48 protein-coding genes, 1 other RNA gene and 1 pseudogene (1 of these 50 running past the window's edge) are annotated in these 57671 nt (G+C 59.8%); 15 read left to right on the top strand and 35 right to left on the bottom strand.

Annotated elements, in window-relative coordinates:
* Nucleotides 1-47, top strand: the 3' end of a protein-coding gene (locus tag NPX02_RS05810) for a phosphatase PAP2 family protein (protein WP_260292502.1). 727 nt of this gene lie to the left of the window's left edge; 47 of the gene's 774 nt are visible here — the last part of the coding sequence; its start codon lies off the left edge, out of view; its stop codon occupies nucleotides 45-47.
* Here the strand turns inward: NPX02_RS05810 and NPX02_RS05805 are convergent.
* Nucleotides 31-378, bottom strand: coding sequence for a hypothetical protein (locus tag NPX02_RS05805; RefSeq protein WP_260292501.1), 348 nt, complete (start codon nucleotides 376-378; stop codon nucleotides 31-33). The two genes, NPX02_RS05810 and NPX02_RS05805, sit on opposite strands and share 17 nt — an antisense overlap.
* A 247-nt stretch (nucleotides 379-625) precedes the next feature.
* Between NPX02_RS05805 and NPX02_RS05800 the strand changes: the two genes are divergently transcribed.
* Nucleotides 626-943, top strand: coding sequence for a DUF1244 domain-containing protein (locus NPX02_RS05800; protein WP_260292500.1), 318 nt, complete (start codon nucleotides 626-628; stop codon nucleotides 941-943).
* Between the two features lie 266 nt (nucleotides 944-1209).
* On the opposite strand, the gene NPX02_RS05795 is transcribed toward NPX02_RS05800, so the two are convergent.
* The 4 genes from NPX02_RS05795 to NPX02_RS05780 form a co-directional block, all read right to left on the bottom strand.
* On the bottom strand, nucleotides 1210-1572 hold the full coding sequence (locus NPX02_RS05795; protein ID WP_260292499.1) for a sulfur globule family protein: 363 nt from the start codon (nucleotides 1570-1572) through the stop codon (nucleotides 1210-1212).
* Nucleotides 1573-1967: 395 nt separating this feature from the next.
* Complete coding sequence (locus tag NPX02_RS05790; RefSeq protein ID WP_260292498.1) at nucleotides 1968-3140, bottom strand: sulfur reduction protein DsrS; 1173 nt, start codon at nucleotides 3138-3140, stop codon at nucleotides 1968-1970.
* Nucleotides 3141-3162: 22 nt separating this feature from the next.
* Nucleotides 3163-4398: a vWA domain-containing protein gene (locus tag NPX02_RS05785; protein WP_260292497.1), complete on the bottom strand. Its 1236-nt coding sequence runs from the start codon at nucleotides 4396-4398 to the stop codon at nucleotides 3163-3165.
* Between the two features lie 23 nt (nucleotides 4399-4421).
* Nucleotides 4422-5468, bottom strand: a complete 1047-nt coding sequence (locus NPX02_RS05780; RefSeq protein WP_260292496.1) for an AAA family ATPase — start codon at nucleotides 5466-5468, stop codon at nucleotides 4422-4424.
* A gap of 322 nt (nucleotides 5469-5790) precedes the next feature.
* Between NPX02_RS05780 and NPX02_RS05775 the strand changes: the two genes are divergently transcribed.
* Nucleotides 5791-7842 carry a putative bifunctional diguanylate cyclase/phosphodiesterase gene (locus tag NPX02_RS05775; protein WP_260292495.1) on the top strand — a complete coding sequence of 684 codons (2052 nt, stop codon included), beginning with the start codon at nucleotides 5791-5793 and terminating at the stop codon, nucleotides 7840-7842.
* A gap of 158 nt (nucleotides 7843-8000) precedes the next feature.
* Here NPX02_RS05775 and NPX02_RS05770 read toward each other — a convergent pair whose 3' ends face one another.
* From NPX02_RS05770 to NPX02_RS05760, 3 genes are all read right to left on the bottom strand, one after another.
* Nucleotides 8001-8840: an HDOD domain-containing protein gene (locus NPX02_RS05770; protein WP_260292494.1), complete on the bottom strand. Its 840-nt coding sequence runs from the start codon at nucleotides 8838-8840 to the stop codon at nucleotides 8001-8003.
* Nucleotides 8841-8971: 131 nt separating this feature from the next.
* On the bottom strand, nucleotides 8972-11182 hold the full coding sequence (locus tag NPX02_RS05765) for a putative bifunctional diguanylate cyclase/phosphodiesterase (protein ID WP_260292493.1): 2211 nt from the start codon (nucleotides 11180-11182) through the stop codon (nucleotides 8972-8974).
* 15 nt (nucleotides 11183-11197) lie between these two features.
* A complete protein-coding gene (locus tag NPX02_RS05760) occupies nucleotides 11198-13324 on the bottom strand; it encodes an HDOD domain-containing protein (protein ID WP_260292492.1) in 2127 nt (708 codons plus the stop codon).
* A gap of 158 nt (nucleotides 13325-13482) precedes the next feature.
* Here NPX02_RS05760 and NPX02_RS05755 point away from each other — a divergent pair, with 158 nt between their 5' ends.
* Complete coding sequence (locus tag NPX02_RS05755) at nucleotides 13483-14643, top strand: P-loop NTPase (RefSeq protein ID WP_260292491.1); 1161 nt, start codon at nucleotides 13483-13485, stop codon at nucleotides 14641-14643.
* A 328-nt stretch (nucleotides 14644-14971) separates the two neighbouring features.
* Here NPX02_RS05755 and NPX02_RS05750 read toward each other — a convergent pair whose 3' ends face one another.
* From NPX02_RS05750 to smpB, 24 genes and pseudogenes are all read right to left on the bottom strand, one after another.
* Complete coding sequence (locus NPX02_RS05750; RefSeq protein WP_260292490.1) at nucleotides 14972-15814, bottom strand: universal stress protein; 843 nt, start codon at nucleotides 15812-15814, stop codon at nucleotides 14972-14974.
* Nucleotides 15815-15830: 16 nt separating this feature from the next.
* Nucleotides 15831-16868 (bottom strand): annotated as a pseudogene (locus tag NPX02_RS05745) (SulP family inorganic anion transporter).
* Between the two features lie 316 nt (nucleotides 16869-17184).
* Nucleotides 17185-18156 carry a calcium/sodium antiporter gene (locus NPX02_RS05740; protein WP_260292489.1) on the bottom strand — a complete coding sequence of 324 codons (972 nt, stop codon included), beginning with the start codon at nucleotides 18154-18156 and terminating at the stop codon, nucleotides 17185-17187.
* A 389-nt stretch (nucleotides 18157-18545) separates the two neighbouring features.
* Nucleotides 18546-20942, bottom strand: a complete 2397-nt coding sequence (locus tag NPX02_RS05735) for a TOTE conflict system archaeo-eukaryotic primase domain-containing protein (protein ID WP_260292488.1) — start codon at nucleotides 20940-20942, stop codon at nucleotides 18546-18548.
* Complete coding sequence (locus NPX02_RS05730) at nucleotides 20929-21480, bottom strand: hypothetical protein (RefSeq protein ID WP_260292487.1); 552 nt, start codon at nucleotides 21478-21480, stop codon at nucleotides 20929-20931. Before NPX02_RS05730 ends, NPX02_RS05735 begins: the two co-directional genes overlap by 14 nt.
* An 8-nt stretch (nucleotides 21481-21488) precedes the next feature.
* Nucleotides 21489-21821, bottom strand: coding sequence for a hypothetical protein (locus NPX02_RS05725; protein ID WP_260292486.1), 333 nt, complete (start codon nucleotides 21819-21821; stop codon nucleotides 21489-21491).
* 153 nt (nucleotides 21822-21974) lie between these two features.
* Complete coding sequence (locus NPX02_RS05720; protein WP_260292485.1) at nucleotides 21975-23045, bottom strand: virulence RhuM family protein; 1071 nt, start codon at nucleotides 23043-23045, stop codon at nucleotides 21975-21977.
* A 66-nt stretch (nucleotides 23046-23111) separates the two neighbouring features.
* Nucleotides 23112-24119: a Fic family protein gene (locus tag NPX02_RS05715; protein ID WP_260292484.1), complete on the bottom strand. Its 1008-nt coding sequence runs from the start codon at nucleotides 24117-24119 to the stop codon at nucleotides 23112-23114.
* Entirely contained in the window at nucleotides 24116-24256 is a 141-nt protein-coding gene (locus NPX02_RS05710) for a hypothetical protein (RefSeq protein WP_260292483.1), read from the bottom strand. The genes NPX02_RS05715 and NPX02_RS05710 overlap by 4 nt, the downstream gene beginning before the upstream one ends.
* A 430-nt stretch (nucleotides 24257-24686) precedes the next feature.
* Nucleotides 24687-25820, bottom strand: coding sequence for a Fic family protein (locus tag NPX02_RS05705; RefSeq protein ID WP_260292482.1), 1134 nt, complete (start codon nucleotides 25818-25820; stop codon nucleotides 24687-24689).
* Nucleotides 25821-26091: 271 nt separating this feature from the next.
* Nucleotides 26092-26862 (bottom strand): DUF1829 domain-containing protein, encoded by a 771-nt coding sequence (locus tag NPX02_RS05700; protein ID WP_260292481.1) that lies wholly within the window; start codon nucleotides 26860-26862, stop codon nucleotides 26092-26094.
* On the bottom strand, nucleotides 26859-27302 hold the full coding sequence (locus NPX02_RS05695; protein WP_260292480.1) for a DUF6978 family protein: 444 nt from the start codon (nucleotides 27300-27302) through the stop codon (nucleotides 26859-26861). Before NPX02_RS05695 ends, NPX02_RS05700 begins: the two co-directional genes overlap by 4 nt.
* 28 nt (nucleotides 27303-27330) lie before the next feature.
* On the bottom strand, nucleotides 27331-28635 hold the full coding sequence (locus NPX02_RS05690; RefSeq protein ID WP_260292479.1) for a restriction endonuclease subunit S: 1305 nt from the start codon (nucleotides 28633-28635) through the stop codon (nucleotides 27331-27333).
* Complete coding sequence (locus NPX02_RS05685) at nucleotides 28628-30262, bottom strand: HsdM family class I SAM-dependent methyltransferase (RefSeq protein WP_260292478.1); 1635 nt, start codon at nucleotides 30260-30262, stop codon at nucleotides 28628-28630. The genes NPX02_RS05690 and NPX02_RS05685 overlap by 8 nt, the downstream gene beginning before the upstream one ends.
* Nucleotides 30256-33375 (bottom strand): type I restriction endonuclease subunit R, encoded by a 3120-nt coding sequence (locus tag NPX02_RS05680; RefSeq protein WP_260292477.1) that lies wholly within the window; start codon nucleotides 33373-33375, stop codon nucleotides 30256-30258. Before NPX02_RS05680 ends, NPX02_RS05685 begins: the two co-directional genes overlap by 7 nt.
* The gene (locus tag NPX02_RS05675) at nucleotides 33375-33584 is read right to left on the bottom strand and encodes a helix-turn-helix domain-containing protein (protein WP_260292476.1); all 210 of its coding nucleotides are present in this window, start codon (nucleotides 33582-33584) and stop codon (nucleotides 33375-33377) included. The genes NPX02_RS05680 and NPX02_RS05675 overlap by 1 nt, the downstream gene beginning before the upstream one ends.
* Nucleotides 33585-34091: 507 nt before the next feature.
* Complete coding sequence (locus tag NPX02_RS05670; protein ID WP_260292475.1) at nucleotides 34092-35276, bottom strand: DUF3322 domain-containing protein; 1185 nt, start codon at nucleotides 35274-35276, stop codon at nucleotides 34092-34094.
* Nucleotides 35273-38635, bottom strand: a complete 3363-nt coding sequence (locus NPX02_RS05665; protein ID WP_260292474.1) for an ATP-binding protein — start codon at nucleotides 38633-38635, stop codon at nucleotides 35273-35275. Before NPX02_RS05665 ends, NPX02_RS05670 begins: the two co-directional genes overlap by 4 nt.
* Nucleotides 38632-39282, bottom strand: a complete 651-nt coding sequence (locus NPX02_RS05660; RefSeq protein ID WP_260292473.1) for a DUF4194 domain-containing protein — start codon at nucleotides 39280-39282, stop codon at nucleotides 38632-38634. Before NPX02_RS05660 ends, NPX02_RS05665 begins: the two co-directional genes overlap by 4 nt.
* Before the next feature lie 2 nt (nucleotides 39283-39284).
* A complete protein-coding gene (locus NPX02_RS05655) occupies nucleotides 39285-40736 on the bottom strand; it encodes a DUF3375 domain-containing protein (RefSeq protein WP_260292472.1) in 1452 nt (483 codons plus the stop codon).
* A gap of 142 nt (nucleotides 40737-40878) precedes the next feature.
* On the bottom strand, nucleotides 40879-41199 hold the full coding sequence (locus tag NPX02_RS05650) for a nucleotidyl transferase AbiEii/AbiGii toxin family protein (protein ID WP_335342515.1): 321 nt from the start codon (nucleotides 41197-41199) through the stop codon (nucleotides 40879-40881).
* On the bottom strand, nucleotides 41192-41812 hold the full coding sequence (locus NPX02_RS05645) for a type IV toxin-antitoxin system AbiEi family antitoxin domain-containing protein (protein ID WP_260292471.1): 621 nt from the start codon (nucleotides 41810-41812) through the stop codon (nucleotides 41192-41194). The genes NPX02_RS05650 and NPX02_RS05645 overlap by 8 nt, the downstream gene beginning before the upstream one ends.
* A gap of 311 nt (nucleotides 41813-42123) precedes the next feature.
* Nucleotides 42124-42500, bottom strand: a transfer-messenger RNA (tmRNA) gene (ssrA, locus tag NPX02_RS05640).
* 100 nt (nucleotides 42501-42600) lie between these two features.
* Nucleotides 42601-43083 carry an SsrA-binding protein SmpB gene (smpB, locus tag NPX02_RS05635; protein WP_260292470.1) on the bottom strand — a complete coding sequence of 161 codons (483 nt, stop codon included), beginning with the start codon at nucleotides 43081-43083 and terminating at the stop codon, nucleotides 42601-42603.
* A 168-nt stretch (nucleotides 43084-43251) separates the two neighbouring features.
* Here smpB and NPX02_RS05630 point away from each other — a divergent pair, with 168 nt between their 5' ends.
* From NPX02_RS05630 to NPX02_RS05620, 3 genes are read left to right on the top strand one after another with little or no spacing between them, the layout of a single operon-like run.
* Nucleotides 43252-44625, top strand: coding sequence for a sodium-dependent transporter (locus tag NPX02_RS05630; protein ID WP_260292469.1), 1374 nt, complete (start codon nucleotides 43252-43254; stop codon nucleotides 44623-44625).
* Nucleotides 44626-45063, top strand: coding sequence for a type II toxin-antitoxin system RatA family toxin (locus NPX02_RS05625; RefSeq protein WP_260292468.1), 438 nt, complete (start codon nucleotides 44626-44628; stop codon nucleotides 45061-45063).
* Nucleotides 45053-45367, top strand: a complete 315-nt coding sequence (locus NPX02_RS05620; protein WP_260292467.1) for an RnfH family protein — start codon at nucleotides 45053-45055, stop codon at nucleotides 45365-45367. The genes NPX02_RS05625 and NPX02_RS05620 overlap by 11 nt, the downstream gene beginning before the upstream one ends.
* A 46-nt stretch (nucleotides 45368-45413) precedes the next feature.
* On the opposite strand, the gene NPX02_RS05615 is transcribed toward NPX02_RS05620, so the two are convergent.
* Complete coding sequence (locus tag NPX02_RS05615) at nucleotides 45414-45905, bottom strand: outer membrane protein assembly factor BamE (RefSeq protein WP_260292466.1); 492 nt, start codon at nucleotides 45903-45905, stop codon at nucleotides 45414-45416.
* Between the two features lie 96 nt (nucleotides 45906-46001).
* Here NPX02_RS05615 and fur point away from each other — a divergent pair, with 96 nt between their 5' ends.
* Nucleotides 46002-46433, top strand: a complete 432-nt coding sequence (gene fur, locus NPX02_RS05610; RefSeq protein ID WP_260292465.1) for a ferric iron uptake transcriptional regulator — start codon at nucleotides 46002-46004, stop codon at nucleotides 46431-46433.
* A 31-nt stretch (nucleotides 46434-46464) separates the two neighbouring features.
* Here fur and recN read toward each other — a convergent pair whose 3' ends face one another.
* Both recN and NPX02_RS05600 read right to left on the bottom strand, forming a co-directional pair.
* Nucleotides 46465-48135 (bottom strand): DNA repair protein RecN, encoded by a 1671-nt coding sequence (gene recN / locus NPX02_RS05605; protein ID WP_260292464.1) that lies wholly within the window; start codon nucleotides 48133-48135, stop codon nucleotides 46465-46467.
* A gap of 6 nt (nucleotides 48136-48141) precedes the next feature.
* The gene (locus tag NPX02_RS05600; protein WP_260292463.1) at nucleotides 48142-49023 is read right to left on the bottom strand and encodes an NAD(+) kinase; all 882 of its coding nucleotides are present in this window, start codon (nucleotides 49021-49023) and stop codon (nucleotides 48142-48144) included.
* A gap of 410 nt (nucleotides 49024-49433) precedes the next feature.
* Here NPX02_RS05600 and hrcA point away from each other — a divergent pair, with 410 nt between their 5' ends.
* From hrcA to NPX02_RS05565, 7 genes are all read left to right on the top strand, one after another.
* Nucleotides 49434-50498 (top strand): heat-inducible transcriptional repressor HrcA, encoded by a 1065-nt coding sequence (hrcA, locus tag NPX02_RS05595; protein ID WP_260292462.1) that lies wholly within the window; start codon nucleotides 49434-49436, stop codon nucleotides 50496-50498.
* A gap of 134 nt (nucleotides 50499-50632) precedes the next feature.
* Nucleotides 50633-51238 carry a nucleotide exchange factor GrpE gene (gene grpE, locus NPX02_RS05590; protein ID WP_260292461.1) on the top strand — a complete coding sequence of 202 codons (606 nt, stop codon included), beginning with the start codon at nucleotides 50633-50635 and terminating at the stop codon, nucleotides 51236-51238.
* 92 nt (nucleotides 51239-51330) lie between these two features.
* Complete coding sequence (gene dnaK / locus NPX02_RS05585) at nucleotides 51331-53277, top strand: molecular chaperone DnaK (protein ID WP_260292460.1); 1947 nt, start codon at nucleotides 51331-51333, stop codon at nucleotides 53275-53277.
* Between the two features lie 118 nt (nucleotides 53278-53395).
* Nucleotides 53396-54532 carry a molecular chaperone DnaJ gene (gene dnaJ, locus NPX02_RS05580; RefSeq protein WP_260292459.1) on the top strand — a complete coding sequence of 379 codons (1137 nt, stop codon included), beginning with the start codon at nucleotides 53396-53398 and terminating at the stop codon, nucleotides 54530-54532.
* A 58-nt stretch (nucleotides 54533-54590) separates the two neighbouring features.
* Nucleotides 54591-55394: a 4-hydroxy-tetrahydrodipicolinate reductase gene (gene dapB / locus NPX02_RS05575; protein WP_260292458.1), complete on the top strand. Its 804-nt coding sequence runs from the start codon at nucleotides 54591-54593 to the stop codon at nucleotides 55392-55394.
* 196 nt (nucleotides 55395-55590) lie between these two features.
* Nucleotides 55591-56076, top strand: coding sequence for a hypothetical protein (locus tag NPX02_RS05570; protein WP_260292457.1), 486 nt, complete (start codon nucleotides 55591-55593; stop codon nucleotides 56074-56076).
* A gap of 474 nt (nucleotides 56077-56550) precedes the next feature.
* On the top strand, nucleotides 56551-57528 hold the full coding sequence (locus tag NPX02_RS05565; protein ID WP_260292456.1) for a flagellar hook-length control protein FliK: 978 nt from the start codon (nucleotides 56551-56553) through the stop codon (nucleotides 57526-57528).
* Nucleotides 57529-57671 lie beyond the last annotated feature (143 nt).

Here is a 57671-nt window from a genome sequence, read left to right as displayed (position 1 = left end):
GCGCGAGCACCGAATCATCGGCGAGCGTGGCTACCAGCGAAAAATGATGGCGCCGGAAGAGCGGCCGTAATCACGCCTGTAGCGGTAGTCAGGCTGGTAATGGGGCCTCGCGTAGTGCCTGTTGTAACCATAACGGTCATATGACCGGTGGCCCCAGTAGCGCTTGTCGAAGTGCTTGCGGGAGTCCCGGCGGCTATTCCAATTGCCGCGCGAATAGTAGCCCTTCCCGTGGACTTTCAAGGCCGCCGGTTGGTGCAAATACGACGGCTCCGCCAGTGTTTTGAAGTGATTTCCCTCGTGACGCTCTCCGGCCTGGACCTGGGTCAGGGCGGCCAGCGACAGGGAGGTGATAATCAATGCCTTGGTTAACAGTTTCATGGTGAACTTCCTCCAGGTTGGTTCTCCGGTACGCTTAAAGCCTAGCGCCCGCTGGCTGAATGCCGCCTGAATGGAGTAAGGGATATACTCAAATAAGCAAAAACCCTGTTTTTTCGCTTTTGTCAGGCATCGGTCGACGGGTTAGATTGGGTTTTTTTATGGGCTAAGAGCTGGTGAAAGAATAAGTTCCTGTATTCAGTGCTACGCAACTATTTTTTTGCGAGCCCTAAGGTGATCGGAGGCGATTATGAACGAACAGGACCGGATCAAGTTGGAGGCGGCCGCATTTCGCGGCCTGGTGGGGCATCTTCGCGAACGCAGCGACGTGCAGAACATCGACATCATGAACCTGGCCGGCTTCTGCCGGAACTGTCTCTCCAAGTGGTACAAGGCGGCGGCGGATGCCCAGGGTATCCCGCTGACCAAGGAGGAGTCGCTGCAGGCGATCTACGGTATGTCCTACGATGAGTGGAAGGAGAGGTACCAGCGGGAGGTGACCGAGGAGCAGATGGAGCGCTTCAATCAGACCAAACCGCTGCATGCCAAGATCAGCGGGCATGTGTGAACCTGTAGAGGCAGTGTCTGCGTTATAGGGTTGAACGGTTTTTCGACTATGGCGATGCCGAGGCCTATAAACTGCGACTGCAGAGCCTGCGCCGGCAGTGGAACGATGAGGATCGGGATAACGGGTGATTCAATTTCCCGGAGCCCCTTGTCGGGACTCCGGAAAACCGAATCTTTGCACAGCCTTAAACTTCACTTTCAGGCCGGGCACATCCTGTGCGGTAAAACGTCCTCGGGTTTTGGATCAACGGGTGATCCGCCAGCCGTTTACTGGGCAGCAGGAGCCTGCGGCGCTACCGGAGCAACAGGCGCCGGGTAACCGTAGGGTGCGCCATAGGGTGCGCCGTAACCCTGGGGTGCGCCGTAACCGTAAGGTGCCTGGCCATAGCCGTAAGGAGCGCCGTAACCGTAAGGTGCACCATAACCACCATAGTAGGGGTTGCCGTAGCCATAGCCGTTACCACGGGTGTAGGCATTGCTGCGACCACTGAAGTTCATGTTGAAATCACCGGTACCGTCACCCATACCGTCACCCATTCCATTCCAGGGACCGCCGCCCCACCAGGCAGATGCGGTGGCGGATGCGGACAACATGGCGACAACGGCAGCGATTTTTGCGAATTTGTTCATGGATATCTCTCCTGAAAAACCTTTATTAAGATTGTGTCTTCCTCTGTAAAGCGCTACAGCTCGCCTTAACTGAGAGTAAGAATATAAGAAAATACTAAAATAGTAAACAACAATTTAACAGGAATATGAATATTTTTTAACCCAAGTCTCGGAAAGGGGGGTGGCCCGCCCTGAGCAACGCTTTTTGAACTCCGAAACTTGAGTTTCTAATTTTGATGTGTTGGCGAGCAATCCGGGTGGAATATCTGGTAGTTGCAGGTCACGTTTAGCGCAGGCGTAACCCGACCAGTATAGAGCGCCCTGTGGGCGCCGTGGGTGTTCGTACCGATGTGGCGGCGGGCACGGCCCGCCCTCTGGGCAGACGCACCTTCGGGCTTATTCGCGTTTATTTACGTTCATTTGCGGCGCATATTTTTCCTGTGTGGGGTGGGGTCAGTGGGATTATCCACTTCAGTTCCAACACCCAACAGGTACCCGAGATTCCGCACCATGGGTTCCGAGACAGGCTGGAGCTTGTTACGCATCACCGAACCCACGGCGTCTGTCAGGCTGAGAATCGGGGTAAGCACGGCGTCATCCAGTTGGGCCAGGAACAGCATGGCGCGTATCTCCCTCCGCAGTTGCGGCAGGGTGTCCCACAGCTCATGCAGGGGGCCGTGGTCGGCAGCCAGCAGTGATTCGACCACAGCATCGATCTCGGCAATCTCCCGCAGCTCTTCCCGGCCCGCCCGAATAGTGGAGAAATAGTCGCCGACCGCCTTGAACAGGGCGCTGACCACATCCTGGTCGGCCGGGCGTGTCATCACGTCGATAGCCGTATGGGCGAAGGTCTGACCGCGGCTCTCCAGCAGCTTCTCCAGGAGTGCGGCGTAACGATTCCCCCGGTCCGCCATGCGCCTTAACAGGGGCTGATACGCTGACAGGTCACTGCGCGATTGCAACGGCTCCGGCAGTTCATCCGGTACAGTTTCCAGGAAGCCCACACGGTAGCTCTTTGACGAGCGACCGCGGTTCCAGAGCCGTTGTTTGATCGGTGCGTCGATCAGCCCCGGCTGCAGCACCAGACGCACGCTCTCCAGAATCTGCCGCGGTTCGGTCTCGAAGGGCAGGTGCTCCACCAGAAAGGCGGCCAGTGCTGCACCCAGCGGACCGGCTGCCACCGCCGGCTGTTCCAGCAGTCGCCTGGCGTACTCGGCCCGCGGTTCGCACCACCAGGCGAGGCGTGCCAGTTGGTCGGTCAGGTCCGGCGAACAGACCACCGCCATGACCGCCTCCGGCTCAGCCAGTTTCAGCAGGCTCGACAGACGGACACTTTCGACCTGGCCCATGCGGGTCCAGCGCTGTATATAGACGGGATAGCCACCGGGAGAGTTGAGCACGATGCCGGCCAACAGCTCGCGTACCTGCCTGAGATAGCGTTCCGGGTTGCCGTCGGGGTGCAGGGCCACCTTCATCTCCTGATCACCCTTGATGCCGTGCACCTCCATGCGGTTCTCGTCGATGCGAATCGCCTCGGTATTGACGACCAGCACGTTCAGGCGCAGCAGGTCCTCGTTGCTCAGTTCCATTGCCCGAAATCCCCCGCAGGTCTCAATTGAGCTGGATGCGCTGACCCCAGGGGATCTCCGCCTTGCCCTTGACCAGCCAGATCACCGGCATCGCCGGTTCGTGGTTCGGAAACGCCCCCTGGGCGTCGGTAAAATAGATCAGCAGATCGCACCGGGCATCGTGTTGCTCTACCCACTCGAATACCGGTCTGAAGTCGGTGTCGCCGCCGCCCGTGAATGCCCGGGGCAGGCGCAGCTGTTCCCAGGGCTCGACAATCCAGGGGCCGTCGGCGGCCAGCACGGCATCGCAGGCGAGGAGGGTGATGTGGGCATGGGCCTGCCCCTTGATGGCGTCGATTTCGGAGATGAACTGGCGCATCTCCTCGTCGCTGATGGAGCCGCTGGTATCCAGCCCGACCACCACCCTGAGTTCGCTGCTGCGCAGGCTGGGGAGGATGGCGTCACCCTCGCGTCGCGAGGGTCTGGCCCAGTTGTAGTCCTCCCGGGCGGTGGCGGTCATGTACTTGGCCAGCAGCATGCGCCAGGGGATGCGCGGCTGCAGCAGATGGCCGATCATGCGCCCCAGCTCACCGCCCATCCTGCCAGCCTGCAGCGCCTGCTGATGGGCGCCGGCCAGGCGTTGAGTCCACTGCACGGCCAGCCGTTCCTGCTCGGTCGGTGACAGCGGTGCCGGTTGGGTGGCGGCGGATGGTGATTTCCCCGAATCGGACTCGCTGCGCGGCGCCTGGGGCTGCGGGTCCGCTCTTTCGGCGGCCGGTACATCATTCGGTCGGTCACCGCCACCCCCCGGACTGCCTCCGGGGTTGGTCTCGGTCCGATCGTAGAGATGCTGGTCGTGGGTCTCCATCTGCTCGCTCTCGGCGATGCAGGGATAGATCTCCTCGGCGGTCATGCCCTCGAATTCGACCAGGTGCAGTGCCCCCGGGCAGGGCTCCAGCTGCTCGGCGATCAGCAACGGGTTGATCGCCAGATCACAGGCGATATCCCAGCGATACTTGTCCCGGTGCAGGCGTCTGGCGAAGTGGGAGAGGGCGCAGTGCAGCGCCTCGTGCGCCAGCACGAACTGGGTCTGTTCCAGGCTCAGGGCGTCAATGAAATCGGCATTGTAGTAGAAGGCGCGGGCATCGGTCGCGGTGGTCCGGCACCAGCCGGGGTCGGCTCGCAGCATCGGCAGACGCAACACCAGGGCGCCGAGGAATGGTTTGTCCAGGATCAGGCGGGTGCGGGCGGCGCTGAGTTTGGTCTCGATCTCGCTCATCGTCTGCCGGCTCCATCCCGTGTTCAGAGATCGTACAGCATCACATCGGCCACCGCCTCGGCCCAGGGGGCGAATTCCGGCAGGTTGAACAGCTCCTGGCCGATGGCGCGGTGCATGTCCGAGACCAGCATGATGCCCATCTCCCGCTGCGGAAAGCGGCCGGCATAGTCGAGGATACGGCCATACACCCCGCGCTCGCCGGCGGCGCCCCTGGCCTTCAGCGCACGGCCAACGAGGGCGGAAGCGACGGCGTACTGCAGGTCGATTTCAGTCGGCACCAGCACAGTTTCGCCTTGCAGGATGGCGTCGATATCGGGCAATTTGTCCAGGTTGTTGACGAACGCCGCCAGTTCGATCCCGGCGGCCGGGCCGACGCAGGCCTGCAGGGCGTCGCAGAGCAGCTCGGGCAGGGTGCCGAACTTCTGCAGCCCGCGATGGGCGAACTCCCAGGAGCGGGGCGAGGGGAAGGCCACCGGATTGTGGGCGGGATCGAAATCGAACAGCCGTTCCGGGCGGAAGCGCAGGAAGGAGATCACCCGTTCGTCGATGCCGTTGTCATAGGCCCAGGCGACCCAGTCGTCGAGTTGGGTCTCCACCTCGAAATGGGTGAACCGGTTGGCCAGCGGGGAGGGCATGGTGTAGGTGACGCCGCGGTCGCCCTGGCGGTTGCCGGCGGCAAAGATGGCCCAGCCGTCCGGGACCCGGTACTCCCCCAGGCGCCGGTCGAGGATCAGTTGATAGGCGGCGGCGGATACACTGGGTGGGGCGGAGGTGATCTCGTCAAGAAACAGGATGCCCCGTTCACCGTGGGCGTCCACATGGGGCAGCAGCGCGGGCTCGGCCCACTCCACGCGATCGCCGCTGCGGAACGGGATGCCGCGCAGGTCGCTCGGCTCCATTTGCGAGAGGCGGATATCGATCACCGGTACCCGGTGGCGCCGGCCCACCTGGCTGACCAGCTGCGACTTGCCTACCCCGGGGGGTCCCCAGAGCATGACCGGTGTGTGATGACCCTGTTCGGTACTCAGATATTCACGGTCCAGAATGGCCGATATTGCGGCTGGTCGCATGCTACTTCCTATGATTGATCGGTGCTGCGGGTACACTGTTCTGGGCAATAACCTACCATATAACTGAGAAACGCCAGTAATAAGATATAGTGATGGTAATGATTGCACAATTTATGAACGTGTACCGGGTGGGGCCGGGCGATAAAGTACCCGCCGGGGTTGCCGATAGATTTCAGAAACGTTCCCACATCGGGGCGACCTTGGCGGGGGTTGTTCTCCATTCCACGGCCCCTTCCCGCCGGCCGCCGGCGCGACCGGCACCGGGAGGCTTCGCGCCGGGGGCAATCCAGCATTCAGGACGAACAGGCTGACGCAAACAGACATGACGGAACCAGTACAGGATCAATATCGGGTGCTGTTCGAGCATTCGGCCGATGCGATGCTCATCATTGATGGTGGCCGCTTCATCGATTGCAATGAGGCTGCATTGCGGATGCTGGGTTATGCGGTTCGCGCTGACTTGTTCGCCACCCATCCCTCACAGTTGTCACCGCCCTTCCAGCTGGATGGCGCCTCGTCCTACGACAAGGCGAATGAGATGATCGCCATCGCCATGGAGCGTGGGTCGCATCGGTTCGAGTGGATCCACCGCAAGCGCGACGGGACCGATTTTCCGGTCGAGGTGCTGCTCACCCCGATTCCCGCCGGCGGGCGGTTGCTGCTGCACGTGGTGTGGCGCGACATCACTCAGCGGAAGCAGTCGGAGGAGCAGCTCCGGCTGGCCAAGTACGTGACCGACTCGACCAGCGAGGGGATCATCGTCACGGATATGGATCTGCGGATTATCGAGGTGAATCCCGCCTATTGTGACCTGCTCGGATACGACCGCGACGAGGTGCTGGGGAGAAATGCCGGATTTGCCAAGTCCGGCAGGCATGACGAGGTGTTCTATCAGCGGATTTGGGAGTCGCTCAACCAGGCCGGCAAGTGGCAGGGTGAGATCTGGGATCGCAAGAAGACTGGCGAGGTGTTTCCCATCTATCTCCGTCTCAATACCATCTTTGACGCCACTGGCAAACCCTGTTACTACACCGGGCTGTTTTCCGATATCACCCATCAGAAAAGAACCGAAGAGCAGCTGGAGGAGCTGGCCTTCAACGACGCCCTCACCGGGCTTCCCAACCGGGCACTGTTCCATCAGCGTCTGAAGCAGGAACTGAAGCGCTGCCAGCGGCATGAAAGCAAGCTGGCACTGCTGTTCATCGACCTGGACCGGTTCAAGAATATCAACGACTCCCTCGGCCACACCCATGGCGATGCCTTGCTGATTGAGGTGGGCGATCGCGTCCGGCAGGCGGTCAGGTCGGTGGATACCGTCGCCCGTATGGGCGGGGACGAGTTCACCGTCATCCTGCTGGATCTGATCGACGAGTATACGGTTACCGATGTGGCGACCAAAATTCTGGCCAAGGTGATCCGTCCGGTGTGGATTGACCGGCATGAGATCATTCCCCATCTGAGCATCGGCATCAGTCTCTATCCACGCGATGGGGAGAGCGTGGATGACCTGACCCGGCATGCCGATATGGCCATGTATCATGCAAAGAGCGAGGGCGGTGATCGATTTCACTTCTTCCAGGAGGAGATGAACCGGGAGAGTGGGCGCCGCCTGGCGCTGGAAAATGAAATGAGCGTCGGCCTGAACAGCGGTCAGTTCGTCCCCTATTTCCAACCGGTTTATGAGCTCGATTCCGGCCTGCTGGTGGGTATGGAGGCGCTGGTGCGCTGGCAACACCCGGAGCGGGGCCTGATCATGCCCGACGAGTTCATTCCGCTGGCCGAGGAGACCGGCTTAATCATCCGCCTGGGACACGGCGTATTGCGGCAGGCCTGTCGGCAGGTGAAACAGTGGGTGGATGAGTACTCCCGGGAGCTGTGTCTGGCGGTCAACCTGTCGGCCAGGCAGTTTCACTCCAGCGACCTGATCGAGCAGGTGCGGCGGATCCTCAACGAAAGCAGGTTTCCGCCGGGCTGCCTCACCCTGGAGATCACCGAGAGCATGATGATGGGACAGATCGAGAGGACCCTGAATCAGCTGATCCAACTGCGCGCTGCCGGTCTGAATCTGGCGATTGACGATTTCGGCACCGGCTACTCCTCGCTGAGCTACCTGCAGCGCTTTCCGGTCAACACCCTGAAGATCGATCGAAGCTTTATTCGCGACATACTGACCGATCGCAACAGCCGCGCCATCGTCAGGGCGATCATCTCCATGGCCCGGGCGATGGAGCTGGATGTGATTGCCGAAGGGGTGGAAAATACTGACCAGCTGGCATTTTTGAAGGAGTTGAAGTGTCAGAAGGCGCAGGGTTATCTGTTCAGCCAGCCGTTGCCTGCGGATCAATTCGAGCGACTTCTGGTTAACGGTGATTAGGGCTCGCGCAAGAATAATTTCGTAGTACCGAGGGCGTCACTGGACCATACCGGCAAGGCACGCTTTGCAGGCAATGGCTGTTCCCTTGCCAAAAAGCGTAACACCGGTGGCGGGGTCCAGTGGCGACCGAATACCGGAACTTATTTTTGCGCGAGCCCTTAGCTCAGCAGTTCGCTCAGGTCCTCTTCAATATCGCTGTACTCCAGGACGTTCAGACCCATGGTATCCAGCACCCGGTGCTGTAACTGTTGCCAGTCCTGGGCATCCCGAAAGCGCCGGGTACGGTCGACAATATTCTCCGCCATCTTGAGAATGGCATAGACCAGTTGGTCTTCCTTGCCGGTAATGTGTTCCAGGTAGTCCGCCTCATGATGCTGCAGGATCAGCTCGCAGAGGCATTCGGGGAGATGCCACGAGGCGGCGATGTAATAACCGATGATCGAGTGGTTGGTGCCATGCTTTGCCTCTTCGATTTGCGAGAGGGTCTGCTCGGTACTGTCATTGGCATCGATCAGGGTCAGCCGGTAATCGGGGTAGCGGATTGCCATGGCCGGGATACCGCAATCATGGAAGAGTCCGACGGTGTAGAGGGTTTCCAGGGAGAAGTTCTCCTTCAGCCGACTGCCGATATAGACCATGGAATTGGCCACGTCGGTGGCGTTGTCCCAGAATCGTTCCAGCGAGATGCAGGCATTGCCGGTCAGGGCGCGCTTCAGCTCCACCGAGGCAGCCAGACTGTTGACGCTCTCCATGCCGAGCAGGGAGACTGCCTGATGGATATTGGTGATGCTTCGGGTCAGCCCGTAGAAGGGCGAGTTGACGGTCTTGAGAATAGCCGATGAGAGCCCGACATCCGCGGCGACCACCTGGGCGATGTCCGCCAGCGAGGGATCATCACTGCTGCTGATCTCCTGCAGCCGCATCAGCGTCTCCGGTCTTGGTGGGATATGAAATCCCTGGGTCATCACTTCTGCAACGGATGCATCTATATCGATCACCTGCCTGTTCTCCCCCGGTTATTAGTTGAGAGAATGGTACCCCAGCTGCGCCGCGACGTTAAGCGGGTTGTGGTGATCATGGTCAATGCGGAATTGAAAATAACCATTGCAAAGCGCAATGGCTTCTGTCGTTACAACGCACCCTTTTTCAGGAACAGCCCGACCTGTTCCTTGGGCATTGGCCGGCTAAACAGGAAGCCCTGGGCATTGGGGCAGCCGAGCCGCTTCAGTTGTTGATGCTGGACCTCCGTCTCGACTCCTTCCGCAATGATATCGAGTCCCAGTTCCTTGGCCATGGCGACAATCGCGGTGACGATGGAGTTGCGGCTGCTGGTGGCGCGTATGCCGCTGACAAACGAGCGATCGATCTTGAGCGTGCTCAGGGGCAATGACTGCAGGTAGCCAAGGGAGGAGTAGCCGATGCCGAAGTCATCGACCGCGATACAGATACCCGCGGCATGCAGTTGGCGAAGTTTGTGGACCACCTGATCCATATCCTGGATCAGTACGTTCTCGGTGATCTCCAGCTCCAGCGCGGAGCCGGGGACCCCATGCCTGGTCAGTACCTTGAATACCTGCTGTTCGAAATCGGCTTGCGCCAGCTGTTTCGAAGAGACATTGACCGCCAGTTTGACCTGGTCGTGACCAGCCTTGCGCCACTTGCTCAATTCCGCGCAGCCGGCATCCAGCACCCACAATCCGATCTCATTGATCAGGCCGCTCTCTTCGGCCACGGGGATAAACTCGGTGGGGCTGATGTTGCCCACTTCCGGGTGCTTCCAGCGCAGCAGTGCCTCCATTCCGGAGACCTTGCCGGACGGCAGATTGATCTGTGGCTGAAAATAGACCTGCAGCTGCTCTTCATCAATGGCGCGCCGGAGACCCGTGTCCAGCGAAAGGTGCTGGTCGGCCGAACCTTTCATCTCGTTGGAGAAGAACTCGTAACCATCCTTGCCGTGCCGTTTGACATGGTACATGGCGATATCGGCATGCTTGATCAGCGCATCCATGGTCTCCCCGTTATCCGGGAACAGTGCAATGCCGATACTGAAACTGACGAAGACCTCGACCCCATCGATAAAGATTGGCGCCTTCAGGTTGGCCAGCATCTTCTCTACCAGGCGAATGGCGTCGACCCTGCCGGTGACTTCCGGAACCAGCAGATTGAACTCGTCGCCGCCCACCCGGGCCAGGGTGTCGCTGTCGCGCAGGCAGTTGCGTAACCGGTTGGCCACCGTCTGCAGCAGTTGATCCCCGGCGACATGGCCCAGGGAGTCGTTGATCACCTTGAACCGGTCCATGTCCAGGTACATCAGCGCCAGTTGATTGCCGTTTCGCTTGGCCTGGGAGATGGCCAGACCGAGACGGTCACGCAACAGGGCGCGGTTGGGCAGTTGGGTCAGCAGGTCGTGGTAGAGCTGGAAGTTGATGATCTCTTCGGCCCGCTTGCGCTCGCTGATATCCCGCGCCACGCCATAGGTGCCGACATAACATCTCTCATCGACGCCGCCGGTGTCGCGGTAGATGCCCATCGAGTTCAGCTCGACCGAGACGGAGCGGCTCTCGAAGTAGCGGCTGGGCTGGCTGTTGTCCTTGCAGCGCAGCCTGAACTCCACGTTACGACTGGCGCGATCCCCGGTGCGGCGTTCGGCAAAGGCGTATCTCGCCTTCTCCACGTCCTCCTCATGCACCACCTCGGAGTAGTGGTGCCCAATCAGATCATCCTGTTTGTAATCGAGCAGTTGGCTGATGCGATCATTGACGAAGCAGAAGTAACCCGCCTCGTCGAGCATGTAGATGATGTCCGGGGAGTTGTCGACGATGAAACGATAACGGTATTCGGAGGCTTCGAGCTTCTGGTGTACCTGTTTGAACTCCCGTTCCAGGCTGCGTTTTTTTAGTACGTTCTCAATTATGCCGAGGAGTTCCACCGGGTTGTAGGGTTTGCGCAAAAAATCGCTGACGCCGTTTCTCAGTGCCTCGGTGGCGTTGGCAAAGGTGGCTTCGCCACTGACGATGACCACATCGATCTCGGGGAAGTCCGTTTTCAGCAGCTCGAGAAACTCCAGTCCGGAGATCTCCGGCATGTTCAGGTCGAGAAGAATCAGCTCAATCGGATTGCCATGCAGGATCTCCAGCGCGACCTGTCCGTTTGCCGCGATAATACTCGCATGTCCGTATGCCTTAAGGAGATCGCGCACGCTCTCACGCATGCGTACTTCATCATCCACCACCAGGATTTTGGCCGGCACCGTTTTGGCGGTGCTGGCGGCCTTGTCCTTGTTGCCGGGAAGCTCGGGTAACAACTCGCTTCCCAGCCAGGACTCCGTGGACTTCATCATTGTGCCTTCCCCTTATTATTCGTCCCCTAAGCGACGAGGCAGGTGGATGAGCATTTCTGTTCCACCTCCCGAGCGACCCCTACAGCTAATACTCCCTTTCAGCTCATTAATGAGGTTGTTTACAATGGTTAATCCTAAACCTGAGTGGTTGTTGCCTTTCGTGCTGTCGACCGGGGTGAACAGCCTTCCCATGATCTCCGGGGGAATCCCGGGACCGTTGTCGGCGATGCTCAATTCGACGTATTCACGCCCCCCGATGTTGATACGATCGCGTGTCTGGATCCACAGATCCCCGCCATCGGGCATCGCCTCGACGGCATTCTTGACCAGGTTGGTGATCACCTGCTTGAGACTTGCCCGGCTGATCTGGATGGCCGGTAGCTTTTTCTCCAGGTCCAGATGCTCGGTGATGCCGATTGACTTGAGATAGGAGGCCTGGAAGATCTCCATCAGGTCACGGATTATCTCGTTGATATCCACCGAGAACGAGGCGATGTGCTGTGGATCGCCGATGTCGCGCAGACGCAAGGTGATGTCGCCGACCCGTTGGATCTCCTCTTTGATGATCTTCAGGTGGTCGGAAATCGATGCATCTTCACTGAACTTGGCCGAGAGCACGTGCAGATAGTTGTTGATGATGCCTAGCGGATTGTTGATTTCGTGGACAATGCTTCTTGCCTCACGCTGATGCCACTGGCGGGTATTCTCAAGCAACTCCTCGGTTCTTCTCGCCAGGCCGCGGTGTGTGTGGATACCCTGGGCGGCGGTGGCCGCGAACATCGGCAGGAAGTTCAGGTTTTGTGCCTGACGCTCCTGTTCCGCGGCGCGCAGACCGACTGCGATTACCCCGATGCGGCTGGTTCCGCTGATCAGCGGAACGCAGAGCAGGCAGTCGCTTTCCAGTGTCCGGGCGAGTTGCTGGTCGACCAGGGAAGCCGGGGCCGACTCCAGCGGCAGGATCGGCCCCTGGACCGTCCCCTCGATCAGTGCCTGGGCGACACGACTGCGGCCCGCCACGATCGGTATATTGAATTCGGCTAGCCGAGTATTACTCACGGCACGGCCAACGATTCCCCGCAGGTGGCCGTTATCGGCATCGGCAAGAAACAGGATGCTGCGATCCATGCCGAACAGGATATCCAGTTCCGCGAGTACCGAGTCCAGGAACTCCCGCAGCTCCGTTTCACTGCCCGGGTCGAGATTGACGCCGCCCAGCAGGGCAAACTCGCGTACCCGGCGTGCCAGCTCAAGGCGGACCTCCTCGGTCTCCACCTGGACGGCAATAGCGCCGGCGGCATCCTTTTCAAGCCGGATGCCGAGGCCATCGGCCGCCTTCTGCACCTGCTGTTCGATATCCTTTTTCAGATTGGCGACAACCGAGGGGGTCAGGCCAAACAGCAAATCGGCCTCCGAATAGAGGCTATTGAGATCAATGCCCGGATCACTCAGTTTGTGAATGAAGTTGGTCAGGCGCACCAGTCGTGGCGCCTCTAGCAGCCGCTCGGCCGGTTCATTCTGATAGAGCAGGGCGTCACTGAGGAATGACTCCAGCTCCCATTCACCCACTACCAGCGCACTCACCTCGTGGTAGGCGGTGCCGAACAGCTCACGTTCAAGCTCGATCAGGGCAAGGTCGTCCGGGGTCTTGAGCAGCAGATCGCCATAACGGTCTGGCTGGTTGTTGAGGAATACCAGCTGGCCGAGTTTGTGCAGCAGGCCGGCCAGGTAGGCCTCGTCCGGAAACTCGTAGCTGGTCAGCGTGGCCAGGGCCCTGGCCGCATGGGCGCACCAGAGCGACTTGTACCAGATGATGCCGAGCCCTTGTCCGGTCTGGACGTTGAACTGCGAGAAGAACTGATGTACTGCGGCATTGATGGCGATGGTTTTGATGTTGTTCAGCCCCAGCACCACCAACAGATGGTTGAAGTCCCTGTCTTCATTCCACTGGGCATAGGCGGGGGAGTTGCAGACGGCGGTGATCTTGGCGGTCAGCCCGATATCCTGTTGGATTATCTCCGCCAGATCATGAAAACTGACGTCGACTTGATGGCAGGCTTCGATTAATCTGAGCAACACCTGCGGGACAGAGGGGAGTCTGCCCAGACTTAGATTTTCGATAATGACCGGTGAGGCGTCCTTCATGACGTAACATCCTGCACCAAATATCAACTATAAGTCAATGAGATAAAAAGGAATTCTGTACAATATTTGGACAAATGGAAACGCCCAACGCAACCATTCACAACACCTTTGGCGATTCGGCAGGGGTGAAAAGTCAAAACTGTGAACCAGTTAACAGAATGGTTGTGATCGCCAGCGGAAAAGGCGGCGTCGGCAAAAGCACCCTCTCCGCCAATCTCGGCATTGCGCTGGGACAGATGAAACGGCGGGTCTGTCTGTTCGATGCGGACACCAATCTGGCCAATATCAATATTCTCTTTGGAATCAATCCACTACAGACACTGCGTGAATATATCAGTGGGCAAAGACGCCTCGATGAAATCCTGCTGCCGGTTTCCGAGTATCTGCAGATCGTCCCCGCGGCCAGTGGCATCGCTGAATTTCTGGAGCTGGATACGCAACAACAGGAGCGCCTGCTGAGTGGCCTGCGGGATATCGAACGGCATAATGATCTCCTGCTGGTGGATTCGGCGGCCGGTGTCGGCAGCAGTCAGCTCGGTTTCTTCCTGGCGGCCGCCTGTCCGGTACTGGTCATCACCCCGGAACCCACCTCGCTGACGGATGCCTTTTCGTTCCTGAAGATGGCCAAGCGGATTGGCTTCGGCGGGATCGTCTATGTCGTGGTCAATATGGCCTCCGATCTGCACGTGGCCAGGAGCGCCTTCAAGCGTTTCAAGCAGGCCGCCGAGAAGTATCTGCAACTGCCGGTGGGCTACCTGGGCTACGTGCTGCAGGATCGACAGGTGCCGGCGTCGGTAACAAAGCAGCAGCCGGTCATGCTCGGCAAACCGGAGTGTCTGGCCAGCCGCTGTATCCGGGTGATTGCGGAGCGCCTGCTCCGGTTGCTGGAGAATCAGCGGCGGGGTTCGGAGTCGTTCAGCGACTATCTGCGGGAGATGAATCAGCCGTTCGGTATCGAACTAGGGCAGACCGCTCAGGGCGCCGGAGATGCCGACACGGCGGCGCAGGATGCCGATTGGCAACAGCAGACGCTGGCCCGGCTGCAGACCCTGGAGAAGGGGGCGGCCGGTGCATTCATTCGGCGCGCGGCCAGCGAGTGGGCGGTCAGCCACCATGCCGGCGAGGCGGAGCTGTTTGCCGATACCGAACCAGCCGAATGGCCGCTGGCCGCGCCCAGTCCGGTGGCCGCGATGCCGGTGCCCGACGGAGCGGATGGTGCCAAGCTGCCACGGCGTACTTTTCAGGGTGCGCTGGCACAGAGCCCCTACTGTGCCGCGGCGCAGTTCGCCGAACTGCTGGCCCGGACCGAGAAACGGTAAGCCTGGCCCGGCTTCAACCTGGAAAACCCAACCATCATCAGGAAACATCTTGGCCGCTAATAAACGCAAATGAATGCGAATATAACCGTAACGTAACTACTCACCCGGTTTGTAAGTGATTGGCCTGCCTTGCCGGCCTCACACGATGGCTTGTTTCCTCGAATCCGGCCCCTTTTTCAGCGCCTGCCCAAACTCGCTTCGCTCAAACAAGGGCAGGCTTGAATCTGAAAAAGGGGCCGGATTAGAGGCGCCACCAAGATCGGCCAACAAGGCAGGCCAATCACCACGTGAGTAGTTATCCGTCAACATCCTTTAACGGGTGAGCGTGCTAGCGCAGCAGTAGCACCGGCACGGAGGCGTTGCGGATCACGCTGGTGGTGGTGCTGCCTACCAGGAAGCGGCGGATCACCGAGTGGCCGTAGGCTCCCATGATCAGCAGGTCGATCTCGTGATCCGCCCGGTAGCCGCACAGCACCCGTTCCACCTCGCCATCAACCAGGCTGGCGGTGGTCTCGAACCCGGCACGCTCCAGGGTCGCTTGCGCCCAATCGAGTTGCGTGCGGTGTTCATCACTGGCCGCGCCGACCATCACCAGGTGACAGGGGAGGTTCCGCAGCAGCGGGCTGGTGGCGATCATCTCCACCCCTTTGCGCGTGGTGGCGCTGCCGTCGAAGGCGAGCATCACCCGTCGCGGTGCCTTGAAGGCGGCGCTGGTGATGAGGATCGGGCGGTGCAGGGTGCGCACCACATTCTCCAGGCGGCTGCCGATGTGCCGGCCCAGGTGATCCTCATGCTTTCCCAGCACCAGCAGGCGGATGTTCGCTTCCAGCTCGGTGAGGGTCTCCACCAGGTCGCCGTGGCGCTGCCATCGGGTGGGGTTGTCGATGCCCTGGTCCATGGCGCGCTGCCTGGCCGCCTCCAGCATCAGTTTTCCCTGCTCCAGGGCCAGCTTGCCGCGCCGCTCGTCCAGGGTGGCCAGCTCATCCAGCAGGGCCTCGCGGCTGCCCAGTCCGATGTTGCCGCTGAGATTGCTCTCGGTCGGGTACTCGGACTTATCCAGCACGTGTAAAAATTCCAGCGGGGCGCCCAGCCGCAGGCTGGCCCAGACGGCGTAGTCACAGACAGCGGGGGATACCTCGGTACCGTCGATACAGGCGATCACTTGGGTCATTTTTTATTCTCCTCCATCAGTGGCCCATCAGTTTTGCCACGGCATCCGGATCGTCATGCACGGCAAAACGATCGACAATCGTGGCACTGGCCTCGTTGAGTCCAACCAGTTCGACTTGTGTGCCCTCGCGGCGGAACTTGATAACCACCTTGTCCAGCGCCGCCACCGCCGTGATGTCCCAGAAGTGCGCCTGATACAGGTCGATCACCACCTTGTCCACCACTTCCTTGAAGTCGAAGAACTCGACAAACTTCTCGGCGGTGGCGAAGAACACCTAGCCCACCACCCGGTAGGTGCGTAGCGTACCATCTTCGTTGATCTCTGAATGCACGTGTTTGAACCGGGCCACCTTGTTGGCGAAGAACAGCGCCGCCGGCAGGACGCCGACGAACACGCCATAGGCCAGATTGTGGGTGGTCACCACCACCACGGTGCTGGTCATGACGATATTGGTGCTCGGGGGGTGTTTTTTCAGGATGCGCAGCGATTCCCAGCTGAAGGTGCCGAACGCGACCATGATCATCACCGCCACCAGGGCGGCCATCGGAATGCGCGCTACCCAGTCGCCCAGAAACACCACCAGCTACAGCAGCACCACGCCCGCGGTCATGGCATAGACATGCCAGGAGACACCGGTCAGCTCCGGCAGCTGGGCCATGAAGATCAAGATCGCCAGGGCGTTGACGAAACCGGTCACCACCGAGCGCGAGACAAAGCGCATCAACGAACCCAGCCGCAGATAGCCGGCAACGATCTGCAGCAGGCCGGTCAGCAGGGTGGCCGCCAGCAGGTACTCCAGCCCGTGCTCCCTGACCAGGGTCACCATGAGCAGCGCCATGGCGCCGGTGGCGGCGGAGATCATGCCGGGCCGTCCGCCGACAAAGGCGATTACCACGGCGATGCAGAAGGAGGCGTACAGCCCCACCTTGGGATCGACCCCGGCGATGATGGAGAAGGCGATCGCCTCCGGGATCAGCGCCAGGGCCACCACGGTACCGGCCAACAGATCACCACGGATATTGCCGAGCCAGCTGTTTTTGAACGATACCACCATAAAACACTTCCATTACAACGAATGACGGAATCCCGAGCAGCGCCCTGTCCATGCTGTGGGCATCGTCGCTCAGGCCACGCGGTAGGGCGCAGGCGACGGTTGCAACGACCCGAGGTCGTCAAAGGGGACTGGCGTATCGGCTGGTGTTAAATCGGCGGGTAGGGGGTTGGGCAACGAACCATGCAACAATGGCTGGTGTCGGCGACGTGATCCCGTGTTCGCGAACTGATTTTCGATCCTGCAGACTGCTCTGGGTAACTGAAGGGGCGCGATCCTACCACAGATCGGCGCGGATTTCAGTCTCCACTGGCAGGCTTCATTGACCGAACACGCTGCCCACCAGATAGCCGGTGTAGGCGACATAGCAGGCCAGCAGGGCCGCCCCCTCGAACCGGTTGATGCGGCCGGGGCCGCGGAAACCATAGCCGACGACGAACAGGGAGAGGGTCAGTGCGGCCATGACCAGCATGTCACGGGAGAATACCTCGGGTCCCACCGCCATCGGATGGATGGTCCCGGCGATACCCACCACCGCCAGGGTGTTGAACAGGTTGGAGCCGAGCACGTTGCCGAAGGCGATGTCGTGCTCGCCCTTGCGTATGGCGATGATCGACGAGGCCAGCTCCGGCAGCGAGGTGCCGACGGCAACGACGGTCAGGCCGATGATCAGATCGCTGACGCCGAAGCCCTGGGCAATCTCCACCGCCCCCCAGACCAGGATGCGCGAGCTGATGATCAGTAATACCAGGCCGACGGCAAGCCAGAAGATCGCCCGGCGTAGCGGCATGGCGTGGATCACCAGTTCCTGCTCCATCTCGCTGCCCAGGGTGTCGCCCTTTTTCCGCATGCCTTGCCAGATGCTCCAGCTCATCAGTACGCCAAACACCAGCAGCAACATCACGGCATCGAGATAGCTGATCGCCCCGTCGCGGATCTGCCAGGCCGCCAGGGCCGTGACCGCGGTGAGGATCGGCAGCTCCTGGCGCAGAATCCGCGAGTGCACGGCGATGGGGCTGAGCAATGCCGTCAGCCCGAGGATCAGGGCAATATTGGTGATGTTGGAGCCGTAGGCGTTGCCGAGGGCGATGCCCGGATTGCCCTGGGAGGCGGAGATGGCGGAGACCACCATCTCCGGTGCCGAGGTGCCGAAGCCGACAATCACCATGCCGATCAGCAGCGGCGGCATGCCGAAATGGCGCGCGGCGGCGGCCGAGCCGTCGACAAACCGGTCGGCGCTCCAGACCAGCAGTGCCAGTCCGAAGGCGACGGCGAGAAATGCGGTAATCATAAAACTCCTGTGAACAATCGATGGTGTAACGGTGCCGAACCGGTCTGTGCTTCCACGGCGTGTTATTGGGTTGTCCGGCAGCCTTTGGCCTATCGCGGCGAACACCGGACGCGCCACGCGGTTGGCGGATTATAGATGAGAAGCGTGCGATGGGAAGCATGCAGGGGAGCGAAATGTCGGCCAGGTAAACGGCGCGCCGTTGACTGCGGCGCCATTGTGGCGCAGTTTTCAGAACTGCGCCAAAGACTGGCGCAGTTTGGCTGTTGTTGGGTGAAACTGCGCCACCATCCGACCGCTTGGTGCTACTCGTACCCCATCTGGCTATTTCGTCCTGTTACCACTGTTCGCCAATTATGTCGGGTTTTGACCGCCATCTACATACTATTCCATTAGTTCCCTAAGATCAGCGGCTCCAATGGCTGGATCTGGTAACCCATGGCCCGGTAACCGCGTTGCCGTTTGTCCCACATGCGGGCGAGTTGGGGTTGATCCGTCTCGGCATAATTGTAGATGCGCACATCCTGCTTGTCGGCATGTTCCCGGTGCAGACGACCGGCATATTGCTGCAACGTCCCTTTCCACGAAATAGGCATGGCCAAAACCAGCGTATCGAGCGGCGGGTGGTCGAAGCCCTCGCCAATCAGGCGGCCGGTGGCTAGGAGAACTCGCGGGGCGGATTCATCCAGCGCATCCAGTTCGGCGAGCACCGCCGTCCGTTGCGTCTTCGCCAAGCGGCCATGCAGGACAAAGCAGTGCTCGACCTCATCGCCCAGCGCCCGCTGCAGCAACGGCAGATGATCCGTCCGTTCAGTGAGTACCAGCACCTTGCGGCCCTCCTGATAGGCGGCCAGCACATCCCCGGCAATGCGCCGGTTGCGTGTGGCATCGTTGGCGAGAATACGGAAGACGTCCTGAATCGGTGAATCCGGCGGAATTGCCGGAGCAGGCAGATATTTTGGCCACACCTCCAGTTGAGATGGAGATGTCTCGGGTCTGGCGGCGCTGTGGCGGATCGGCCCGCACTGCATGAAAATGATCGGCTGGTGGCCGTCGCGGCGTACCGGCGTAGCCGTCAGACCGACCACATATCTGGCCTTTGCCTGCTTGAGGATCGCCTCGAAGGAAAAGGCCGAGAGATGATGGCACTCATCGACGATGATCTGCCCGTATCCGTCGAGCAGCTCGCCCAGATCCTCCTGGCGTGACAGCGACTGCATCACGGCGATATCGATCTTGCCGGACGGTTTCTTCCTGCCGCCGCCGATGATACCCAGCCCACCCTTCGGCATCTCCAGGAAACTGGTTAACCGCTCCTGCCACTGGCGCTGCAGCTCGGTGCGGTGCACCAGCACCAGCGTGCTCACCTTGCGCCGGGCGATCAGGGCGGCGGCGGTGACGGTTTTGCCGAAAGCGGTTGGAGCGCAAAGAACGCCGACTTCATGCTTGAACATCTCCCGTACCGCTGCCTTCTGGTCCTTGCGCAGGGTACCGGTGAACTTGGCAGTCACTTTCCGTCCCGGCAGGCGCTCATCCAGTAGTTCTGGGCGGATGCCATTGCCCTGCAACAGGTCCAGCACGGCATCAAGACAGCCTCGGGGAACGCCGATATGCTGGGGGAAGTTCTCGGCACAGCCGATGATGCGCGGCTTGTTCCACACCGGCAGACGCATGGCCTGGGCCTTGTAGAATTCCGGGTTCTGGAAGGCCGCCAGCCGGATCAGGCGATTGGCCAAAGACTGGGGTAGGTCAGCTTTGGCGATGAAAATCTGATTGGCCAGCACCAGAGTCAGGGATTCTGGCAAGGGGCCGGCTATCCGGGTAGGAGCAGGCGTCGGGCGCTGCCAAGGCTTGTTGTCCTCTTCTTCCACAATGAAGACCACATCCAGGGGATGTCGACCGCCGCTGGCCCGCAGGATGGCGTCTTCCAGCTCTCTTTTTGAGAACGGCTGGATCGACGCGAGAAAAGCCCATTGATCGGGATAAGGATCCAGGTGTTCATCGACGAACACGCTGCGCCCCAGGTCACGGGGCTGCTTCTGCAAGGGCAGCGCGATCAGGTTGCCGAACCCTCCCTTGGGCAGGGTGTCCTGGTTGGGGAACAGACGGTCATAGCTGCCCAGGGACAATTGCCGGGTGCGGTCGCAGGTGTGGCTGATCAGCGCGGCCCCGAGCTGCCTGGCCTCACGGGCGGGAACCGGATCGGCAAAGAAGATCCAGATGTGCGCGCCATTGCCGGAACGGGAGATTTCCAGCGCCGCCGGTATCGCCAGTTCCTGGCAGGACTCCATGAAGGCCTTGGCATCCTCGCGCCAGTCGGCTTTATCGAAATCCGCCGCCAGGAAATAGCAGCTGTCATCGGTCAGCAGCGGATAGACGCCGATGGTCTGTTTGCCGGCCAGATGGCCGTAGATCACCTGATCGGTCACCGGCAGCAGCAGGCGCTGGTTGCAGTCGCCGCATTTGATCGTCGGCTTGTGGCAGACGCCGGGCTTCCACTCGTTGCCGCAGGCCGGTGAATAGCCCGAGGTCCCCTTGGCCGATTCCCAGCGCTGGGGGTAGACATCCTCGCGCCCCCGAAACAGACGGCGGAACAGGGCAATCTTGTCGTCTGTAGTGAAGTGGGTTGGGACTGAAGCGGGTTCCAGTGGCGCGGGAACGGGTTCAGGGGTGATTGGTTCTTCCCAAGGGATGCCGTGCCGGATCAGCAGCGCCTTGAGGCGGGCGTTCTCCTCGCGTAGCCGCCGCAATTCATCTTGTGCATTCAGCCCTTTGTCAATCGTCGGCAAATCCATACTCCGCCATCAGATCGTCCATATCTTCGCCAACACCCCAGCCCCAGTTGTGCCCTTCGCTTTGGACCCGCTCAAGCCTTCCAATAAAGGCGTCGTGCTGGCCTGGCTCAAGCGCCACAATCGCCTTCAACGCCTGCTCGAACATGCGAACCAGGGCGTTGAAATAGCCCTCGTCATCCATGCCGCAGTAACTAAGCAGATTCATGCAGGATTCGCAATAGAACACCGTCAGCTCCGCCAGTCCCTCCGGACGCCCGATGGCCTTTTTGTAATCGGAAATCGCCTTCTTGGCCTTGGCGATTGAGATATCCTGATTGCGCATCAGATCCGGGCAAACCCAGCGGTCGATGGTCGCCTTGTACGGTTCGAGCACGTCCTCGCCCAGTGCGAAGCGGGCATGGAGGAATGCCTGATTATTCTTGCTAGCGGCGTAGAGATCCTGAATCAGGCCAAGCAGCGCCGGATGGTCGAGATCGCCAAGCTGGCGTTTGAGGTCGCCCCAGGTCGGTTTCTTCTTGTTCGTTTTTTTCATGTAACCCGCTATATGCTCTTAATGGCCCGAAAGTCCGAGTCGTCAGCCAGATGCAGGTAGATGCGGCCTTTCAGCTCGCTATTTTCGATCACGGCCCAACCCCGGCCGCAGGTCGGATCGTTCTCATCCTGCCCGGACCAGGAGAATTCAAAACGTGGTGTATCGCCGCATGGTTCCGCCCTCCCATCGATATCCCCGGATACCAGGCCGAACTGAAACTGTCCGGTTCCATCCGAGCCGATGCGGATGTATCCCGGCACCTCCATGTCCACATAATCCTGGTCCCACACCTCCATCTCGACGATTTGCCACTTTCCGGTAAACGCTTCCATCTGCTTCATATAATGTTTTTCAAAAACCTCCTTTGTTTCGCCCCTAAACTCAGTTCAAAGCTGCCACAGCTTTTGACAATGCTCTGTCACAGCTCGTGTCGCAAGCTGTGTCGTGAGTTTGTCGAGAGTTCACCCCCAAGTCACCCCCTAACCTCGGCTGCGTTACTCTTCATCCAGCTTATCGTCTCCAGCCGATTCGATCTGCTTCACCATTCGGTCGAAGTCGCTCTCAAACAGTCGGTCCTGCACAATGCGGTATTTCTCGAACTCGCTTTCGGCATGGGCCTTGGCAATCTCCGTCGTCACTTTTCCCGCGTCCTGCAAAATCTCACGATCGGTCGCCTCGATGAAGCGGTTCAGGCGGGTTTCCCAGTCTTGCATGGTCATAGGGATCTTACGGAGTGCCATATCCTCCGCGACATCCAGGTAGGCCGCAACCAGCCGTTCCAGTTGCGCCATTTCATGTTCGGTCAGGTAGTTCTTGGCAACGCTGACATCGAATTTCTGTATTTTCCCTCTCGGTGCATCCTTCCAGGTGGTCAAGCCCATGTTCTCTTTTTCGGCATTGGCACGGTTGTAGATGACTTCCGCCGCCGTCTGGCCGTGGATGGCCCAGTGCAGTTTGTTCTGTACGGTGGAGAAAAATCGTTTAGTGGCCTGGGCGGTCACATCATAGTCAACAGAGGTCGCGTAGATGTCGGTGATTTTCTGGTAGAACTTGCGCTCGGAGAGGCGGATCTCCCGAATGCGCTGCACTTGCTCTTCAAAATACTGATCGGTGAGGATGGAGCCGCCACTTTTCAGGCGCTCGTCATCCATCGTGTAGCCCTTAATGGTGAACTCCTGAATAATCGTGGTCGCCCACTTGCGGAACTGAACGGCGCGTTCTGAGTTGACCTTGTAGCCGACGGCGATGATGGCGGCGAGGTTGTAGTGTTTGGTGTTGTAGCTTTTGTCATCGGCGGCAGTTATCCGAAAATTTCGGATAACTGAATCTTCCTGCAACTCACTGTCGCTGAAGATCTTTTTTAGGTGATAGTTGATGGTTCTCACATCCACATCATAGAGCGTGGCCATCATTTTCTGGGTCAGCCAGATGTTTTCATCGGCGTAAACCGCCTCCACACCGCCCTTGCCACTGGCCGCGACAAAGGTCAAATATTCTGCCGCCGAGGAACGGATGAGGGATAACTCCTTTTTCCCGTGACCATTCGGAATCTTGCTCTTGTTCATCCTTTTCCCCCTGTTCTGTCCACGTGAAGGCCGCATGGCACGATCCGTGTCATGATTTGTCGCAAGTTATCCATTGCCGCGATGGGCCAGCAACTGGCGCCCCTTGTCGGTCAGGCAGTATTTCTGCAGGCGGCTTTTGGGCTTGTCGGGGATGGTCATCTCGATCAGGCCGTCGGCCAGTGCCGGTTTTAGGTAGCGCTCGCGGAAGGATTTGCGGTCCGAAAGGCCCAGGACGGCTTGCAGTGCCTCGCGGCCCATCTCGCCCTGTATTGCTGCCAGCAGCTCGACGACTTGGGGGGCGACTTGAGGGCTGACTTGGGGGGCGGTGGTGGTCACCGTATCCAGGATCATCCGCAGCATGAAGGCGATGAAGGGCGCGGAGTCGGTCTGGCGGGTGCTTTCCTGCAGGGCCTGGTAGTACTCGGCCTGGTGCTCAAAGATCAGGCTTTCCACCGGGATGTCGGCGAACAGGGGGTTCCATCGGGCCAGAATTAGGCTCTGCCACAGCCGCCCCATGCGGCCGTTGCCATCGGCAAAGGGGTGGATCAATTCGAACTCGTAGTGAAAGACCGAGCTGGCGATGAGCGGATGCACATCGGTGACGGCCAGCCAGCCGGACAGGTCGGCCATCAGCTGCGGCACCCGGTCGGCGGGCGGAGCCATGTGAATCACCTGTTGGCCCGCCATCACCCCCACGCCACCGTGCCGATACAGTCCCGCCTCATCGATCAGGCCGGACATCAATATTCGGTGCGCCTCCAGCAGGTCGTTTTCCGCCTCGGGCTTCCAGCTGTCGAACCGGTCGTAGGCGGCCAGAGCGTTTATCACCTCCTGCACCTCGCGGGGCGGGGCGATCACCTGCTTGCCGTCGAGAATAGCAGTGATTTGTACCTCACTCAGGGTATTACCCTCAATGGCCAGCGAGCCGTGGATGGTGCGAATACGATTTATGCGCCGCAGCCGCAGCGCCTTGGCCTGGTCGGTGAGCACGGTTAGACGCCCGATAGTCTCGCTGATCGTGGCGACTCGGTTCAGGATCTCAGGGGTAATGGTGTAGGGCGGCTGGTAGGTCATTCCACCTCCCGGTGATTTTGCACACGAAGGTGGCTGGGCGCGAAGCTGGAAATCGGTGTCACAGCTCGCTCCCGCTCGATAAAGGTGATCGTCTGGGTCGTGCAGTTGGTGATGGTGAATTTGGGGGTAAAGGTCATGGCGCGGCTCCGTGAGGCAGGATGGCGCACCCCATCAAACACCCGTCAAACAACCGGAATTCTACAATCATTTGATTATTATATTGTTTTCTGTGCTTGTGGTAATATTGACCCCGTTCAGTCAAGCAACAGTCAAGCAAATTCACAGTCGCCATCATGCCCACCATGGCAGATATTTTCTGGCCTTGCTGCCAACGGTTTCGTCATGGCAGCGGATCAGGCTGGCCTCAATGGTATCCCTTATTATTCGTGAGGCCATAGAGCCATTCTTTTCGTCAATTCCAAACCATTTCCACATGGGAGCCTGGCAGCCCTCGAATAAAGAAATCTTGCTCCGCGATATCGTGCTCGACCTGAAAAGTGTACATACGACGATCCATATTATACTTATACGCATAAAAAATATAATACAAATCGACATATTTCAGTTTCAGTCCCTGAAGATATCTATATAGCGCCGAAGGATAAAAATCCGATTCCGTTGGAACCCGGTCACCTCCTGCAACACACCCATATCCACCAGGGTCGCGATCAGGCTGTTGGCCGGCACATATTTGATTCCCAACAGTTCCATGGCCTTGTTGACGGTGATGGTCGGGGTCCCGTAGAGATGGAGAATGAGCTGCTGGGCATTTACCGCCCGGCGGCCCAGCTTGACGACTTCGGCGTCGAGTTCCTGCCGGAGCGCCAGGATACGCTGAAAGGTTGTCTTGCCGCTCTCGGCGGTCTCAACCACCGCCTGCAGGAAGAAACGCACCCAGTGGCCGATGTCGCTGGATTCGCGCACGCGGGTCAGGGCGTCGTAGTAGGCACCGCGATGTTTTTCCAGATGGGCGGAAAGATAGAGGGACGGCTTGTTGAGCAGGCCGTGGCTGACCAGATACAGCGTGATCAGCAGGCGGCCGATACGGCCGTTGCCATCCAGAAACGGGTGGATGGTCTCAAACTGATAGTGGCTCAGGGCGCAGCGGACCAGGTGCGGGACGGCAACATTGTCATTATGCCAGAAGGCCTCAAGGTCGGTCAGCAGCTCGGCCATGTCCGTATGGTGCGGGGGGATGAATGCGGCATCGGCAAGGCTCGCGCCACCGATCCAGTTCTGGCTGCGGCGGAATTCCCCAGGGGTCTTACGCTCACCCCGCACACCGCCCATCAGGATTTCATGGGTGTGGCGCAACAGGCGCAGGGAGAGCGGCAGGGTTTTCAACGCGCCGATCGCCGTGTTCATGGCGCGGACGTAATTCTGTACTTCACGCCAGTCGTCGCGACGCTCCGGCAGGATCGCCTCCTCTTCCAGCACCGCCTCGTCCATCTCCGTGCGGGTTCCCTCGATCCGGCTGGAGGTGTTCGCCTCCTTGATGATGTGCATACGGATGAAGAGATCGACATCCGGCACGATCAACGTGAAAGCGTTGAGTTCACCCAGCGATTTCGTCGCCTGCTCCAGCAGCACATTGATGCGCGGATCGTCCCATGACCAGACCTGGTTGATGGAAGCGGGCAGAAAGCTCTGGTACTGGTACTGTTGCTTATAACTGCCGGAGACAAATTCCTCGAATTTCATCGTAACCCCCTTACATCACCGAGACGTGGCCGTTCACCAGCATGGGCGGAAAGCCAGCCGTGGCGAGGTAATCCCCGATCTGCTCCGGTTCATCATTGTTGTGCTTGAACTCCACCCATTTGGTTTCCTGTGGGAGCTTGCACAGCGCGTTGAGCAGGCTGAGCAGATGTTCCGTGGTCGGTCGATGGTCATGACACCCTCGGCTGGTTTTTCACGCGAAGGCGCGAAGAGGCTAAGTTTCCTCGCGAACAGTCGGTACGAATAGCAACGGTCATGCCGCCAACCCTTCCTTTGCTTCTTCACGTTCTGACCACAGGATAGGCTGAAGGTCGTAGTTCTTGAGCGCATCAATAACAGACTGGGATACGGTTGCATTACTGTCATTCAGAAAGGCAAACAGCCTGGAATTCGATGCTCTGGTTTCTCTGGTGTCGAGCCATTTGAAGACAAGTGCCTCGGCGGAATCCTTCTTTGGATTGGAGACGGCCTGGACGATGCGTTCGGGTTGCTGGCGTGATTTGGGGATCACGAAATCGAACATGTGGTCATAGCCGCTTTTCCCGGTGAATTTCACATTGGGCGTGTAGCGGATATCCGACAGGTCCATCCAACTTGTGACATCCTCGACAAACAGGCTGGCGACATAAGGCGAGGACAAATAAAACAGGTCGTTGACCGACAACATGGCCTGAATGATATTGTGCTTTTTCAATGAAAAGTTTTCCGGTGTCGCGTGGACCAGCAATTGATCGTGATCCATCTGCACCCCGAACCCGGCGAGGGTGGTTTTTAATAGCTCCTGGCGCTTGGGGGTATCGAGCGGGCAGCCGGAATTGACCAGATCATTGATGATATAGCTATCGTCGGTGAGCACGAACCCATTGCCATCCTTGCGGGCATAGATTTGCAGGCAGTCGTTATGGCGGTCCAAGTATGGCGTGGTGATTTCCACCCAATCGGTACCGATCTGCTTGAGAACGGTTTTGTCCTTCAGCCAACGGGTGTAGTCCTGTAGCAGTTTGTCGATCTCATCAATGATCATGTGAACAACTCCTGCATAATCGTCGGCTTGGTAGAAACGTTACAGAAATCCATAAACTCTAATAGCGTCGTCCAAGCATCCTCGTGGTTTGCAAAGGTTTCGGGTAAGGGCGTCGCCCACTTGTCGCCATAACCCTCCCGGTAAACGTGCAGGTGTGGACAGCCGATCTCCTCGCCGTCAGGATTGCGATGAGGTGGTCCACCAATGTCAATCCGAGCCAGAATCACCGCCTTGCGCCCCCGTGCCTGGAAAGTGTTTTTGCGCAATTCGATCTTTCCGCGCGTGATATCCAGACTGAACTCCTCTCGATGGTCTGCCGAGTGCAGCGGGATTCTCAAGTTTCCTCCAAGACTGGGAAACGAAAAGCGATCGCTTTCCAGATAATGTTTCTCCAGGGCAAGCAGTGCGTCCGCCTCTTGCTGGGTCAATAATAGACTCATATTGAATGCCTCCGTGCAGTTGTTAAATTCATATCGCCATGCCCACTGATCTTTCGTGCATATCGACGTTCATTCGTGGTCCTACCGTGACTTGGCCGTTCATCAGCATGGGCAGGAGCCAGTCGCGGAGTTGGATTAGGTACTCCGTTTCCTTCTCCTTCGTAGCCATTATCTTTATGAGCGGATCGACGAATTCAGAAAACTGTTTCTGAAGCGTCGGCACAGGAACGACGATATATAGGTCTTCAAGGAATCCCTTGTTGAGTTCAACTTGGCCTGTCGAGCCGTTGGCCGCAGCTTCGATAATTGGCTGAAAGCGCAACAATGACCAACACAGGTATTCGCGACTCACACGTTCAGGTTTAGCTCTGACGATGGTTACATGAGAATCGACTGTCGTTTTTTCTTCGTCCAGTCGTTTGACAAAAGCAACTCTGCCAAGCGTGCCGACCCCTGTTGAGTTGACCAACACATCGAAACAGCGCAGTAGACGTTTATCTTCGGATTCGAGAATAGTTGCATGACGACGTGCATCCGCGAATGCTATTCGCTGATCCCGGATACATTTTTGATTGAGTACAAGTATCCCGCCCTCTTCCACATAGGCAGGTGACAAGCCGCGTCGGATCAATGAGGTCAAGTTGACAAGCCTATCACTACCCCATCCCGCCGGAATCTCTCGCTTCAGGGCAGGGTTGTAGGCCATCTTGCCGCCGGAGGATCTGTAGGGTTTGCCGTTGGCGTCGGGGAAGTCAAACTGCACGAACCAGTAGTCGTACAGGGACTTGGCCATCGCCTCAAGCTCGCCATTGATTCGGTTGTTGCAGTCAATCTTGGCGTCGAGGGTGGAGAGGACGGCGGCGATGTTTCGCTGTTCATTGTCACTGGGCGTCGGAATCTGAAGGTTTCTAATTGAATCAAGCGAGAGGTTCTTGATTGTAGAGCCAGTCGCAACATTCCACATATGTTGCTGCACACTGCCCAGCTGCAAGTAATAATATAAAAAACCAATATTAATTCTGGAGCATTTGATGTACGCGGCGCTCTTGCCAAGGATTACAGTTTCACCTCTATATTTAGCCAAACTGCCAAGGGTGCCATTTATTGACAAAAATAAGGTATTCTTATCAAATCCAATGAAATACTTTTCATATTCAGAGCGAGACACCCTTTTCGTCTCTGGCAGTATCTCAATGAAACCCCGCCTCAAATTATTCCCATTTATAAATGGGTACTCAGAGATTTCAACGTATTTGGGAGTCCCATGAATGCCATCGCCAATTCTTGTCGTAAGCGATTTCAAACTGGATTTCGGCCAGTGAGAGTTACTCATACCGCAACCTAGCCAACTGTTGCTTGATCTCCAGCTCCAGTCCCGTCGATTCCTTGAACAGCTCGTCAAGGTTGTCGGTGAAACCCCGCATCTTCACCGCGAACTGCACCGGCGTCAGGTCCACGTACTCGATCTTTACCTCGAAGTACTGCCCGGCACTCAAGGAATAGTTCTTGACGGCAATGTCGTCGTAACTCACCACCACCGAGAAGTCCTCCACCGCCTGCTTGGCGTTGAAGGTGGCGATGATACGGTCCTCCTCCGCATCGGAGAGCAGGGTCTTCTGGTTCTTGCCATCCTTGACCTTGGTGCCGAGGCCGGAGGCGTCGATCAGCACGACGTCCTCCTTGTTGGCGTCGTCTATGAAGAGGATGGAGACGTTGGTACCGGTGGTGGCGAAGATGTTGCTCGGCATGGAGACCACCCCGGCCAGCATCTTTTGGTCCACCAGGTGCTGGCGGATCTTCTTGTCGATGCCGCTTTGCGCGGTGATGAAGCCGGTGGGCACCACCACGGCTGCCTTGCCGCCGGGTTTGAGCGAATGGACAATGTGCTGGAGGAAGAGCTGGTAGATGGCCATTTTGTCTTTGGCCTGCTTGGGGATGTTGGGCACCCCGGCGAAGAAACGGGCCTGGTGCTCCTTGGTGTCCAGCTCGTTGCGAAAATCGCTGAAATCCATCTTGAAGGGCGGATTGGAGACGATGTAGTCGAACCGCTTTAGCGCCTTGCCCTCCCGGTGGTAGGGATGGAGCAGGGTGTTGCCCTGGATGATGTTGGGGATGGAGTGGACCAGGTTGTTGAGGATCAGGTTCAGACGCAGCAGGCTGGATGACTTCTGCGAGATGTCCTGCGAGTAGATGGCGCAGCGTTGCTCGCCGATGGCGTGAGCGATGTTCATCAGCAGGGTGCCGGAGCCGGCCGAGGGGTCGTAGCAACTCACGTTGCTGACCTTACCGCGCTTGGCTTCAGGCACCAGGATGGCGGCCATGATCTTGGCCACGGCGTGCGGGGTGTAGTATTCGGCGTATTTGCCGCCGCTGTCCTTGTTGTAGTCCTTGATCAGGTATTCGAACAGGGCGGCGTAGAAGTCGTACTTCTGGGTGAAGATGCGCTCGAAGCTGAACTCCACCAGCTTATTGATGATGGCGCGGCAGAAGGCGTCGCGCCTGGAGGGGTCGCTGATGTATTCGCTCACCCGGTCGAACAGGGTGACCTTGGCGCCGCCGTCGGTCTTGACCGCGAAGATGTCGTTGTTGCTGATGGCGATGTCGCGCAGGGTGTCGTCAAACAGCTTGGCGAACTCAGGCGCGTTCTGGCGGCCGAACAGGTGGGCGATGAAGTGCTCTGGCTTCAGGCGGGCGGTGTCCGGCCCCATCTGGTTTTGCAGCATCTCCAGATCGTCGGCGCTCATGGCGCTGATCGCCTGCTCCCAGCTCTCGGCCTTGGCCAGTTCCGGGCTTATCTTCTTGGCTTGATAAGCGAACTTGTCGTTCAAAAACTTGTAGAGAAAGACCTGGGTGATGATCTTGAACTCGTTGCCGTCGTTGCCGAGGCCATAGGCGGCGCAGATCCCCTTGAGGCTGTCGATTAGTTGCCGGGTGCGTTTCTCGAAATCCTGCGTTACCAAGTGGGTGCTCCTGTTCTTTTGCCTGAGGCAAATTCATTGGTGTATTCGGCTACCACCAGCCGGTTGATGGTGCGGGAGGCGTCCGGGTTGAGTTTGATCTTCTGCTGGTTCTGAAACTGTTCAATGACCAGCGGCATCATCATCCGCTCGAAATAGCTTTCGTTGGCCAGCAACTGGGTGTTTTGCAAGACCTGGTCGTCGGCCTGTTGCTTGACGCCGGAGAGGGCGTCGAAGATGCGGCGCTCGGTCTCTGTGAGCGTGCCGCGCTCCAACAGCCGCTTGTGGATGCGGGTGTATTTGGCGTCGCCGTGGTACTTGGCGCGGAGGCGGTTGTTCTGCCGGTTCAGCTCCTTGACCTTGTCGTGGATGGCGTTGAGCGCGCCGATGTTGGCGGTCATCTCCTCCTGGGTGACTTCGTTCAGCTTCTTTTTCTTGAACAGCCGCTCCAGCTCCTCCTTGAGGGTGATGAACCTGGGGTCCTGCTGGTCGAAGTTGTCGGCCAAAGCCTCGCGGGCTTGGCGCAGGGTGTTTTTCAGCTTGTCGGCCAGCACCAGCTCCTCTTCCCCGATCTTGGTGAAGAGGAACAGCACCTCTTCCAGGGCGACGTTGAGCAGGCCCGTGGTGTCGGCGCTCGATTCGATGCTCTCCTTGAGGTTGAGCAGGTCGAGGTGGTTGCAGGTCTCGCGGTAGAGCTGGTTGAGTTTCTGGAAATCGAGCTGGTCGAGGAAGGTGTATTCCCCTTGCAGGCGGATCAGGTTGTAGAGGCTGCGGGCATCGGCCAGCGCCTTTTTGAGGGCCAGCACCGTGGCGCGGTCCTGGATCTGGCTGATCTGGCGGGAGAATTCCTCCGCGTTTGCGATATCGAAGCTGAACAGAATGTCCTTGATCGCCTCGATCTCCTGGGCGATCTCCTCGGCGGACTTGAACAGGTGGGAGTAGTGTTCCAGTTCGTCGCCCAGCTCATCATTTAACTCTTTCAGGTAACGCTGGTTCGTTTCCTCAAATTCCTTGCTGATGTCGGCGAAATCGACCACATAGCCGTAGCGGAAATCCTTGTAGGGGCGGTTGACCCGGGTCAGGGCCTGGAGCAGGTTGTGTTTGCGGATCACCCGGCCCAGGTAAAGCTTTTTCAGCCGGTGGGCATCAAAGCCGGTAAGCAGCATGTTGAAGACGAACAGCAGATCGATATTGCCCGCCTTGAAGTCTTCCACCCACTCTTTCCGTTCCTGCTTGCTGCCGACATCGTGCAGGATCAGGGCGCCGCTTTTAATCTTGTTTGCCTGCTTTTGCTTGGCAATATAAGAAGCGGCGGAGTCCGCGACCATTCGTAGCTCATCCAATGATTCGCTGGCACTGTGGGGGCTGAGTTCGACAATCTTGGCGGCAAGGTGGCCCTGGAATATGTCGAACATTTGCCTGGCCTGCTCGGCGCTGTCGCAGATCACCATGCCGCCGATGGTGGCGTCGTTCTGCACGCCCCGGCTCTTTTCGAAATCATCGATGATGTAGTCGAGCATCGGCTCGACAAAGCGCGGATGGGCGTAGATCTGCTTGCGGTCGATGTCGCCCTGCTGGAGTTCCACTGCCGCCAGCGTCTCTTGCAGGGAGAGCTTGTAGTTGGTGGCGATCTCCTCGCGGATCAGGCGCAGGGTGTAGCCGTCGGCGATGGAGGCGTTGTAGTAGTACTTGTGGATGTAGTCGCCGAACAGGTCGCGGGAGTTGTAGTCATCGCCCAGCAGCGGCGTGCCGGTGAGGCCGATCTTGATGGCGTTCTGGTCGGACTGGCTCAGGTTGGCGAGGAAGCTGCCTTTGGGGTTGTAGCTGCGGTGCACCTCGTCGAGGAAGTAGACGCGCTGGATGCTGACGTCGTAGTCCTCGGTACGGACCACGTCCGGGTCATCCTGGAACTTCTGGATGTTGACCACCGTGATCTCCGACCGGCCGGAGTCGTTGTGGATCGCCTTTGTCGCCTTGATGTCGCGGGTGAAGGCCTCACGGGTATCGATGGTGTGGACCGTCAGCCCACGGCTGGAGAATTCCCGCTGCGCCTGGATGAGCAGGTCGATCCGATCGACGATGAAATAGAACTTGGGGATGATGCTCCGGCGCTGGAAGTAATCGGTCAGAAAGCGCGTGTTGTAGTAGGCTAACGCGGTCTTGCCGCTGCCCTGAGTATGCCAGATGATCCCCTTGCGCACACCTGCATCGAGCTTGCGTTCAATCGCCTTGGTGGCGAAGAGTTGAGGGTAGCGCATGACGTGCTTGTGCAGGCCGTCGGTCTCGTTCACATAGACCAGGGCGTATTGCAGCAGGAACGCCAGGCGGTCGCGGCTGAACAGAGAGGTGCAGATGCGGTTGGTCGGCGTGTCCGGCGACTTGTTGCTGATGAATTCAGGACTGTGCTTGATGACGTTGAGGTTGTTGTCCCGGAGCACCTCGTTTTCGAGCGCATCGTCCTCGTCGGCCAGCAGGTCGGTGAGGTTCAGTGTTTCCTCTTCCCGGAAGTAGTTGAAGATAGGCGCATCATACGACGGGCTGGCGTAGAACACCCCCTCAATGGGCTGCGGCGAGCCATCGTCGTACTCCATGTTGTTGGAGAAGACCATCAGCTGGGTGATATTGAGAAAGCGGCGGAAGCGGGGATTGCGGCAGCGCGTAATGATGCGGTTGCGCTCGGCCAGGACACCTTCACGATTATTGGGTTTCTTGACCTCGATGAACACCAGCGGCATGCCGTTGATGAGCAGGGTGATGTCGGGCCGGAACTCATCGTCGCCATTCTTGCTGGTCAGCTCAGTGACCACATGGAAGCTGTTGTTCGAGAAATCGGTAAAATCGATCAGCCGGGTGCCCGAGCGTTCCGTGAGTTTATCGTAGAAGGCCTTGCCGAGATCCTCGTTTTCCAGCGAGAGCTTGACGTCAGTCAGCAGTCGCTCGATGTCGTCTGCTACTATGTCGGGATTGATCCGGGCAATGGCTGTATGGAACAGAACCGGGAAGATGTTGGTCTCTTTATCCCATACGGCATTCTTGAGGGAGAGGTAGCGGTAGCCAAGGCGGACCAGATGCAGAATGCAGGGAATTTTGACCCTTGAGTCTTCGCTGAAAACCATCAATCCAACTCCCCCTGTTTCCTTTTCTGCGCGCAAAACTGCTCGAATTGCCGCTGCGCCAGCTTCGACGGCACCGTCTTGCCGTTCTCCCAGCGGTTGACCGTGGCGAAGCTCACGCCGAGGGCGTGGGCCAGCTCCTCCTGGGAGAGCGCCAGCTGCCGCCGCACGTCCTTGACCCGCATCGGAAAGTTTTCGGGGTGTGTGATCATGGTGGTTTCCGTCTGCTACCGGCACTTGAGCGCAACTGTTCATGTATATTCGGGCCAAAATATAACATCTGTTATGACTTCTGTAATGTATTTCCTGATTAGAAAGAAAGGTAAGCCAAGTTCCGTCATTCCCGCGGAAGCAGGAATCCAGCCGCAACCCGAGGTGCGCGCAAACCCTGGATTTCCGCCTTCGCGGTAATGACGGAGGCAGCGGGAATGACGGGTGCTGATGGTCCGCTCCGACACGCGTAGCTGACGTTCATTGATAATCAGGATGTATTTTGACTAGGATTCGCCGGGCTTGATACTCAATACAGTGTTCTCAAGCCGTTGGCGTTCCTGTAGCTGGTTTTCTGTGTATTTGCCATTACGTGGAGTCAGGTCGAGATAATCCCGGAGTATCAGGACGGATCGGCTCGAACCCGGCACGCGGGATGGTTGACGGAGAAGGGGTGGGCTGGGTCGGACGATAGGTGCTGCTGCGCGCCGCAGGGGGCTGTGCGAGTCCTAACTACCAATCCCTCGCAATGCCGCCTCGACAAAGGCGAAGCCTATTCGTTCCTGCTCGAGGCGCAGGCCGGGGCGTATGCGATTGTCGCGCAGGTCATCAAAGAGGTCGCGCTCCTGTTCGGTTAGCCGGGGAAGGTCATGGGTGTGCTGGGTCTCTTCCCGGCCCCAGAGCGCCTCATGTGCGGTCAGGGTTTCCCGGTCCATGAGCAGCGATTCGACGTGTGGCAGGTGTGCGCGCAGTTGGTCGAGGATGGCGAAGCCGTGGGTGTCGATATCACCCCAATAGTGAATCGGGCAGCGCAGCAGCCATTGCGCCCGGGCCAATGCTTCCCAGCCGTATCCCGAGCCGAAGATGACGATGCTGCCGGTCACCGAGGGGAAGGCGAGGAAGTTGGTCTCGTTTTCGGTGATGAAGACCCGTCGCACGGGGAGGTCGAGGGAGGCGAAGCTGTCGGCGTCCAAGGTCAGGTCCGGTCGTGTCGGAACGGGTAGCAGCGTGATTCGCTCATCGAGGGGGCGGAAACGGATGCGGGTCGGCTTGTCGCGGAAACCGTAGCGTCGGGCGAATTGGGCGACGCCGGTACTGGCCTTATCGATCGCCTCGGGCGGCAGCACGAGGTCCAGCCACTCGGCGAGCAGACCGCGATGGGCCTCGATAAACTTGGTGTGCACCCCGGGCAGATCCACTTGCCGCAGGTAGACATCGGGCCGGGGGTGTGTCCTGAGCCAGGCGACGATATCGAGCAGGCGATCGACCTCGTCCGCCAGTTCCAGCGCCCGCAGCGGGCGGCGGATTAGCCAAGGCTCGAGCTCCGGCCGCCTTGTGCGCAGCGTCTCCAGCAACACCTGGAAACGGGCCGCCTCACGGGCCTTGCCGATCAGGTTCAGGACATCATCCAGATTGTCAAGCCACAGGTATTTAGGCAGGGCGTTGCTCCCGTGCACCCGGTGCGCGAACTCGCGCCATTGGATGCGTACCGCCCTCAGCTCGCGCAAGCAGGTGATCCAGTCGCGCACGGCATCGAAGCGCTCGGCGATCTCCGCGGAGGTTGGCCCCTTGAACCTTAGCTTCAGGGGGAAGGCGGGCTCACCGGTAATCAGATGGCGCAGCAGGTCGCCACGATCCCACAGCTTGCGCAGCTGCTCGCGCACATCGGCCGGGTGGGTCCACTTGGCGATCATCCGCTGAACCTCGCCTTCTCTTCCCGGTATTCCTCGATGGCGAGATTGCGCAGCTTGGATGCGCGGCCGTCCTCGTTGTGGACGAAGCCGACATTGGAGACGAAGGGCTCAATGATGTGGATCTTCTGCAGCGGAGTGACGATCAGCAGTTGCAGGTTGAGCTGTTGGAAAAGACGCAGGCCGTACTGGGCAGATTCATCCGAGCCACGGCCGAAGGCCTCGTCGATCACCACGAAGCGGAAGGAGCGCGAGCGCACCGCGCTCCACTCCAGGCCGAACTGGTAGGCCAGGCTCGCGGCGAGGATGGTGTAGGCGAGCTTCTCCTTCTGGCCGCCGGACTTACCGCCGGAGTCCGAGTAGTGGTCGTACTCGCTGTCGTCCTCGCGCCAGCGCTCGCTGGCGGCGAACAGGAACCAGTTGCGCACGTCGGTCACCTTGGCGGTCCAGCGCCGGTCCTGCTCGGAGAGCCCTTCGCGGCCGCGGAAGCGGTCGATGATGGCCTTGACCTGGAGGAACTTGATCTCCGAATACTGCGCATCCTCGGAACCGGTCAGCGTGCCCTCGGTGCATGCGCGCAGATCGCCTTGGAAGTCGCGGATCTCGGCGTCCGGACTGGCCTGGGACTCCAGCAGGATGTAGCGCCCGGGGTTGTAGTCGATCTGGGTCAGCGAATTGTTGATCTGGTCGATGCGTTCCCGGATGGTCTCGCGCTCGCGGGCGAGCTGGGCATTGAAGTTGGCGATCTCGTTGATGGTGTTGACGTTCAACAGCTCCTTGAAGCGCGTCTCGAAGCGGGGCAGGTCGTCGCGGTTCAGCTGGTCGAGCAGGTTGCGGTATTCATAGGTGGCCGCCGGGCTGGCATCGAAGTCGGCGGTCTCCAGTTTGAATTCCTCCTTGAAGGCGGACATTGCCTTGATGATCTTTTCGGTCAGACGCGCCAACATCTTGGCCCCGGCGTCCATGCGTCCCTGCAGTGCCTCACGCATATCCCGTTCGCGGTTGTCACAGGACTCGACTGAAAGCTGATGTTCACCCAAGAGTTCCGTGCGCAGCGCCTCCAGCGTGGAGCGGATCTCCATCGGCAACTCGACGACCAGCGCCTCGGTCTCCGCTCGCAAGCTCTCGCCCGCGTCGCGTTTGGCTTGAACGCCGCCTTGCTCGCGATTGAGTTCCGACAACGCCGTCTCACTGGCCTGCAGGGCTGCCTGTGCCAGATGCAGCTGTTCGTTCAGCTCGCGCAACCGGTCGCTGGCGGCCTCCAGTCGCGCCAGTTCGTCGTGCAGGCGGGCGGCGACGGCGGCGCAACCCTGCCAGTCGAGCTCTCGGAACTCGGCGAATTCCTCCAGCTTGGCTAGGGCCTCGATCTGCCGGCGCAATGTCGTCTGTTCTTGTTGCGCCCGCCCGACCCGACTGCCGATTTCACCCAGTCGCGTCTCCAACGTCCGCGTCTGCGCCTCCAGCGCGGCAATCTTGGCCTCGTTGCGCCAGCCCAACACGTAGCGGCTGCGGTCTGAAATGGCGTGGCGGTCGTCCTTCTCGTGCCGTTCGCCGGGGGCCTTGAGCTGGCCGGCGTGGGTGAGCGCGCGGGTCTCGCGGCGGAACTGCTCCTGGGTCGCGCAACAGGCGTGGTCGAAGCGATGAGCGAGCTCACGGTCCAGCCAGTCGTAGAAGGGAGACTGGGGCTGGATGGCGAGCTTTCTCGCCAACGAGTCGCGATGCAGGTCGGGTAGCTCGCCCAGCCGTGGCGGGCGAACTCGAAAATACACCAGTCTTCCGGCCAGATGTGTGCGATCCACCCAGGCGACCACCGCACTATAATGGGCATCGGGCACCAGCAGCGACAGGCCGAAGTTGCGTACCACCCGCTCGATGGCCCCCTCCCAGTTGTGCTCATCCTCGCGCACCTGGATCAGTTCGCCAGCGAAGGGCATCGCCTCCTCGGGTAACCCGAGGGCGGCACAGAGGGTCTCGCGCATCGCTACCTGAGCCGAAGGGATGTTGCTACGTCGTCCCTTGAGGCTGGTGATCTCTGTTGTGAGCAGCTCGTGCTCGCGCCGGCCTTCACGCAGGGTGACACCCCATTCGGTAATTTGGTTCTGCAGGTCGGCCTCCTGCTGACCCGCGGCTTCGCGCCGCTCGCCGGTGCGCCGCCGCGCTGACAGGAAAGATTCCTCATCTGCCACAGGTAGCTCATCCACGGTGGCCAGGAGATCTGCGTGACGGTCAGCCTTCTGCTTGCGGCGATCCCGTTCGCGTTCCTGGTCGCGGATCTCGCCGGCCAGCTGAGCGAGGCGGTCACCGCCGTGCGCGCTGACGGCCTGCCTCAAGCGCTCCACCTCGCCGCGCTCTCGGTCGCGCTGCTCCTCGCGGTCGCGCGTTCGCGCCGCTAGGCGGGTCGCCTCTTCGGCCAGCAATTGCAGGCGGCGATCGAGGAGGCCGAGCTTCAACCCTGCGAAATAGGGGCGCAGTGTTTCGCGGCACTGGCGCAGCCCTTCTAGCCCCGCTGTCTGTTCGTCGTGGCGCGCGCAGTCAGCCACCAGCGGTGTGAGCAGCTCCACCTGCCGCTTGGCCTTGAGCACCGCCTCGTGGGCGCGGTTGAGGTCGTCGAAATGGCCGATCAGCGCCTGGACACGTGGTGCCACGTCGAAGGGCTCAAGCATGTGACTGCGCACGAAGTCGGTCAGGTTGCCCACCGACTTCATCGACACCGTCTGGTGGAACAGCTCCAGCGCCTGTTCATTGTCGATCCCGAGCCGGCGCCGGAACCAGGCTCCGTATTTTGGGAAACTGTCCTCAATTTCCGCACCCTGTCCGCGCAGCCGTTTGCGCAGTTGCGCGATGTCGGAACCGAAGCGGGAAAAGTCCTTCGTGATGGACAGCTCCCGCTCGCTGCCGACGAAAAAGCGCGCCGGTTGCCCCTGCGGCTCTTTCCAGTAGAATACCTGCGCCAGGGTCACCGTCTGGTCGTAGCCCGCATTGTGGAAGACGCCGAGGATGACCGAGTAGCTGTTGTGGTCACGCAGGGCGACGGGCCGCGCGGAAGCTGTCGCCTCATTGCGCTCGGACTTGTAGAAGCCCAGGACGTAGGAGCGCAACGTCCGTTCCTTCGCATCGGCACCGGCTGCTTTGTTGTAGGCGACGCGTTGGGCCGGCACCAGCAGGGTAGTGACCGCGTCCACCAGGGTCGACTTGCCGGAGCCAATGTCTCCGGTCAGCAGGCCGTTGCGGCCATCCGGTTGCAGCGTCCACACCCGGCCGTCGAAGGTGCCCCAGTTGAATACCTCCAGTCGCCGGAGCCGGAAGCCTGACAGGGTGTCATCCGCAATGAAGTCCAGGCCCAGCGTCTGCGGATCGTTCATGGAGTATCTCCCTGTGGTGCTTTCTCCATTTCCTCCACAGAGGTTCCCGTAAGTTGCCTGCGATACGCCGCCAGGCGCGCATCGAACTCCGCCAGCCACTGGGCGTCGACAAAGGCCTTGAGGATGCGCCGCACTTCGTAGCTCGCCGGTCCGCCGGTGACCTTTAAACGCCGCAGGAAGCCGAGATCGACCACCTTGTTGATGTCGCTCTCGATCCGGTCGATCAGTCGCGCCTCGTTGCTTGTCTCCGGCAAAAAGAGCCGGATCAGTTCGACGATTTCGTCGCGTGTCAGCACCAGTCGCGTGTCACCGCCGCCCGCATCGAACTCGGCCAGTTTCTTGCGCAGCAGCGCCAGCAGCAGGCTAACCGGAAAGGAGAGAGGGCGGCGCGCCACCAGTCGCGGCAATCTGGGGGCGTCATCCCCCTCCGCCGGGTCCGGCCGGCTTTTGAGAAAGGCGTAACCCTCCGCCTCGTCCAGCACCAGATCCAGGTTCAGCACCGCCATGTAGTCCCGCAGCCGCGCCTGAAGCGTCAGCAGCGCACCCCACAACTGTTCGTTGCCCTCCCGGTAGATCACCCCCCTGAGCAGGGTGATCGACAACAGGGACAGGTCGGGGTCGGTCGCCGTGGATTCTTGTTTGTCCATGTTCACCTCACGAATATCACCCGCGGCAGTCGGGCGCGCCGGCGCCGTGCCACGTCATCGGTCATCACTTCCCATTCGATGGCCTCAGGCATCTCCTCGTCTACCACCGTCTTGAACGTCTCACTGCCCAGTTGCAGATAGGCCACCAGCTCAGCCAGACCGTGTTGCAGAGGGTAGGCTTCCGTCAGTTCCCGCAAGGTGACCTGGGAGCGTGCCTGCAGGGTCTGACGGATCTGACGCGCCAGCTGTGCCGAATCGACCACCACTTGCCCATACAGCGCTGCGGCGTCCAGCTCAATATCACCCCCTTCGATCACGATATCCTCTATCAGCGGTCGTGTCGAAGGCGTGTGGAGCGGCCGCTCCAGCGGCAGATTGAAATCGGCCGATGTCTCGGCGATGGTCATCACCGCGCCCTCGGGCGGGGTGTCGCGCAGGGTAAGGGCCTTGGACTCGATGCCGTGCAGGATCTCCATGATGCGGCGGTTCTCCAGCCACGCCTGGTCGTCGAGGAAGCGGCGCAGCTGCTGGGAGAGTTGAGCCACCGTGCGTTGGGCGTGCTCGCCGGCCTCCAGCCAGTCGTAGTGCACGCGCCGTGTGCGGGCATCCGGTTTGAGTTCGGCCACGGGCGCGAGGGTCAGGACGCGGTCGAGCAGTTCGGTCAACTCCTCCTGCCGGCGGCTGGACATGAGGAAGTCCCAGAAGGCACGAAAGCTCTTGCCCTGGTCGGAATCGGCGATGGTGTCGCGCTCGCCCATGATCTCTTCCAGCAGCTCGCCCTTGGCGCCTTCCCACAGGGCGATGCGCTCGCGTACCCGCCGGTCGAGGCTACGGAAGTTGTGCTCCACTTCTCGAAAGTCGGTGAGCAGCTCCCGTGCCAACTGCATGAACTGCTGGAAGCGGTCCTTGAGCGCGGTGTCGTCTAGCAGCGGCACGTCACCCGCGAGCACCCGCGCGATCCCGGCGTCGATCTCATCGCGCCGCTTTTGCAACTCGGTGATGCGCCGGGCCGGGTCGGACTCGCTGCCCTCGCTCATCTGGCGCAGCAGCTCGAACAAGGTCAGCAGCCGCGATTCGGTACCGACGAAGCTGCGCTCGGAGAGCGAGCCGAGCCACGCGATGGCCTTCTCCGTTGCCGGGGTCAGATCAAACTGCGGCTCGTCCGAGCCTTGGGCGTAGAACTTGCGCAGCCAGCCCTTGTCAGGCGCGGCCCAGTCGTTCAAATAGTCGAGCGCGGGCTTCGGGAAGCTATCCTCACCCAACTGCTGGCGCAAGGCGTAGAGTTCATCTTCCAGCGCCTCGGCCAGATCGGCCGCCGCCATCACCCGCACGTTGGGCTCGACGAACACCCGGTGCAGAAAGCTCGCCACCAGCGCTGCATGGTCCGAACGCAGCAGCCGCCACGCCGGGTGATGGGAGCGCAGGGAATCGAGTGTGGAGTAATCGAAGGTCACGCGGCCTCGCCCTGGCGTTCTTCCTCATCCTCGGCCCTGCTGTAGTTCTGATCAAGCACCAGGCTGACCGCGTCCAGCTTGAATTCTTTCGAGTACTTCTTTCGTGTTGTCATTGCCGTTACCTCAGTTAAGTGGATTATGCTTAACTGGGTTGTACAAATCTATTAGACGACCTCAAGACACTTTCGGCGAACGGATCGAAGGAGCCATCCAAGCCACGGTAGTCGAGTGTGATGTCCACGTCCTCGGAGAAGCGCGCTATGGCTCCGAACACCTTGGAGAGTGAGGTGCCGCCCTTGAAGGCCATCGGCAGTCGGTTGGGCATGGTGAACAGGGTCTGTAGCACCCAGCAGACCCAGACATCCTTTTCCAGTACGACGGGTGAGCGGGCAAGCTGCGGAGCCAGCGCCCGATAGATTTGGGACTGCTCTTGAGGCTTCAGGTGGAGGAAGGACTCAGGCATGAACGGCTTTCCGCTCGTTCTGGAAGATGGCGTCGCTCATCCACGCGGGCATTGAGGAGGTCGCTGACTTCAGAACCTCGAATTCTCTCGATCCCAGCTTGCGCCGAATCTTCTCGACGAGAGCCGGCGTTACTTCCTTCTTGCCGAGATACCACATTGCAGCAATCGCGAGCCCGGCGGGTCGACCTGCCAGGGCCAACTTGCGCTGGCAGACGTGCTGCAGCCGAATCTCCATATTCCCCACGCGGATGCGCTTCGACGGGCCGGATGTTACGAATACCGACTGGGTCGGAACTTGCGCGGTCAGCTCAAGCCGCCGCGCCGCTTCGGCACCGTGAACCTGGATGACGGCACCTGTGGTCTTGGCGACCGTCTCGGCCACTTTCAGCGGCGAGGGGCTAACCTTGCCGACGAAACGGCTGACCTCGGGACGCACAAAGACGCCACGCGTCACACGCTCGATAGCCCCTGCCTTGACGAGGCGGGAGAGGGTCTGGTCGACGGACGCACGCGTACCGCACTCCAGGAATGCTGTTGGGGTGAAGGGCTCCCCGATCGGTATCGCCTCAATGCGCTGGCGAATCAGTTCGGCAGTCTTGGTCGTCGTGTTCATGTACGAAAATATATGTGAGTTTCTGACAAGCTGCAAGTGCGATAGCTCGCAAGAAGAGGCTTGTGGCCCCTCCGTCAGCCAATGTTGCAATCCAATCACTTGATTATTCTGCGCGTAAGTCACTGATCTATATGTGGATGACTCGTAGCCTTTGCGGACGGCTGACCTATTTAGGCGAGCGGGGGCGGAGCGAGGAATGGCGAGGAGAGAGTGGAATGTGGCCCGGAACGGTTTAGATGAGCGCCGCCGAACGTCGCGCAGCGACGGCCCAAATAAAAAACCCCAACCGTTCTCGGTTGGGGTTTTGTTATTGGTGGAGGCGGCGGGAATCGAACCCGCGTCCGCAAGCACTCCGCCTTTGGCTCTACATGCTTAGTTCTGCCGATTATTTTTAACCGGCTACTGCCCGGCAAACAGGGCGTGTAGACGGCGGTCCCGGTTAAGTTTTAGCGATTCCGTCCCGGACGTACTTCATCGCGATCTTGTGAGATATGACGCCTGAAATGTCCCGAGGGACTCTGGACGCACAAGCACGGCTCCAGTCAGACGGCTTCTACCGGTTATTAAGCGGCGAGAGCGTAGTTGTCGTCGTTGGCAACTATAGTGTTACAGAATTATTAACGAGGGTATCTGTATCCTCGGCATGCACCTCAGGTTTCATCACCCACGTCGAAGCCATGTCGCCCCCTGGGTAAACCCAACAGACAGTATACAGGCTCTGTTGGTTCCGTGTCCCGTGATATTGGGTGCCCGGGCCGTTTTTTCAAGGGTTGCTGTCGGACAGACTCCTAGTGGGCCTTGAGGATACGCTGTTTGTCGCGGTCCCAGTCCCGGTTCTTTTCCGTCTCCCGCTTGTCGTGCAGCTGCTTGCCCTTGGCCAGGCCGATCTCCAGCTTGACCTTGCCCTTCTTCCAGTACAGGGCGATCGGCACCAGGGTGTAGCCCTTGCGCTCGACCATGCCGATCAGCTTGTCCAGCTCCTGCCGGTGCAGCAGCAGCTTGCGGGCGCGCATCGGCTCCGGGTTGATGTGGGTGGAGGCGCTGAGCAGCGGGGTGATGTTGGTGGCGATCAGGAACGCCTCGCCATCCCTTATGAACACATAGCTGTCGGTGATCTGCACCCGGCCATCGCGCAGGCTTTTGATCTCCCAACCCTGCAACGAGAGGCCCGCCTCGTAACGCTCTTCAATGAAATAATCGTGTCGCGCTTTCTTGTTCAGGGCGATGGTGGAGCCGCCTTGCCCGGACTGTTTTTTGGATTTCTTTGCCATGGGCGGATTGTATGTGACGGGGCGGGGCGGAGGCTAGTGGGATGTGGCGCTTTGTCGGGGTTAACTTGTGCTGCCCGGGGTTTTCCCGGAAAATGCCGGCTCCTTGTCCCAGGGCAGGGTGGTGAGCAGGCAGTCGGTCAGTCAACGAACTTGCGGAGGATTCACTCCTTGTCCAAGCGTATCTCCATTCATGGTCAGTGGTCATCCCGCCTGATGTTTATTCTGGCGGCGACCGGCGCTGCCATTGGTTTGGGCAATATCTGGAAATTCCCCTACCTGGCCGGCGAAAATGGCGGCGGGGCCTTTGTCCTGGTCTATCTGCTCTGCCTGGCGCTGATCGGTATCCCGATCATGATGGCGGAGGTGTTGATCGGGCGACGTGGCCGTCAAAGCCCGGTCAACACGCTGCATAGCCTGTCGGTCGAGGCGGGGGCAAGCGGCAGTTGGCGACTGGTGGGTTGGGCCGGCATGCTGGCCGGTCTGGTGATTCTCTCCTACTACAGCGTGATTGCCGGCTGGACCCTGGCCTATCTGATGCGCATGCTGAGCGGGACCTTTGTGCGGGTGACCGCCGAAGGATCGGGCAGTATCTTCGCCCAACTGGTGACCGATCCGGAACGACTGCTGGCGTGGCATACCATTTTTATGGTGATGACCATCAAGGTGGTGTCGCGCGGGGTGACCAACGGTCTGGAGAAGGCGGCAAAGATCCTGATGCCCATGCTGTTTTTCCTGGTCCTGGTGCTGGTGGCCTATGCCACCCGCAACGGTGACTTTGCCCAGGCCTTCAACTATCTGTTTTATACCGATTTCAGCAAACTGACCCCCACGGGGGTATTGACCGCGATGGGACATGCCTTCTTTACCCTCAGTCTGGGGATGGGGGCGATGCTGGTGTATGGCTCCTATCTACCCAGTGGTGTCTCCATTGCCCAGACATCGATACTGGTGGGCTTGCTGGATACGCTGGTGGCCCTGTTGGGCGGACTGGCCACCTTCTCCATCGTCTTCGCCAATGGCCTGGCGGCGGGCGAGGGGCCCGGGTTGATATTCCAGACCCTGCCCATCGCTTTCGGGCAGATGCCCGGGGGCATGTTCTTCGGGGCCCTGTTCTTCCTGCTGCTGGTGTTTGCGGCCTGGACCTCGGCCATCGTGCTGATTGAACCGCTGGTGGCCTGGCTGATCGAGAATCGCGAGATGGAGCGCATTCGGGCCGCCATCTGGACCGGGATGGTCGCCTGGCTGCTGGGTATAGTGACTATCCTCTCGTTCAGCCACTGGTCATTCAGCTTCCATTTCGGCGGGGTCCTGAAGCGGCATGGTCTGTTTGATGTGCTGGATATCGTGACTTCGAGTATCATACTGCCCCTGGGGGGGTTGTGCATGGCACTGTTCGCCGGCTGGGTGATGGCCCGTGATTCCGTGGTGGATGAACTGGGTGGCCTTGCCGGTGTCGGTTTCAAGCTATGGTATTTTATTATTCGTTTTATTACGCCCGCGGCCATGCTGCTGATATTCTTGCGGGCGATAGGAGTCTTATAGTTGCCAGTCGTCCACAAGAGTGCCCTGGTACCCCATTCAGCGGCCGAGATGTTTGAACTGATCAATGATGTCGAGTCTTATCCCCAGTTTCTGCCCTGGTGTAAATCCACCCAACTGCTGTCCCGTAACGAGGAGGAGTTGTGCGGCCGGCTGGAGGTGTCGCGTATCGGTATAAGCCAGACCTTTTCCACCTGTAACCGGCTTTTCCCCTATGAGCGGATCCTGATTACTCTGCACGAGGGTCCGTTCAAGCGGCTCCAGGGTGAGTGGCGTTTTACCGCCTTGCGTGAGGATGCCTGCAAGGTGGAACTGGAACTCGATTTCGAGTTTTCCGGAAAGCTGATCAATTCGGCGTTTGGCGCGGTATTCAGCCAGATCGCCGGCACATTAGTCGATGCATTCTGTAAGCGCGCAGACGAGGTAGCCCGTGGCAAGTGAACAATTTGAGATTGAAGTCGCCTATGCGAAACCCGAGGAGCAGGTGATATTGACGGTGACCGGTGAACCGGGGATTACCGTGCAGCAGGCGGTTGAACGCTCGCGCATTACCGAGCGTTTTCCGGAAATCGACCTCGCCAGCGCAAAGTTCGGCGTCTTCGGCAAGGCGGCCAAGGGGGATGCCCCGTTACAGCCGGGGGATCGGGTGGAAATTTACCGCCCGCTGATCGCCGACCCCAAGGAGGCCCGTAAAAAGCGCGCGGCCGAGGGCAAGCAGCTCAAGAAAGGGGGGGGCGAGGGTTGATTTCGGTCGCAGGGACCGGCCGATCCCCGCGGCCCTCTGGAATAAATTACTCCGAACGGATACCGACGCTTTCCAATGCCCGGGAGAACAGGCCTTTGCGGTCGCCGGTGTAATCGGGTACCGAGATAATGCTCTCCTCCGCCGCCATGGTTTCGGCGATTGCCGGGGTTGGCTGGGGTCGATAGTCGCCTTCGATCCTGATCAGGCGATCGTCCTCGAAGAAGAGTGCGACCCGTTCCTGGGTCACTTCCTTATTCCCCACCTTCATGCTGTAGAGGTAATCCCAGCGGTCCTGGTGGAATACGTCCACCAGCATCGGGGTCCCCAGCAGGTAGTTGACCTGGCTCTTCGACATGCCCGGTTTGAGTTTGTTGATCGTCTCCTGGCTGACCACGTTGCCTTGCTGGATATCCGGCCGATGGATCAGCGGCAGGCGGTTCAGTGCCTCGGGAATGGCATCGCTCACGTCCTTGACGGTGGCACAGCCGGTGACCAGCAGACTTGCGCCACATACCCAATAGATGAGAAGCTTTTGCATTCACTTTTTCCGCTTTGTAAGGGAATTAACTATATTTAATAAGACGACCGGAATGATACCTGATTCACGGTATGAAAACACCCGAGGTGACTTGTTTTGGAAGATCAGGAAATTAGAAAAGCGGGCCTGAAGGTCACGGTGCCCCGGGTGAAGATACTGGAGCTGCTGGAGAAGAGCCCCGAACGGCATGTCAGCGCCGAAGATGTCTACAAGATGCTGCTGGCGGCCGGTGAGGATATTGGTCTGGCGACGGTTTACCGGGTGCTCACCCAGTTCGAGGCGGCCGGGCTGGTGGAGAAACACCACTTCGAGGACGGCTATTCGGTTTTTGAACTCAACACGGGCAAGCACCATGATCACATCATCTGTGTCACCTGCGGCCGGGTGGAGGAGTTTGTCGATGAGACCATCGAGAAGCGCCAGCGGATTATTGCCGAGGAACTGGGTTTTCAGATCAGTGAGCATGAACTGGTGATCTACGGCAAGTGCCTGGACAAGAACTGCGATTGCAAAAAAAAGGGCGATTGACCCGCGTTGCGGGTAGGGTCGCCGACCCCCGCTAGCCGTTGATCCGTTCGACCATCTCCCGGGCGTGATTCAGGGTGTGCGGGGTGATCTCCACCCCGCCCAGCATGCGCGCAATCTCGTCTATCCGGGAATCCCCTTCCAGTCTGCCGAGGCTGGTGTGGGTCTCCTGCCCATTGCTCCCCTTCTCGACCCGCAGGTGGTGATGTCCCTGGGACGCCACCTGGGGCAGGTGGGTGACGCAAAGCACCTGCTGGCTGTTGCCGATCTGCCGCAACAGCCGTCCGACAATCTCCGCGGTGCCGCCACCGATACCCACATCCACCTCGTCAAAGATCAGGGTGGGTACCTGGGTGCAACTGGCCGTGGCGACCTGAATCGCCAGACTGATGCGGGAGAGCTCGCCCCCCGATGCCACCTTGGCCAGCGGCTTGGGCGGTTGCCCGGGGTTGGCGCTGACCAGGAACTCGATCTGGTCCAGGCCGTTGGCCGAGGCCCGTTCCATATCCAGCGCGGTCACTTCCACCACCAGCAGGCCGTTCGGCATGCCGAGGGTGTGCATGCCCTGTGAGACCTGTTCAGCCAGGCGTCGGGCGGCACTCCGGCGTGACTCGCTCAGTTGGTTTGCCTGGCCGAGGTAGGTATTCCACAACATCTCCACCTGCTGCTGTAGCGCGGCCAGGTGGGTGTCGGCATGGTCCAGCTGATCCAGCTCCTGCTGCAGCCGTTCCAGCAGCGGCGGGATCTCCTCCGCTTTGCAGCGATATTTTCTCGCCAGATCATGGATCTCACCCAGACGTCGGTCCAGATGCTCCAGGCGCGCGGGGTCGAGTTCCAGGTTGTCGGTGTAATGCCGCAGCGAAGAGAGCGCTTCGCTGACCTGGATCCCCGCACTGTCCAGCAGCTCGCAGGCACTCTGCAGGCCCGGGTCCAACCTGGCCAACTCCAGCAGTTGACCATGGGCGCGGTTGATCCGGGAGAGGGCCGCGTCGTCCTCGTCGTCCAGGCAGACGAGGGCAAAATTGCAGCGCTCGATAATATTTCCGGCATTACTGAGCAGCCCATGTTCCTGCAGCAGCCCGTCCAGCTCGTTTTCCCCCAGGTTGAGGGTGGTCAGCTCATTGATCTGGTAGCGCAACAGGTCGATTCTGGCGCCCCGTTCCTCGGCGCTGGTGCGCAGCGTGGCGAGCCGCTGTTCCGCCTCGCGCCAGGCGTTGTAACCCTCGTCGGTCTGCCGGCACAGCGCGGTATGCCCGGCGTATTCGTCCAGCAGCTGGCGCTGATGCGGGCGCCGCAACAGCGACTGGTGGGCATGCTGGCCGTGGATGTCCACCAGCTGATCTCCCAGCTCCTGCAGCGCCTTGAGTGGGGCGGGGGAGCCGTTGATGAAGGCGCGGGAGCTACCGTTTCGCAGCACTACCCGGCGGATGATGCACTGACCGTCGTCATCCAGGGTGTGCTGCTCCAGCCATTGGTTGACGGCGGGCAGTGCCCGGGTGTCGAACAGGGCGGTGATCTCCGCCCGGTCGCAGTCGGTGCGGATCATGCCGGTGTCGGCACGGTCCCCCAGCACCAGTCCCAGTGCATCCACCAGGATCGATTTGCCGGCACCGGTCTCGCCGGTCAGCACCGTCATGCCGGGCTGTAGCTCGACTTCCAGGGTGCTGACGATGGCCAGGTCTTTGATGTTTATCTGTTGCAGCATCTGGGACTACTTATCCTTGGGTTTGGTGTTGTGTTCACTCCAGCCGAGTTTGGTTCTCAGGATATAAAAGTGATCGTGGTCGACCGGGTGAATTAGCCGCACCGGATGGGTGTGTTTGCGGATCCTGACCCGGTCACCCTTTAGCGGCAGGCTGGTCTGGCCGTCGCAGGTGACCCGCAGGTGCACGTTCTCCGCCGGGTCGCATACGACAATTTCGATCTCGCTGTCGCCATCCACCACGATCGGCCGGTTGCTCAGGGTATGGGGGCAGATCGGCACCAGCAGGACGGCATTCAGGTCGGTGTGCAGCAGCGGGCCGCCACCCGAGAGGGCGTAGGCGGTGGAGCCGGTCGGGGTGGCGATGATGATGCCGTCGGAGCGCTGCACATTGACGAAGCTGCCATCGATATAGGTCTCGAATTCGATCATGCGGGCGATGTTCCACTTGTGCACCACCACGTCGTTGAAGGCGGTGTGATGGGCACCGTCGATTTCCGCGCTGAGCAGGAACCGGGACTCTTCCCGGTACTCGCCGGCGAAGATCCGCTCCAGCGTCGAGAGCATCTCCCCGGGGGAGATGTCCGCCAGAAAACCCAGCCGGCCGAGATTGATCCCCAGCAGCGGTACCTCATAGTCGGCCAGGCTGCGCGCGGTGTGCAGCAGGGTGCCGTCGCCGCCGACCACAATGGCCAGGTCCGACTCGACCCCCAGATCATCCAGCGAGGCGGCAATCATTTTATGATTTGGTACCCGGGCGGCGGTGCTCTCCTCGAGTAGCACCCGGTGGCCGCGCTCCAGCAGAAACTGCCCCAGTTCGAGGATCGTCTCGCGCGGGGCGACATCCCCGTGTTTGCCGATCAGGCCGATCGTATGAAATTTCTCAGGCATGGGCTTTTTGGTCTTCTATTCAAGCGGCGGATTCAGAGATGAAACTTAGCACGGCCTCCGTGACCGTGGCCAGCCAGCCGATAGCATACGCCAAGACGACGTCATCTAACGCTGAGCAGGTCGAGGATCTGCCTGCTTGCTTGCCGGGACGCCGTAAACCCATCCCTGGGGGCTTGCCGCGGCCATCCATGGCCGCGGACACCCGTCAATCAAGCAGCCAGATCCTCTCTCACAAGTATTTGCGCGTTTAGATAACGTGGTCCTGTAGCATACGCTTTAGGGATCGTTTCTTGACACTCCCGGATGCGAAAATGATAATCCAGGGGTTAGCACTCGGCGGTCAAGAGTGCTAATAGGCGGTTTTCTGCCGCATCCTCGCGGTGGGTGCACGGGTACTACAGAGGTTGGATGTGACAGTTAAAAAGGTGTCGAGTGAATTATCGGTAAACGAACGTGCCCAGCAATTGCTGAAAGTCCTCATTGAACGCTATATCCAGGACGGTGAGCCGGTGGGCTCCCGCACCCTGTCCCGTGACTCCGGGCTTGATCTGAGTCCCGCCACCATACGCAACGTCATGGCGGATCTGGAAGACCTGGGTCTGGTCTCCTCCCCCCATACCTCGGCGGGCCGGATTCCGACCGTCTCCGGGTACCGCATGTTTGTCGATACCCTGGTCACCCTGAAACCGCTGGAGGCGGGCAAGATAAAGCAGCTGGAGACGGGGTTGTACTCCTCGGCGGATCCCAAAATACTGGTCGAGTCCGCCTCGAAACTGCTATCGAGCCTGACTCACATGGCCGGATTGGTGATGATCCCGCGTCGCAAACAGCTGACGTTCAGGCAGATTGAATTTCTTCCCCTCTCCAGCAAGCGGTTGCTGACCATCCTGGTGACCACCGAGGGAGAGGTGCATAACCGGGTGATCGATGTGCGGAAGGCGTACACCGCATCCCAACTGGTACAGTTCGCCAATATGCTGAATCAGCACTACTCAGGGCTATCCATGGAGGCGATGCACAAGCGGCTGGTGCGGGAGATGGAGCAGGCGCGCAAGGACATGAACCAGATCATGGCCCAGGCCCTGGAGATGGCGGAGCAGGTGATCGATCCGGAGATCCGTGGCGATGACTATGTCATGGCCGGCCAGACCAACCTGATGGACTTCAATGATTTCTCGCAGATGAACAAGCTTCGTGAGCTGTTCGATTCCTTTACGGAAAAGAACGAAATTCTACATCTGCTCGACGGCTCGATGCTGGCCGAAGGTGTACAGCTGTTCATAGGCGAGGAGTCGGGCTACAAGGCACTGGATCAGTGCAGTCTGGTCACCGCCCCGTATCAGGTGGACAGCAAGGTGGCCGGGGTTCTGGGGGTGGTGGGGCCGACCCGCATGGCCTATGACCGGGTGATCCCGATAGTCGACATCACCGCCAGGCTGTTGAGTACCGCCATGCAGACGCGAAAAGCGAAATAATTGGCCATTTTGTCTTGAAACGGCCTCAACCATCCCCAGCTTGTGGGGATTATCGGAATACCCTTTCAATCAGATCGCCAATCTTGGCGACTGTTTGTTTTATTTTCAGACTTCAACAGCTTAGAGGAAACAGGATGAGCAAAGATCAGGAACAGGTCGGCGATCAGGTGGTGATTGATGAGACCGCCGAGAGCGGTGCCGAGGTTGAGTCAAACCATGCGCAGTCCCCAGCCGAAACGCAGACCCCTGAAGAGTTGACCCTGCTGCTGGAAGATGCCCGGTCCAAGGCGGACGAGCACTGGGATCAGCTGGTACGTACCCAGGCGCAAATGGACAATCTGCGGAAACGGCAGGAGCGGGAGCTGGAAAACGCGCACAAATACGCCCTGGAACGCTTTGTCAACGAGCTGCTGCCGGTGCGCGACAGCATGGAAATGGGGCTGGCGGCCGCCAACGACGAGAACGCTACCATTGACCACCTGCGCGAAGGGACGGCACTGACCCTGAAGCTGTTAGCCGATGTGATGGAGAAGTTCAACGTGGTGCGGATCGACCCCGAGGGTCAGCCCTTTGATCCGGAACTGCATCAGGCCATGGGCATGCAACCGCGCAGCGATGTGCCCCCGAACACCGTGGTGGTCGTGGTGCAGAAGGGATATACCCTGAATGGCCGCCTGATACGGCCGGCCATGGTGATGGTCTCCCAGGCCGCACCCGATCAGGTGGATGAACAGGGCTGACCTTGAAAATCGAGGGGTTATCCCCATCTGGGATAACATCCGTAAACAAGTATTTTTAAACCTAACAGACAGTTAACCGGAGAGATCAAACAATGGGAAAGATCATCGGAATCGATCTGGGCACAACCAACTCCTGCGTGGCAGTGATGGATGGCGACGGCGCCCGTGTTATCGAGAACAGTGAAGGCGATCGCACAACCCCCTCCATCGTGGCCTACACCCGTGAGGGTGAGGTTCTGGTCGGCCAGTCCGCAAAGCGGCAGGCGGTGACCAATCCCCAGAACACCTTGTTTGCGATCAAGCGTCTGATCGGCCGCCGTTTTACCGATGACGTGGTGCAGCGCGACATCGAGATGGTGCCATACAAGATTGTGAAGGCGGACAACGGTGATGCCTGGGTCGAGGCGAACGGCAAGAAGATGGCCGCCCCGGAAGTCTCGGCAAAGATCCTGCAGAAGATGAAGAAAACCGCCGAGGATTACCTGGGTGAAGAGGTGACCGAGGCGGTGGTGACCGTACCGGCCTACTTCAACGACTCGCAGCGTCAGGCCACCAAGGATGCCGGTCGTATCGCCGGACTGGATGTCAAGCGCATCATCAATGAGCCGACCGCCGCCGCACTGGCCTACGGCATGGACAAGAAGCGCGGCGACCAGAAGCTGGCGGTATTCGATCTGGGTGGCGGTACCTTCGATATCTCCATTATCGAGATCGCCGAGATCGATGGCGAACACCAGTTCGAGGTGCTCTCCACCAACGGTGACACCTTCCTCGGTGGCGAGGATTTCGACCTGCGCATCATCGACTTCCTGGTGGAGACCTTTAAGAAGGATCAGGGCTTCGACTTGCGCAATGACCCGCTGGCCCTGCAGCGCCTGAAAGAGGGTGCTGAAAAGGCCAAGATCGAACTCTCCAGTGGCCAGCAGACCGATATCAATCTGCCCTACATCACGGCCGATGCCAGTGGTCCGAAACACCTGAACATCAAGCTGACCCGCGCCAAACTGGAGGCGCTGGTGGATGATCTGGTGAACCGCACCATCGCCCCCTGCCGCACGGCTCTGAACGATGCGGGACTGAGCGCCTCCGAGATCGATGAGGTGATCCTGGTCGGTGGACAGACCCGTATGCCCAAAGTCCAGGCCACGGTCGAAGAGTTCTTTGGCAAGACCCCCCGGCGCGATGTCAACCCGGACGAGGCGGTGGCCATCGGCGCGGCCATCCAGGGCGGTGTGCTGGGTGGCGAGGTGAAGGATGTGCTGCTGCTGGATGTGACGCCCCTGTCCCTCGGTATCGAGACCATGGGTGGCGTGATGACCAAGCTGATCGAGAAGAACACCACTATCCCGACCAACGCCAGTCAGGTATTCTCGACGGCCGATGACAACCAGACCGCGGTGACCGTGCACGTGTTGCAGGGTGAACGCGAACAGGCTAGTGCCAACAAGTCGCTGGGCCGTTTCGACCTGACCGATATCCCGCCGGCGCCACGGGGCATGCCGCAGATCGCGGTGAGCTTCGATATCGATGCCAACGGTATCCTCAATGTCTCCGCCAAGGACAAGGCCACCAACAAGGAGCAGTCGATCATCATCAAGGCCTCCTCCGGCCTGAGCGATGATGAGGTGGACCGGATGATCAAGGACGCCGAGGCGCACGCCGAGGAGGACCGCAAGTTCAACGAACTGGTCCAGGCGCGCAACCAGGCGGACAACATGATCCACGCCATCCGCAAGTCGATGGACGAACTGGGTGAGGAGAAACTGGAAGCGGGGGAAAAGGATTCCATCGACGCCGCGATCAAGGAGCTGGAAGAGGCGGTCAAGGGCGACGACAAGGAGGCGATCGAGGCCAAGACCAAGACCCTGACCGATGCCTCGGCGAAGATGGCGGAGCGGCTCTATGCCCAGAAGGGCAGTGACGAAGCCGCGGCGGCGGCCGGGTCCGCCGACAGCGGTGCCAAGTCCAAGTCCAAGTCGGCAGGCAAGGACGACGACGTCGTCGATGCGGAGTTCGAAGAGGTCAAAGAGGACAAGTAACGATAACCTGTGGACGGCCTGACCGTCTGATAATTGATAGCCGAGGCGCGTTGGTATGGAGGGGCTGGAAGGTCCCTGCATACCCTCGCGCTTTGGCGGTTTACAAAGTAGATCGAATATGTCGAAGCGTGACTTTTACGAAGTTTTAGGTGTCAGTAAGAACGCCAGTGAAGCCGAGATCAAAAAGGCCTATCGGCGGCTCGCCATGAAACACCACCCGGATCGCAATGCGGGAGACCAGACAACGGATTCGGAGAAGCGGTTCAAGGAGGCCAAAGAGGCCTACGAAGTGCTGTCGGATGCCCAGAAGCGGGCGGCCTATGACCAGTTTGGGCATGCCGGGGTGGATAACTCCGTGGGCGGCGGATACGGGCATGGTGCCGGAGGAAACTTCAGTGACATCTTCGGTGATGTGTTCGGGGATATATTCGGTGCCCGGGGAGGCGGCGGCTCACGCGTCCATCGGGGGGCCGATCTGCGGTACAACCTGGCGTTGTCGCTGGAAGACGCGGTGGCTGGAACCACGGTCAAGATCCGTGTTCCCACCCTGGTCAAGTGTAATCCCTGTAACGGCACGGGCGCCAAGAAGGGCACCAAGCCCAAGGTCTGTACCACTTGCGCCGGCCATGGCCAGGTGCGCATGCAGCAGGGCTTCTTCTCGGTGCAGCAGACCTGCCCGACCTGTCGCGGCAAGGGTTCGGTGATCGAATCCCCCTGTCCGGCCTGTCACGGTGCCGGCCGTATCCAGGAGCACAAGACGCTTTCGGTCAAGGTGCCGCCAGGGGTGGATACCGGCGATCGCATCCGTCTTGCCGGTGAAGGCGAGGCGGGCGAGAGCGGCGGGCCGCCCGGTGATCTCTATGTACAGATCGCGGTCAAGCCGCATGAGATCTTCAGTCGGGAAGAGAATCACCTGTTCTGTGAAGTGCCCATCAGCTTCGCCAGCGCCGCGCTGGGCGGCGAGCTGGAAGTACCGACCCTGAATGGCAAGGTGGTGTTGAAGATCCCCGCCGGCACCCAGTCGGGTAAGATGTTCCGCATGCGTGGCAAGGGGGTCAAACCGGTGCGCGGCGGACCGGTCGGTGATCTGCTGTGTAAGGTGATGGTCGAGACACCGGTCAATCTCACCGAGCATCAGAAGGAGCTGCTGCGACAGCTGGACGAGACCATGCAGGGCGCCGGCGGCAAGCACAGCCCGCACTCCACCGGCTGGATGGACGGTGTGAAGAAGTTTTTCGAGGGCATGGGGTTTTAAGCGCGCCAACACGGCAATCCAAACAACCGACTGAAATCCGCATACAGGAACAACAACGATGATCAGAGTAGCAGTGGTGGGGGCCGCCGGGCGGATGGGCAAGTCGCTGATACAGGCGGTGTCCGCTGCCGAGGGCTTTACCCTGGGGGCGGCAACCGAAAGGCCGGGCAGCTCTCTGGTCGGCACCGATGCCGGCGAACTGGCCGGCATCGGCCGACTCGGCGTGGTCGTGCGGGATTCGCTGGAGGCGGTGGTCGGCGACTTCGACGTGGTCATCGACTTTACCGCGCCTGCGGTCACCCTGCAGCATCTGGCGGTCTGCCGTGCCCACGCCAAACGGATGGTGATCGGGACCACCGGCTTTTCCGAGGAGCAGAAGCTGGAGCTGCAGGCGGCCTCCGCGGACATTCCCATCATCCTGGCCCCCAACATGAGCGTCGGGGTCAACCTCTGTTTCAAGCTGCTCGATATCGCCGCCCGGGTGATGGGCGATGATGTGGATATCGAGGTGATCGAGGCCCACCACCGCCACAAGGTGGATGCCCCCTCCGGTACCGCCCTGCGCATGGGCGAGGTGGTGGCCGACGCGCTGGGGCGTGATCTGAAGACGTGTGCGGTTTATGGACGGGAAGGCATCACCGGAGAGCGGGATCGCAAGACCATCGGCTTTGAAACCATCCGTGCCGGTGACGTGGTGGGTGACCATACCGTGCTGTTCGCCGCCATGGGTGAGCGGGTGGAGATCACCCACAAGGCCTCCAGCCGCATGACCTTCGCCAACGGGGCGGTGCGCGGAGCCGGCTGGCTGATGCAGCGCGACAGCGGACTGTTCGATATGCAGGATGTCCTGGGTCTGCGCTGACGCGAAGGGCTCGCGCAAGAATAAGTTCCGGTATTCGGTCGCCCCTGGACCCCGCTGGCGGCGTTACGCTTTTTGGCAAGGGAACGGCCATTGCCTGCAAAGCGTGCCTTGCCAGCGTGGCCCAGGAACGCCCTCGGTACTACGGAATTATTCTTGCGCGAGCCCTAAGGGCCCGACATCCGGCGCGCAAGGGGTGATGCGCGCTTTGCGCCTGCTCGCTCCACTGCTGCTGGTGCTCCCCCTGCTGTATGCGTGCGGCGGGGGGCGGACGACCCCGGAGGAGCAGGTCCGACAGCTGCTCGATAGCGGGGAGCAGGCCGTGGAGTCCCGTTCCCTGTCGGCGGTCGCCCCGCTCCTGTCGGAGTCCTTCAGCGGCACTGCCGCCCCGGACAAACAGGCGGTCATGCGTCTGTTGGCCGGCTATTTTGTCACTCATCAATCGATCCATCTGCTGACTCAGGTGAGTCGCCTGGAGCTGACCGGCCCTGGTGACGAACAGCCTCAGGCTGAGGTCACGTTGTTCGTAGCGGTCGCCGGGCAACCCCTCACCACCGCTTCGCAGCTGCTCTCCATCCGGGCCGACCTGATCCGGCTGGAGCTGACACTGGTCCTGGAACAGGATGCGTGGCGTGTGGTCTCGGCTGATTGGCGAAGGGCGGAAAAGCGCGACTTTCTCGAATAACCCCCAGGGTCATATCATCTAAACACGCACTGCTTGTGAAAGTGGATCTGCCTGCTTGCTTGACGGGTGTCCGCGGCCATGGGTGAGGCAAGCGCAGCTTCGCTCGCAGCCGAACGCTGAAGCAGCTGTGCTGCGAGGCCGGAACGGCCGCGGCAAGCCCCCAAGGATGGGTTTACGGCGTCCGGCAAGCAAGCAGGCAGATCCTCGCCGCTCAGTGTTAGATGACGTCGTCCTGACCCCCACCCCACGATCCAACTCCGTTGGCACGGTTACTGCCTTTGACATTTCAGTTCATTCAGCACAGGCCGGGAGTGATTTGTGAATAGTGCGGTATCGGGTTCAAATATGGTTGCCTCTCTACAGCCTGCTTCGGCGGGCAGCAGTCGGTCGGGCGGTTCGGCTAGCGCCTCGGGACCGGGCGGTCTGGCGGATTTCAAAGCGATTATTTCCGCACAGCGATTGACGCCCGAGGGTATGGCCAAGCTTCAGGAGCTGTTGCCGCCCGAGCAGTTCAGCCAGCTCGAGGCCTTGCTTGAGGGTGGCAACGGTTTGCCGTTGTCGGCAGAAATTGCCGATCCCGCCAACGCACCGGGCAACCTTTCGTTGTTGCAGTGGATGCTTCAACTGGCCGGCACCGACGGCGTGGGTGAGGAGATTGCCGCCACGCTGGGTGGGCAGGCCGGGTCCGGTGCTGCCTTAACGGTGGCGGACCTGAGAGCCATGCTGTTGCGACAAGGGGGCGGCGGTCTGTCTGCGTATGGTGCATCGGAGCCGGGTGGACGGTCGTTCAGTCCGACCCCGGATAACCCGGCGGCACAATTGCTGGTAAAGGGCGAGCTGCCCGTCGAGGGTGCGGGATTTAAACCGGCGTTTATCGCCGGTGAACTGCCGGCGGGCCTGTTGAAGGGCGATGGCCAGGCGACAGCGACCCCGCTGTCGGCAGTGGTATCCGGGCTCGAGCAGTTGTCGGCCCGGCGACCGGAGGTATTCACTCCCCCGGCCATTCCGCTCCCCACCGGCACGAAGGGGTGGGATAACCTGCTCAGCAACCGGGTCATGTGGATGGTGGGAAACCAGATGCAGCAGGCATCGGTGCATATCACGCCGCGCCATCTCGGTCCCATCGATATCCAGGTCTCGATCCAGAATGACCAGACCAGTGTCAGCTTCCTGGCACAGAACGCGGCCGTCAAAGAGGCGCTTGAAGCGGCGATTCCCCGTCTGCGTGAAATGTTTGCCGACAGTAATCTGCAACTGGTCAATGTGGATGTGGGGCAGCGGGATAGCGGAGACCGGGCGAGCGGTGCGGATCTGTTCCAGCAGGCGGCTTCAGGCGACGGGAACAACTTGTCGGCTCCCGGGCAACGCGGGGGCGAAGACGACAACACGCAGGCGGAAATCGACCCTGTCGGCACCCTCAGCTCCAGTGGACTGGTCGACGACTATGCCTGAGTAGAATGGCACTTACTTAAGGCGAATCTCAGGATTTTCGTCATTCCATCCTTAGGTCCGTAACCGGTGTATGGCATCCTCGGCTCCGTAACCGGTGCATGGCATCCTCGGCTCCGTAACCGGTACATCCCTGTACCACTCCT

The sequence above is a fragment of the Sedimenticola hydrogenitrophicus genome, assembly GCF_025175675.1.
Taxonomy (GTDB): domain Bacteria; phylum Pseudomonadota; class Gammaproteobacteria; order Chromatiales; family Chromatiaceae; genus Sedimenticola; species Sedimenticola hydrogenitrophicus.
The sequence above is the reverse complement of the archived record's forward strand: the minus strand, read 5'-3'. Positions and strand labels throughout refer to the sequence as shown.

Excerpts from the sequence above, each read along its gene's own strand:
- recN (WP_260292464.1), bottom strand. The coding sequence starts at position 48,135 with ATGCTGCAACAGATAAACATCAAAGACCTGGCCATCGTCAGCACCCTG.
- NPX02_RS05760 (WP_260292492.1), bottom strand. The coding sequence starts at position 13,324 with ATGAAGGACGCCTCACCGGTCATTATCGAAAATCTAAGTCTGGGCAGA.
- NPX02_RS05775 (WP_260292495.1), top strand. The coding sequence starts at position 5,791 with ATGACGGAACCAGTACAGGATCAATATCGGGTGCTGTTCGAGCATTCG.
- NPX02_RS05750 (WP_260292490.1), bottom strand. The coding sequence starts at position 15,814 with ATGACCCAAGTGATCGCCTGTATCGACGGTACCGAGGTATCCCCCGCT.
- NPX02_RS05650 (WP_335342515.1), bottom strand. The coding sequence starts at position 41,199 with ATGCCTGAGTCCTTCCTCCACCTGAAGCCTCAAGAGCAGTCCCAAATC.
- NPX02_RS05755 (WP_260292491.1), top strand. The coding sequence starts at position 13,483 with ATGGTTGTGATCGCCAGCGGAAAAGGCGGCGTCGGCAAAAGCACCCTC.
- NPX02_RS05800 (WP_260292500.1), top strand. The coding sequence starts at position 626 with ATGAACGAACAGGACCGGATCAAGTTGGAGGCGGCCGCATTTCGCGGC.
- NPX02_RS05615 (WP_260292466.1), bottom strand. The coding sequence starts at position 45,905 with ATGCAAAAGCTTCTCATCTATTGGGTATGTGGCGCAAGTCTGCTGGTC.
- NPX02_RS05805 (WP_260292501.1), bottom strand. The coding sequence starts at position 378 with ATGAAACTGTTAACCAAGGCATTGATTATCACCTCCCTGTCGCTGGCC.
- smpB (WP_260292470.1), bottom strand. The coding sequence starts at position 43,083 with ATGGCAAAGAAATCCAAAAAACAGTCCGGGCAAGGCGGCTCCACCATC.
- NPX02_RS05695 (WP_260292480.1), bottom strand. The coding sequence starts at position 27,302 with ATGAGTCTATTATTGACCCAGCAAGAGGCGGACGCACTGCTTGCCCTG.
- grpE (WP_260292461.1), top strand. The coding sequence starts at position 50,633 with ATGAGCAAAGATCAGGAACAGGTCGGCGATCAGGTGGTGATTGATGAG.
- NPX02_RS05740 (WP_260292489.1), bottom strand. The coding sequence starts at position 18,156 with ATGATTACCGCATTTCTCGCCGTCGCCTTCGGACTGGCACTGCTGGTC.
- NPX02_RS05670 (WP_260292475.1), bottom strand. The coding sequence starts at position 35,276 with ATGATCGCCAAGTGGACCCACCCGGCCGATGTGCGCGAGCAGCTGCGC.
- NPX02_RS05660 (WP_260292473.1), bottom strand. The coding sequence starts at position 39,282 with ATGGACAAACAAGAATCCACGGCGACCGACCCCGACCTGTCCCTGTTG.
- NPX02_RS05665 (WP_260292474.1), bottom strand. The coding sequence starts at position 38,635 with ATGAACGATCCGCAGACGCTGGGCCTGGACTTCATTGCGGATGACACC.
- dnaK (WP_260292460.1), top strand. The coding sequence starts at position 51,331 with ATGGGAAAGATCATCGGAATCGATCTGGGCACAACCAACTCCTGCGTG.
- NPX02_RS05725 (WP_260292486.1), bottom strand. The coding sequence starts at position 21,821 with ATGAAGCAGATGGAAGCGTTTACCGGAAAGTGGCAAATCGTCGAGATG.
- NPX02_RS05680 (WP_260292477.1), bottom strand. The coding sequence starts at position 33,375 with ATGGTTTTCAGCGAAGACTCAAGGGTCAAAATTCCCTGCATTCTGCAT.
- NPX02_RS05715 (WP_260292484.1), bottom strand. The coding sequence starts at position 24,119 with ATGACCTACCAGCCGCCCTACACCATTACCCCTGAGATCCTGAACCGA.
- NPX02_RS05790 (WP_260292498.1), bottom strand. The coding sequence starts at position 3,140 with ATGGAACTGAGCAACGAGGACCTGCTGCGCCTGAACGTGCTGGTCGTC.
- NPX02_RS05565 (WP_260292456.1), top strand. The coding sequence starts at position 56,551 with ATGGCCAAGCTTCAGGAGCTGTTGCCGCCCGAGCAGTTCAGCCAGCTC.
- NPX02_RS05645 (WP_260292471.1), bottom strand. The coding sequence starts at position 41,812 with ATGAACACGACGACCAAGACTGCCGAACTGATTCGCCAGCGCATTGAG.
- dapB (WP_260292458.1), top strand. The coding sequence starts at position 54,591 with ATGATCAGAGTAGCAGTGGTGGGGGCCGCCGGGCGGATGGGCAAGTCG.
- NPX02_RS05600 (WP_260292463.1), bottom strand. The coding sequence starts at position 49,023 with ATGCCTGAGAAATTTCATACGATCGGCCTGATCGGCAAACACGGGGAT.
- NPX02_RS05785 (WP_260292497.1), bottom strand. The coding sequence starts at position 4,398 with ATGAGCGAGATCGAGACCAAACTCAGCGCCGCCCGCACCCGCCTGATC.
- NPX02_RS05780 (WP_260292496.1), bottom strand. The coding sequence starts at position 5,468 with ATGCGACCAGCCGCAATATCGGCCATTCTGGACCGTGAATATCTGAGT.
- NPX02_RS05705 (WP_260292482.1), bottom strand. The coding sequence starts at position 25,820 with ATGAAATTCGAGGAATTTGTCTCCGGCAGTTATAAGCAACAGTACCAG.
- dnaJ (WP_260292459.1), top strand. The coding sequence starts at position 53,396 with ATGTCGAAGCGTGACTTTTACGAAGTTTTAGGTGTCAGTAAGAACGCC.
- NPX02_RS05720 (WP_260292485.1), bottom strand. The coding sequence starts at position 23,045 with ATGAACAAGAGCAAGATTCCGAATGGTCACGGGAAAAAGGAGTTATCC.
- NPX02_RS05690 (WP_260292479.1), bottom strand. The coding sequence starts at position 28,635 with ATGAGTAACTCTCACTGGCCGAAATCCAGTTTGAAATCGCTTACGACA.
- NPX02_RS05700 (WP_260292481.1), bottom strand. The coding sequence starts at position 26,862 with ATGATCATTGATGAGATCGACAAACTGCTACAGGACTACACCCGTTGG.
- NPX02_RS05730 (WP_260292487.1), bottom strand. The coding sequence starts at position 21,480 with ATGAAAAAAACGAACAAGAAGAAACCGACCTGGGGCGACCTCAAACGC.
- NPX02_RS05765 (WP_260292493.1), bottom strand. The coding sequence starts at position 11,182 with ATGATGAAGTCCACGGAGTCCTGGCTGGGAAGCGAGTTGTTACCCGAG.
- NPX02_RS05795 (WP_260292499.1), bottom strand. The coding sequence starts at position 1,572 with ATGAACAAATTCGCAAAAATCGCTGCCGTTGTCGCCATGTTGTCCGCA.
- NPX02_RS05675 (WP_260292476.1), bottom strand. The coding sequence starts at position 33,584 with ATGATCACACACCCCGAAAACTTTCCGATGCGGGTCAAGGACGTGCGG.
- NPX02_RS05710 (WP_260292483.1), bottom strand. The coding sequence starts at position 24,256 with ATGACCTTTACCCCCAAATTCACCATCACCAACTGCACGACCCAGACG.
- NPX02_RS05570 (WP_260292457.1), top strand. The coding sequence starts at position 55,591 with ATGCGCGCTTTGCGCCTGCTCGCTCCACTGCTGCTGGTGCTCCCCCTG.